The organism is Streptomyces sp. NPDC045778, from assembly GCF_056431945.1.
Genome location: NZ_JBWKJZ010000002.1, coordinates 57,201 through 113,332, shown reverse-complemented (window position 1 = coordinate 113,332; position 56,132 = coordinate 57,201). Strand labels below are relative to the sequence as shown.

Genomic DNA, 56,132 nt, shown 5'->3' with positions numbered 1-56,132 from the left:
GTAGACGACCAGCGGGGTGCGGTTCAGCTGGCCGTTGGCGCGCAGCCAGTCGATGATTCCGGCGCGTCGGCGGCGTACCTGATGGAGGTCCATCACCACCAGGTTCGGCCGGGTCTGGGCGGCGAGCGTCACCGCGTCGGCGTCGCTCTCGGCCCGCGCGACCTGCATGCCGCGCCGCTCCAGGGTCGCGGTCAGGGCGAGGGCGATCTCCTCGTGCTCCTCGATGAGCAGGACCCGCGGCGGGTGCTGCTCGCTGTCGCGCGGCGCGAGGGCCTTCAGGAGCACGGCGGGGTCGGCTCCGTACGCCGCCTCGCGGCTGGCCTGGCCGAGCCCGGCCGTGACGAGCACCGGCACCTCGGCGGCGACGGCGGCCTGGCGCAGCGACTGGAGCGCGGTGCGCGTGATCGGACCGGTCAGCGGGTCCACGAAGAGGGCCGCGGGGAACGCGGCGATCTGCGCGTCGACCTCCTCGCGCGAGTGCACGATGACGGGCCGGTAGCCGCGGTCGCTCAGCGCCTGCCGCGTGGTGACGTCGGGCGCGGGCCAGACGAGCAGCCGGCGCGGGTTGTCCAGCGGCTCGGGCGGCAACTCGTCGTCCATGGGCCGCGGCTGGGGCCGGTTCGTCACCTCGACGGCGCCACCGGGGCCGTCCAGCGGCTCGGGGCCCTCCGCGGCGTTCTCGTCCGGGGCACCGATCGCGTACGAGCGTCCGGTGCCCTCGGTGGTCGGCGAGAGCCGGGGCTGCGGCTGGGGCTTGGCCTGCTGCTTGGTCTGCGGCGGCGCCTGCGGGTGCGGACGGGCCGCGCCTTCCGGGCGCTCGTCGGTGCCGGGCTCGGGCGGCGTCGCCAGCTTGCGCCGACGCCCGGAGCCTCCCTGCGCGGACTGCGCGGACTGCGCGGACTGCGCGGACTGCGCGGACTGCGGAGACTGTACGGGCTGTACGGGCTGCCCGGAGCCGTGCGGCGGCTGTGTCTGCGGCTGCTGTACGGGCGGCTGGGGCTGCCGCCCGAAGGGCACGCCCTGCCCCAGCGTTCGTACGCTGATCGCGCGCCCCTGCGTCGAGTTCGGGTCGACGGGCGCGGCCTCGGCGGGCAGCGGCTGCGCGGCACGCGCGCGTGGGTCACGCTCCGGCGGCAGCGCGGCCGACGGCGTGCCGCCCGCGGGGTCGGCGGCGGGCGGAGCCTGCCGCGCACGGCGGCGCCCGGTCGGGGCCTGCGGCTGCGCCTGGCCGGGCAGCGCGGGGGACTGCGCCGGGTGCGGCTGCGGCGGCGTGTGGTCGTCGGTGGGGTCCTGCGGCGCCGCGGCGTGCTGCCCGGTGTCGTCCTGCCCCAGGGGGAGGCCGCCCGGGGCGGGCGCGGGCATGCCGCCCTGCGGCGCGGCGGCCCGGGCCGACATGGGGGCGCGGCCCTGCGTGGGCACCCCGCCGCGGGCGACGGCCTGGAGGCCCGCCTGGACGCCCGCAGGAACGTTCACCGAGGCGCCGACCTGCGCGGGCCCCGCTTCCGTGGCGACCGCGCCGCGCGGGTTCTGCTGAGGGCTTGCCGACAGCGCGCCGGCCTGCCCGGAAGCCTGCCCGGAGGCGTGGCCGGAAGACTGTCCGGAGGCCTGCCCCGACGCCTGTCCGGAAGCCTCCCCGGTCACCTGCTCGGCCCCGACCAGCGCCCCGCTGCCCGCCTCCCGGTCCGCCTCGGCCGGAGGCAGCGCGAACACCCGGCTGTTGGAGGCCTCTTCCGCCGCCGCCCGCTCCCGGGCCGCGGCCAGCGCGCGCCGGGCGCGACGGCCGCCGGGGCGCGGCGCGTCGGGGTCGTCAGCCTGCCCGTAGCCGTACTCCGGGGCGGCCCCGGTGCCCGAAGGCAATGCCAAGGCCTGCGACTCGCCCGCCCGCCGGGCACGCCGCCCCGCAGGCGCGGCCTCACCCTGAGAGGGCACTCCCTGAGAGGGCACTCCCTGAGAGGGCACTCCCTGAGACGGCACTCCCTGAGACGGCACCCCCTGAGACGGCACTCCCTGAGGAGGCACGGTTTCGCCGAGCGCCGCGGAACCGGCGGCGTGCTCCGCCGCCGTCATCACGGCCCCCTCGGCGGGGCTGGGCCGCCCCCGGCGCCGGCCGGTGCCCCCCGACGTACCGCCCCCCGTGTCACCGGGAGCGACCGGGGCGGCCTCCGCCGGGCCGTGCGCCACGGCCCGCCGCCTGCGCCGCCCGGTACCGCCGGAACCGGCCTCCGACGCGGGCCCACCGACCCCGCCACCGTCCGTGTCACCGGAGCCGGAGCCGGAGCCGGAGCCGGAGCCCGAGCCAAGGTCAGAACCGGAAGCGGAACCGGAGCCGGAACCCGGCTCCCCGGTGGCGTCCCCGACGTCCAGGAACGAGTCCACCGACGAGCGCCGCGCCCGACGACGACCGCCCCCGGAGGAAGCCCCCGCCTGCTCGGGCACCACGGCCGCGCCCCCCGCGGTGTCGCCGTTCGACGACGGGGCGTCGGCGGCAGCCGGAGCCGGCCGCGCGGACACCTCAACGGACGCGCCGGGAACAGCCCCGGAGCTGTCACCGACCGGCACTTCGAGTACGTACGCACTGCCGCCCGCGCCCGGCACGTCGTGGGTCTGGAGCACCCCGCCGTGGGCCCGCACGATGCCCTGGACGACCGGCTCGTGGACGGGGTCCCCGCCGGCGTAGGGCCCGCGCACCTCGATGCGGACGACCTCGCCCCGCTGGGCCGCCGCGACGACGACCGTCGAATCGACGTACCCGGCCGCTGCCTCGGGGCCTCCGGAAACCACCGCTCCCGCGCGCGTGTTGCCGGTAGCGTCGATTCCGGCGACGTCGGCGATCAGGTGCGCGAGGGCCGTCGCGAGCAGGCGCGCGTCCACCTGGACCGCGACCGGCGGCGCGTGCACGGCGAACTGGGCCCTGCCCGGACCGATCAGCTCCACGGCCCCGTCGACGCCCGCCGCGACGACGGCGTCCAGCGGTACGACCGTAAGGGTCAGCTCCTCGTCGCCCGCCTCCAGGCGCTGGAAGCCCAGGACGTTGTCCACGAGGGTCGTCATGCGCGCGTACCCGGCCGACAGGTGGTGCAGGACCTGGTTGGCCTCGGGCCACAGCTGGCCCGCGTCGTCGGCGGCGAGCGCGGCCAGTTCGCGGCGCATCTCGTCCAGGGGCCCGCGCAGCGACCGGTCGAGCACGGCGACGAGCTGCCGGTGCCGCGCGGCGAGGGCGTCGTAGCGCTCCTGCTCCCGCTCGGCGAACGCCTCGTAGCGGTCCTTCTCGCGCTCGGCGAGCGCGGCGTACCGCTCCTGCTCGGCCGCGAGTTCCTCCTCGCGGCGCTCGGCGGCCTCGCGCAGCTCATCGGCGTGCTGGGCGAGCGCCGCCTCGTACTTCTCGGCGAGCGCGTCGTACGGCCGCCGGTCGGTGAAGGTCATGACCGCGCCGACGAGCTGGTCGCCGTCGCGCACGGGCGCCGTCGTCAGGTCGACCGAGACCTTCTCGCCGCTCTTGGCCCACAGGACCTGGCCGCGCACGCGGTGCTTCCGCCCGGAGCGCAGCGTGTCGGCGAGCGGGGACTCGTCGTAGGGGAAGGGCTCGCCGTCGGCGCGCGAGTGCAGGACCAGCGGGTGCAGTTCCTGCCCGCCGAGGTCGCTCGCGCGAAAGCCGAGGATCTGGGCGGCGGCGGGGTTGACCAGGACGACGCGGCCGTCGGTGTCCGTGCCGACGACGCCCTCGGCGGCGGCCCGCAGGATCATCTCGGTCTGCCGCTGCGAACGCGCCAGCTCGGCTTCCGTGTTGAGCGCCCCGGACAGGTCACGGACGACGATCATCAGCATCTCGTCGCCGCTGTAGCCGCCGTAACCGCCGTGGCCGTAGCGCTCGTCGTAGGCGTTCCTGCTGTCCTCGAGGCTGGAGCTGGTGACCTCGACCGGGAACTCGATGCCGTCCGTACGGCGGGCGATCATCCGCTTCGGCTTGGTCCGTCCACGTTCGTCCGTACTGTCCGGACGGCGCATGGAGCCGGGAATGAGCCGGGAGTCGAACTCCGGCAGCAGATCGAGCAGTCCGCGCCCCACGAGCGCGGTGCCGGGCGCCTCGAAGGCCTCGAGCGCGATCGCGTTCGCGTTCACGACGGTCCCGTTGGCGTTGACCAGCACCAGCGCGTCCGGGAGTGCGTCGAGTATGGCTGCGAGGCGAGCAGCGCCTCGGGATGGCCTGCTGCTCACGACGACGCTTCCTCCCTGGTTACCGCACCTTGCCGACCGCCCAGGCCATCTTGCCCCGCGGCCCGCGGCATGTCACGGGAGGGAAGTCTACGGGGAGCGGTTGCGGGCGCGACGCCGGATGAGAGGGAGTGAGAGGGAGACCGCACGCAGAAGCTGTGAGGGCTTCGGTCGTCCCTGGTCACAGGACGGGCGTACGACGCACTTCACCAAGGCACTTCACGGAAGTGGGCGCCGCGCTCCGCGGAACGGGCCGCTACGCGCGCGTGGGTGGCTGCTGCGCCCCGGTGGAGGGCAGGACCGGCACCAGGGTGTTCCACCGCGAGATCTGGCAGCCGTCGGTCCGCTTGAAGGAGGCGTCGATCGGCTGCCCCCGCCAAGTGCCCGTCACGTGCGCGGTCTGCGAGCCGCCGTGCACCTGGGTGCACATGGCGTCGCGCGCCACCGGCCGGAAGGGGTCGACGCCCTCGGCGGCGAGTCCGTCCAGACGCTCGCACGCGCGCGAGGGCGACGGGTGGCTCCCGCCCGCGGGACCGCACTCCAGCTCGTACGTCTTGTGCGCCCCTGAGCCGTCCTCGGAGTACGTCACCTTCAGGTGGTCGCGGGTGACGAGGTCGGCGGGCGGGGCGGGCACGGCGGCGGCCGGGGCGGCGAGGGCGCCGAGGGAGACGGCGACGGAGGCGACGGCGGTGAGGAAGGGGCGGCGTTCGCTGACAGGTTTCACGGGGGCTCTCCTGGGGTGTGCGGTTTCCAGCTCGCGCCGGCCCGGAGGGCGGGCGCCTGCCGCCTCCTTTAACGCCCCCGGTCGCGCCACGTTGCGGGGGCGGATAGCGCTTTGCCCTCCGGGCCGCGTGACTAGTACCGTGGAAGCCGCGATTGGTGGCGCGGCCCCCGGCTGTGTCATCATCTGCACGCACACCCGCGCTCGCGTGGGTGTCAGGTTGGAGGCGTCGCCTAGTCCGGTCTATGGCGCCGCACTGCTAATGCGGTTTCGGGGTAACCCCCTGATCGAGGGTTCAAATCCCTCCGCCTCCGCCGTGAAGCTGAAGCCCCGGTCCACTGGACCGGGGCTTCAGTGCTTCCCGCCCCCTCGCCCTCCTGGCCCTCCCGCGTCTGCGGGAACGTTTTCGCAGGTCACAAGGGGTGAGGCCAATGGATTTCACATGGCGGCGGCAGTCATGTAATGTTCTTCCTGTCGCCGCGAGCGGGGCCGAAAGGACCGGGAAGCGAAGACGAAAACAAAACAAGCACTCGTAGCTTAACGGATAGAGCATCTGACTACGGATCAGAAGGTTGCAGGTTCGAATCCTGCCGAGTGCACACAGAAGTGAGAGGCCCCGGACGTGAGTCCGGGGCCTCTTGCGTCGTGGGGGTCAGGCGGTTTTCACGGTGCCGCCGTCGATCACGTAGTCCGCGCCGGTGATGTTGGCCGCCACCGGGGAGAGCAGGAACGTGATCAGGGCCGCGACCTCGGTGGGCTCGGTGATGCGGTCCGATGCCATGCCGAAGGTCTGCGGGATCCGGGCCAGGAACTGGGCGTGGTCGGCGCCCGCAGCCGCGGCCACCGCGCCGCCGAAACCGTTCGGGTCCTCCCAGATCGCGGTCCGTACGACACCGGGCGAGACGGTGTTGACGCGGACGCCCCGGGGGCCGAACTGCTCCGAGAGCGCCTTGCCGAAGGCGGTGAGCGCGGCCTTGGCGGTGCTGTAGGCGATCGGGCCCGTGCCGGGCTGGCGGGCGTTGACCGACGAGACGTTCACGAGGGCGCCCCGCCGCTCGATCAGGCTGGGCAGCGCGGCGCGGGCCGCGCGGATCGCGCTGAAGAGGTTGATGTCCAGGGCGGTCTGCCAGCGGGCGTCGTCGACGTCGAGGAAGCCGTCGACGGCGATGTCGTCGCCCGCGCCGACGTTGTTCACGAGGAAGTCGACGCCGCCGAGTTCGCGGATGGCGTGCTCGACGAGTTCGGCCGGGCCCTCCGCGGTGCCGAGGTCCACGGCGTACGGCAGGGCGCCGGACTCCTTCAGCTCCGGGGTGATCGTGCGGGCGGCGCCCACCACGCGCACGCCCTCGGCGACGAGGGCGCGCACGGTGGCGAGGCCGATGCCGCGGCTGGCCCCGGTGACGACGGCGGTCTTTCCGGTGAGGTGCAGGTCCATGGGTGTCCTCAGGGTGAGTGAAAGTATTTGACCTAGGGGTACAGAATGTGGGTGTGCGGGGGCCCGCCCGGGGCCCTGAGGGCGGCCGGGACGCGTGAGCGGTGAGGTCAGAGCAGGTCCAGGGCCGCCCGGACGGTGCGGTGCATGCCGTCGGGGCCGTCCGCGACCCGCGCGGTCAGGCGCAGTCCGACCACCGTGTTCATGAGCAGGCTGCCGACGGCTTCGGCGTCGCGGTCAGGGGCGATCTCGCCCGAGCGCTTGCCCTCCTCGACCAGGGCCCGGAGCGTGGACTCGGTGCGGGCGAACATGTCACGGACCAGTTCGGCCGTGGCCCGGTCCGAGCCCGCCAGCTCGGCCGCCGCGTTCACGGCCATGCAGCCACGCCGGTCCGGGTCCTCCAGGTCCAGGGTCACCAGGAGTTCGAGGGCGGCGCGGAGGCGGCCCTTGACCGGGCCCTCGCTCTCGAAGAGCGCGATGAGGCGCACGGCCTGGGTGTCGCGGTAGCGGCGCAGGGCCCGCTCGAAGAGGGCGTGCTTGCTGCCGAAGGCGTTGTAGAGGCTGCCCTTGCCGATGCCGAGCGCGTCGACGAGGTCCTGCGGTGTCGTGCCCGCGTACCCCTTGCGCCAGAAGACCTCCATCGCCTGGTCCACGGCGGTCTCCGGATCGAACTGTCTCGGCCGTCCCATGCGGAGCAGCGTAACAGCGTTTTGTACTTTGAGGTCAACAACTTAAGCCGAGGCGTTGTCAGTGGCGTGCGTCATGCTCGGTTCCATGACGTGGTGGTGCACGGGGGTGCGGTGGCACGCGGAGGGCAGGCCCGCCCTCGGCTGGTACGCGCCCGGACGGGAGCCGCGCGAGAGTGCGCCGGTGTACGGTGCCGCGCTCGCCTTCCGTGCCAGGGGCGGGCGGCGGTGTCTCGGGGTGTGGCGCGCCGGGCGGTGGACGCCGTGCCCGGCGGGCGCGGGCGCGGGCGTGGCGGGGCGGGCCACGCGCGGGCAGTGCGAGGAGTGCGCGCGCGTCGACCGGGCGCACTCGGTCGCGGCGGACACCTTCGCCGACGATCCGCGGCCGTATCACGTGTACGTGGCGTGGTTCGGCCCCGGCGTGGTGAAGGTCGGCATCACCGGGGTCGCACGGGGCGGCACGCGCCTCCTTGAGCAGGGCGCGGTGGCGTACAGCTGGCTGGGGCGCGGCCCGTTGATGGCCGCGCGCCGCACCGAGGAGCTGCTGCGCACCGCGCTCGGCGTGCCGGACCGGATCCCGTACGCGCGCAAGAGGGCCCTGCGCGCACGGTTGCCGCCCCCGGCCGAGCGGGCCCGTGAGCTGGCGGAGCTGCACCGGACGGCGAGCGGGCTCGGCGGGTGGCCCGACTCGCTGGAGCGGCTGGCGTACGCGTGCGTGGACCACACCGGGGTGTTCGGGCTCGCCGGGGAGCCCAAGGAGGCGAAGGGGGCGGTGACCGAGCTGGTGGACGGCGGGGTGGTCGCGGGCACGCTGGTCGGGGCGGCGGGGCCGGATCTGCACCTGGAGGTGCGGCGGGGGACGGGAAGCGGAGGCGTGGTGGTCGTCGACGGGCGGGTGTTGAGCGGGTGGCGGCTGGAAGCGGTGGCGGGGGAAGCGGAGATGACGGTTCCGGTGCGGGGGATACCCGCGGTGCAGGGCGGGTTGTTCTGAGCCCGGAGGGGGCGCGGCGCGCCCCCTCCGGCGGCCATCCGCCCCAGCGACTCCTCCCGCCCGGGCCCCCTTTGCTGACCGGAAGGTCAAAACTGGCTGCCCGTTCGGCAAGGCGGGCTCGCCGAGGTGGACAGGGGGTTCTGCCGGCGGTGACGGTGGGTGCCATGACTGATCACGAGCTGAGCCGGCAGGACATACCCGACGTGACCGGCCCCGTCGGGCCCTTCGAACCGCCCTACTACTCCGTCGTGTTCACCGGCCTGCGCTCCGACGGGGACGACGGCGACGGTTACGACGAGACCGCGCGGCGCATGGACGAGCTGGTGGCGGCGGTCCCCGGCTTCCTCGGGGTCGACTCGGCGGGCACGCCCGGGGGCCTCGGCATCACCGTCGCGTACTTCCGGGACCTGGACGCGATCAAGGCGTGGCGGGACGACCCGGAGCACAGCGTGGCGCGGAAGCGGGGCCGGGAGGAGTGGTACGAGCGGTACGTGGTGCACGTGGGCAAGGTGGAGCGGAGTTATGGGCAGGGCCGGGGGACGGGGGTGGCCGGCCGTGGTGAGTGAGGCCGGAGTGCTGCGGGACGGCGGGAGGGAAGGCGGTGGGGAGGGGCGCGGGGAGGGGCGCGGGGAGGGGCGCGAGGAGCACGGCGAGGCCGAGGCCGTCGTGGCGTTCTGGCGAAGGCTCGGCCTTCCGGGGCTCGTCGACGTGCACACGCACTTCATGCCGGAGCGTGTCCTCGCCAAAGTGTGGGCGTACTTCGACGGGGTCGGGCCCCTGACGAACCGGAAGTGGCCCATCAAGTACCGGCACGACGAGGAGCGTCGGCTCGCCGTGCTGCGGGAGTTCGGGGTGCGGGCCTTCACGGCGATGCTGTATCCGCACAAGCCGGGCATGGCGCGCTGGCTCAACGGCTGGGCGGCGGACTTCGCGGCCCGCACGCCGGACTGTCTGCACACGGCGACGCTGTTCCCCGAGCCCGGCGTCGAGGGGTACGTACGGGAGGCGGTCGAGGCCGGGGCCCGGGTGTTCAAGGCGCATGTGCAGGTGGGGGCGTACGACCCGAACGACGCGCTGCTCGACCCGGCCTGGGGACTTCTTGCCGAGACTGGGACGCCGGTGGTGATGCACTGCGGCTCCGGCCCGGTGCCCGGCAAGCACACCGGGCCCGCGCCGGTGGGGCGGCTGCTCGCGCGCCACCCCCGGCTGCGGCTCGTCGTGGCGCACATGGGGATGCCGGAGTACGCGGACTTCCTGGACCTGGCGGAGCGGTACGGGGAGGTGCGGCTCGACACCACGATGGCGTTCACGGACTTCAGCGAGCGGGACGCGCCGTTCCCGCGCGCGGAGCGGGCGCGGCTCGCGCACCTCGGCGACCGGGTGCTGCTCGGCACGGACTTCCCCAACATCCCGTACGGGTACGGGCACCAGCTGGAGGCCCTGGAGCGACTCGGCCTCGGGGACGAGTGGCTCAGGGGGGTGTGCCACGGGAACGGGGCGCGGCTGTTCGGGCTTGAGTGAGGCCTTGGGTGAGGCCTTGCGCGAGGGCTTCATGGGCGCTGCCCCGCCCGGCTCGCAGGGCACCGCCCCCGGCCCCGCGCCCCCGCCCCGCCCCGCCCCGGGCCCCGGCCCCGCCCCGGCCCCGCCACCCTTCTTAGGGAATTCACAGGAACCCGCAAGCCCCCTCTCACCCCCCGCGTCGACGCTGAGGGCATGACCACGACCTCGCCCCAGGGGCGTACCGAACTGCTCAGGCCGGACGGGCGTCCCGTTCGCGTGCTCGTCGTGGACGGCGAGGTGGCGCTCACCGAGCTGTTGTCCATGGCGCTGCGCTACGAGGGCTGGGAGATCCGCAGTGCCGGTGACGGCCTGGGGGCCGTGCGGGCCGCGCGGAGCTTCCGGCCCGATGTCGTCGTGCTCGACATGATGCTGCCCGACGCGGACGGCCTGTCCGTGCTCGGCCGGGTGCGGCGGGAACTGCCGGAGGTGCCGGTCCTCTTCCTGACCGCCAAGGACGCCGTCGAGGACCGGATCGCCGGGCTCACGGCGGGTGGGGACGACTACGTCACCAAGCCGTTCGGCCTGGAGGAGGTCGTCGCGCGGCTGCGCGGCCTGATCCGGCGGGCCGGGGCGGCGCCCGGGCGGCGCGGCGAGTCCGTGCTCGCCGTCGGCGACCTCACCCTCGACGAGGACAGCCACGAGGTGACGCGCGGCGGGCAGTCCATCCACCTCACGGCCACCGAGTTCGAGCTGCTGCGGTACCTGATGCGCAATCCGCGGCGCGTGCTCAGCAAGGCGCAGATCCTCGACCGGGTGTGGAGCTACGACTTCGGCGGCCAGGCCAACGTCGTCGAGCTGTACATCTCGTATCTGCGCCGGAAGATCGACGCAGGCCGCGAGCCGATGATCCACACCCGGCGGGGCGCGGGTTACCTGATCAAGCCCGCCCCGGTAGCGGCATGAGCCGTTGGGCCCACGCTCCGGGCCCGGCCCACGGCCTGCCGGAGTGAGTTCCTCCGAAAACTTCTTGTACGCCGTAAGGCAGCTCCTCTACGGTGTATGACGCGTTCGGCCTCATACACCGTAGAAGACAGGAGCCCTCCATGACGGCGACCACCGCCGAGCCCCCCGGGGCAGGCGCCACGCCCCGGGACCGGCACCCGCGGCGCTGGCTGATCCTCGGTGTCATCTGCCTCGCCCAGCTCACGGTGCTGCTCGACAACACCGTGCTGAGCGTCGCCATCCCGTCGCTCACCCGCGAGCTTGACGCCACGTCGTCCGACATCCAGTGGATGATCAACGCGTACTCGCTCGTCCAGTCGGGCCTGCTGCTCACGGCGGGCAGCGCGGCGGACCGCTACGGCCGCAAGAAGATGCTGACCGCGGGCCTCGTCCTGTTCGGCGCGGGCTCGCTCGCGGCGGGCCTCGCGCAGTCCGCCACACAGCTCATCGCGGCCCGCGCCGGGATGGGCGTCGGCGGCGCGCTCCTGATGACCACCACCCTCGCCGTCGTCGTGCAGATCTTCGACGACGACGAGCGGGTGCGGGCGATCGGCCTGTGGGCGACCGTGAACTCCCTCGGCTTCGCGGCGGGACCGCTGCTCGGCGGCTTCATGCTGAACCACTTCTGGTGGGGCTCGATCTTCCTGATCAACATCCCGGTGGCGCTGCTCGGCGTCGTCGCCGTGGTCCGCCTGGTCCCCGAGTCCAGGAACCCGCAGGGCGACCGGCCCGACCTGGCCGGCGCGGTGCTCTCGACGATCGGCATGGCCTCGGTCGTGTACGCGATCATCTCGGGGCCCGAGCACGGCTGGACGTCGGCGCACGTCCTGGTCGCGGCGGGCGTCGGCCTGGGTGTCCTCGCCGTGTTCGCGGTCTGGGAGACGCGGATCCCCTACCCGATGCTGGACATGCACTTCTTCCGGAACAAGCAGTTCGTGGGCGCGGTGACCGGCGCGATCCTGGTCGCCTTCGGCATGGGCGGCTCGCTCTACCTGCTCACCCAGCACCTCCAGTTCGTCCTCGGGTACGAACCCCTGGAGGCCGGCCTGCGCACCGCGCCGCTCGCGGTCGCCGTGGTGGCCTTGAACATGGTGGGCATCGGCGCGCGCCTGCACGCCAAGCTGGGTACGCCCGGCACGATCCTGACCGGCATGACCATGATGGCGGGCGGGCTCGCGGTGATCGCGGTGTTCGGCGGCCACGCCTACTCGGGCATGTTCGCCGGGCTCGTCCTGATGGGCGCGGGCATCTCGTTCGCCATGCCCGCGATGGCCAACGCGATCATGAGCGCGATCCCGCCGGAGAAGGCGGGCGTGGGCGCGGGCGTCAACGGCACGCTCGCGGAGTTCGGCAACGGCCTCGGCGTGGCCGTCCTCGGCGCCGTCCTCAACGCCCGCTTCGCGGCGCTCGCCGGGGTCTCCGCCGCCTCCTTCCCCGCGGCCATGGCCGCGGCGGGTTCGGCGGGCGAGCGGGAGCGCGTCGCCGACGCGTTCTCCTCGGGCCTGGAGACCAGCCAGCTGGTGGGCGCGGCCGCGGTGTTCCTCGGCGGCGCCGTCGCGGCGGTGCTGCTGTGGCGGGCCGGCAGGACGGAAGCGGGCGAGCACCCGCGGGAAACCGTGGAGCAGCCGTCCGCGTAGCTCCGTGGCGCGGGCACCGGCATAGCATCGAAGGCGGGTGGCCGGAGCGTTCCGACCCCCCGCCCCACCCACCGGGAGCAGGACCCGTACCAGGAAGGTGCGCCATGGCGAAGGCAGCCGACCGCGCGAAGCGAGCGGCGCGCATGAGCGTCTGGCTGGAGAGCAGGGCGCCCCGGGGCTCGGGCCGCAGGGGCGACCAGCCGTCCGGTCTGGACCGGGAGCGCATCACCGAGGCCACGGTCCGGCTCCTGGACGCGGAGGGGCTCGCCAAGTTCTCCATGCGCCGCCTCGCCGCTGAGCTTGAGGTCACGGCGATGTCGGTGTACTGGTACGTGGACACCAAGGACGACCTGCTCGAACTCGCCCTCGACTCGGTCTGCGCCGAGGTCCGCCTGCCCGACACCGAGACCGACCCGTCCGCGTGGCGCACCCAGCTCGGCGACCTCGCGCGGTCCTACCGGGCGCTGCTGGTCCGCCACCCGTGGGTGTCGCCGCTGGTCGGCCAGTTCCTGAACATCGGCCCGAACTGGCTGCGGTACTCCCTCGCCGTGCAGCGCGTCGTGCGGAACACCGGCCTCGCGCCCCAGCAGCGCAACGGCGCGATCGCCGCGGTCTTCCAGTTCGTGTACGGCTTCGGCACGATAGAGGGCCACTTCATCGCCCGCTGCGACGACGCCGGGATGACCCTCGACGAGTACTTCCGCGACGCGGTCGGCACGGTGAACGAGGAGATGTCGGGCAACGAGACGATCCGCAGCGCCCAGGAGCTGATGAACTCCCGCACCGAGGCCACGGTCGTCGAGATGTGGGAGCGGGACTTCGAGATCGCCCTCGACCTCCTGATCGCGGGGATCGAGGGCCTGCTGTCCCGCTCCTGAGGGCCTAGGCCCCCGGCAGTTCCTCGCCGCGCACCGCCTGGATGTCCAGCTCCACGCGCAGCGTCGTGCCGATGGCGGCGATCCCGGCCCGTACGACCTGGTTGTAGTTCATGGCGAAGTCCTCGCGCCGCAGCTCGGCGGTGGCGCGGAAGGCGGCGCGGGTGCCGCCCCAGGGGTCGGCGCCGGTGCCGAGGCAGACCAGATCGAGGTCCACGGGCCGCACGACGCCGCGCATGGCCAGCTCGCCGCGCACGGTCCAGCGGTCGGCCCCCGCGGGCTCCAGGCCCGTCGACCGGTAGGTGATCTCCGGGTACGCCGCCACGTCCAGGAAGTCGGCGCCCTTCAGGTGCTCGTCGCGCAGGCCGTTGCCGGTGTCGATGGAGGCGGCCCGGATCACGGCCTCCACGCGGGACTTCGCCAGGTCCTCCGCGACCTCCACGCGCCCGGAGAACTCGGTGAACCGCCCGTGCACGCTGGAGATCCCCAGGTGCTGGGCGACCGCGCCCACGGAGGAGTGCGCGGGGTCGATCGTCCACGGCCCGGCCGCGGGCAGCTCGGCGCCGCCCGCGCGGGCGAGGACCACCTCACCCACCTCGGCGCGGCCGCTCGCGGTGACCAGGGCGGTGGCCGCGGCGGGCGCGTACCCGACGGCGGTCACGATGACGGTGTACGGACCGGCCGGGAGCGCGGTGGCGTCCCGCACCGCGCCCTCCGCGTCCGCCTCCACGCGCAGTACCTGCGCCCCCGTCATGTCCGTGACGGTCACGACGGCGTGAGGCACGGCCCATCCGTCCCGGGTCCGTACGCGCGCGCTGATCCCCATCCCACAACTCCCGTTTGCTCTGTCGCTGCTTGCCGCGGGGGCGCGGCCCCCTGAATGACCGGTCCGGGGCGGTGCCGGCCGGCCGTCCCCTGCCGTGGAAACGCCGGCACCACCCCGGACCGGGGCCGGTCACTCGCCCGGGTGGGCGAGTTCGATCTCGTGCCCGTCGACGCCGTCCCCGGCGACGACCAGGGCGGTGGCCACCGGCGGGTAGCCCGCCGCGATGACGGTGTACTCGCCGCTGTCCAGGTCGGTGAAGGCGTACGCCCCGTCCGCCCCGGTGGTCGTGCCGGCCACGACGTTGCCCGCCGCGTCCACGAGGGTGACCCGCGCGTCGGCGAGCGGTCCCCCGGCGGCCCGCACGGTGCCGAGCACCCGCGCGCCGGGCCGCAGTTCGGCCTCGACCCGGGTGACGCCCACGGCGGCGATCTCGACGGGCAGCGCCACGGGCCGGTGCCCCGGCGCGTTCACGGCGACGGTGACGGCGCCCGGCACAAGCTCGCCGAAGGCGAACGCGCCCTGCTCGTCCGAGGCCCCGGTGGCGAGCACGTCGCCGCGCACGTCGGTCACCACGACCATCGCGCCGGCCAGCGGCTCCTTGCCCTCGGCGGTCCGCACGACTCCGCTGAGCCCGCTGGTCCCGCTCAGGAGCACGTCGTACGCGAGCGGCTCGTCGCCCACCACGACGGTCGAGGCCTGCGGCTGGAACCCGTCGGCTGCCGCGATGAGCACGTACGACCCGGCGCCGGGCGCGTCCACGGCGTACGAGCCGTCGGCCCGCGCCACCGAGCGCCCGACCTGCTGCCCGCCGAGCGAGATCAGCGTGACCGCGGAGCCGGGCACGGGTGCGCTCTCGGCGCCGCGCACGAAGCCGCGTACCGGGATCCCGCCACCGGTCGCCGGGGCGGACGCCTGCGCGGCCGAGGCCCGGACGGCGTGCGCCTGCTCGGCGGTCGCGCCCTCGGCGGTCGCGGCGACGGCGGCGAGCACGGGCTCCTCGACGGGGGCCGGGGCGGCGGAGGAGCCGGCGGCGGCCGGGGCGGTCTCGGCGGACTGGGCCGCCGCCGCGGCGGACCGCAGCGGGACCTCCTTGATGAACAGGGTGATCAGGAACGCGACGAAGGCGATGGGCGCCGCGATCAGGAAGACGTCGGCGATGCCGTGCCCGTACGCGCTCTCCATGACCGTGCGGAACGGCTCGGGCAGCTTGTCCAGGTCGGGAATGCCGCCACCGGCGGTCCCGCCGTGGCCGAACGCCGCGCCCCGAGGGCCGAGATCGGCGATCCCGTCCTTCACGTAGTCGGTGATCCGCGTGGACATCACGGCGCCGAGGGCGGAGACACCCATGGCCCCACCGAGCGACCGGAAGAAGGTCACCACGGAACTGGCGGCGCCGATGTCCTGCGGGTCCACCTGGTTCTGCGTGCACAGCACCAGGTTCTGCATCATCATGCCGATGCCGAGCCCCATCAGGGCCATGTAGACGGCGATGTGCCAGTACGGGGTGTCGTACCGCATGGTGCCGAGGAGCCCGAGCCCGGCGGTGAGCAGCACACCACCGCTCACGAGCCAGGCCTTCCACTTCCCGGTCTTGGTGATCAGCTGCCCGGAAACAGTCGACGAGACGAACAACCCACCGATCATCGGAATGGTGAGAACGCCCGACATGGTCGGCGACTCACCCCGGGCCAGCTGGAAGTACTGGCTGAAGAACACGGTGCCCGCGAACATCGCGACACCCACGAACAGCGAGGCCGCCGAGGCGAGCGTGATGGTCCGGTTCCGGAAGAGCCGCAGCGGGATGATCGGCTCACTGGCCCGGGACTCCACGAGCAGGAACAGCAGCCCGAGCAGCACCGAGCCACCGACCATCGTGTACGTCTGCCACGACAGCCACTCGTACTTCTTGCCGGAGCCGCTGCCCGCGAAGGTGATCCAGATGAGCAGCAGCGACACGGCGGCCGAGATGAGGAGCGCCCCGCCCCAGTCGACCTTCACGTCCCGCTTCACGACGGGCAGCTTCAGGGTCTTCTGAAGCACCACAAGAGCGATGACGGCGAACGGCACACCCACGTAGAAGCACCAGCGCCAGCCGAGCCAGGAGGTGTCGGTGATGACACCGCCGAGCAGCGGCCCACCGACGGTGGCGACGGCGAAGGTGGCGCCCAGGTAGCCGGAGTAACGCCCCCGCTCACGCGGGGCGATCATCGCGGCCATGACGATCTGCGCGAGCGCGGACAGACCGCCGACGCCGATGCCCTGCACCACACGGCAGGCGATGAGCATGCCCGCGTTCTGCGAAAGCCCGGCGACGACCGACCCGAGGACATAAATGACGAGGGCGATCTGAACAAGCGCCTTCTTGCTGAACAGGTCGGACAGCTTGCCCCACAGGGGAGTACTGGCCGTCATGGACAGCAGCGCGGCGGTGACGACCCAGGTGTAGGCGGACTGACCGCCGCCGAGGTCGCCGATGATCTCGGGCAGGGCGTTGGAGACGATCGTCGACGACAGGATCGCGACGAACATGCCGAGCAGAAGGCCGGAGAGCGCCTCCATGATCTGGCGGTGGGTCATCGGCGCGTTGTCGTGCTGATGCCCTCCGTGCTTGGCATGGCTGCCCCGCACACCGGACGGTGTGGATGTTGCCATGGGGTTCCTTTTCCTGGTTCTTACGCGGGTGTACGGGTGGGTGCCGTGACGCGCGGCGCGGCGGACCTGCAGTCACCGAAGCTGTCGCGGAGCCGGGCCATCAACGCGGTGAGCAGGCCGACTTCGTCGTCGGACCAGTCGCTGAGCCGCTCGGAGAGCAGCCGCGTGGTGGACTCGGAGAGCACTTCCATCTGCCGCTCACCGGCGGGGGTGAGACGCAGGATGCGCGAGCGCTTGTCGGCGGGGTCGGGGGACCGGTCGATCCAGCCCCGCTCCGCGACGTGCGCCACGTGCCGGCTGGTCACCGACATGTCCACCGCGAGCAGCTCCGCGAGCCGGCCCATCCGCATCTCGCCGTAGCGGCTCAGCAGGGTCAGTACGGCCGCGGAGCCCGCCGGGCAGTCGTGCGGCAGGATCCGTGCGAGGTCGCGCTTGACGGCGCCGATGGCGCTGAGCTGGCGGGCCAGCTCCTCGTACTGACGCTGAGCGGCCACGACACCCTCACTTTCGTTGCTTAGGGCAACGATAAAAGCGGTTGGTTGCCACAGGCAAACGAAATCGGCCCCAGCCCCCTAAAACCCTGGCAAAGCTCAGTACCCCCCTCTGTAAAGTCCCCGGTCAGAGGGGGGTTGGGCGGAACACCCCGGATTCGCTAGGGTCCTGCCCCATGGCACACAACCCCCATGCCCCGCAGGGCCCCGAGGGTCAGCACGACCCGGCCGGCTCCACGCAGATGTTCCGCGCCTTCGTCGACGAGACCCCACAGGGCCGCTCACGGCCGCAGCAGGCGCCCGCGGGCCCGCGCATCGGCCTGATCATCGGCGTCGTGGCGGCGATCGCCATCGTCGCGGCCGTGGCCTGGCTGGCTCTGAAGTAGCCGGGAACACGCCAAGCGCCGACACAAACCGGCCAAGTCTCTTTGACGCCGCAGTTCGGAACCACCGGGGGACGGCCGCCGACGAAACGTGAGGGGACACGCCGGTATGTCCGCCCGGAGCACAGCAACGGCAGTGCCCCGCGCGGGAGTCCGCCCCGCGCACATGACGGCGAGGACGGACATACCGGCGGGGCCCCGCCGCACACCCGGCGCAGGGCGCAGGACGACGGCGGACACAGACCGACGAATGCTCAGCCGACACGGAGCGAACCCCCGGCCGACACGGAGCGAACCCCCGGCCGACACGGAGCGAACCCCCGGCCGACACGGAGCGAACCCCCGGCCGGCGCGGAGCGAACCCCCGGCCGGCGCGGGGCGAACGAACCCTCAACCGGCGCGGAAGCGAACCCTCAGTCGACGGGAGCGAATCCTCGACCGACGGAGAACGAACCTCCAACCGGCGCGGAAGCGAGCCCTCAGTCCGAGATGAGCCCTTCGCGAAGCTGGGAAAGGGTCCGGGTGAGCAGCCGGGAGACGTGCATCTGAGAGATCCCGACCTCCTCACCGATCTGCGACTGCGTCATGTTCGCAAAGAAGCGGAGCATGATGATCCGCCGCTCCCGCGGCGGCAGCTTCGCGAGCAGCGGCTTCAGCGACTCCCGGTACTCCACGCCCTCAAGGGCGGTGTCCTCATACCCGAGCCGGTCCGCGAGCGACCCCTCGCCGCCGTCGTCCTCGGGCGCGGGGGAGTCGAGCGACGAGGCGGTGTACGCGTTCCCCACCGCGAGGCCGTCGACGACGTCCTCCTCCGAGACGCCGAGCACGGCCGCCAGCTCGGGCACGGTCGGCGACCGGTCGAGCCGCTGCGCGAGGTCGTCGCTGGCCTTGGTGAGCGCGAGCCGCAGCTCCTGGAGCCGCCGGGGCACCCGCACCGACCAACTCGTGTCCCGGAAGAACCGCTTGATCTCCCCGACCACGGTCGGCATCGCGAACGTGGGGAACTCGACCCCGCGCTCGCAGTCGAACCGGTCGATGGCCTTGATGAGCCCGATGGTGCCGACCTGGACGATGTCTTCCATCGGCTCGTTCCGGCTGCGGAAGCGCGCGGCCGCGTACCGCACGAGCGGCAGATTCAGCTCGATGAGGGTGTCTCTGACATACGCGCGCTCGGGGCTGTCCTGATCGAGCGCGGCGAGCCGCAGAAAGAGGGAGCGGGACAGGGTGCGGGTGTCAATGGCCTCGGGAGCCGCCGGGACGGCGGCCTCCGGCACGGCCGGAGGAGCGGCATCGGAACCCTGAAGCGCGTCGGGCGCGGACGCGCTCTCGCTGCCTTCGAGCGTGAGCGTGAGCACCTTCGAGCTGCCCTGGTCTGCGGACATGCCACCCCCTTGAGGTCGCGGACGGTCGCGGCCTGCGCCCCACCGAAGGAACGCAGCCTCCACCTGAATACCGGAGCCGGAGCTGCGGCAAACGCGGTTCCAGCAGAATGTCACATGTCGGCAACACGCTGTAGTGACTTGTCGACAAGTGAGGGTGACGTACCCGCAGGAAGGAAAGGGTCTCGGCCGATTTCGCCCAACTCCCCGTCGGCAACGGCCGGAAGACCGCTCCACCCGATACGGTTACGCCTCGATCCGATTTGCGGATCGAAGCCGCGCGAAGCTTCTGGCCAACAGTCTTGACACATGCATCTGGGAGACGCCCAATTCGGCACTGATCTGAGACTGGGTCAGATTACTGTAGTACCGCAGCAGCAGAATGCGCTGCTCGCGCTCGGGCAGCTGCACGAGCAGGTGCCGCACCAGGTCCCGGTGCTCGACCCCGTCCAGGGCGGGGTCCTCGTACCCGAGCCGGTCGAGGAGCCCGGGCAGCCCGTCGCCCTCCTGCGCGGCCTCCAGGGACGTCGCGTGGTACGAGCGCCCGGCCTCGATGCAGGCGAGGACCTCGTCCTCGCCGATCCGCAGCCGCTCGGCGATCTCGGCGGTGGTCGGGGACCGTCCGAAGGCTGTGGTCAGGTCCTCCGTGGCCCCGGTGACCTGCACCCACAGCTCGTGCAGCCGGCGCGGCACGTGCACCGTGCGCACGTTGTCGCGGAAGTACCGCTTGATCTCGCCCACCACGGTCGGCATCGCGAAGGTGGGGAACTGGACGCCCCGGCCCGGGTCGAACCGGTCGATCGCGTTGATGAGCCCGATGGTCCCGACCTGGACGACGTCCTCCATCGGCTCGCTGCGGCTGCGGAAGCGCGCGGCGGCGTACCGCACGAGCGGCAGGTTGGCCTCGATGAGCGCGGCGCGTACGCGGGCGTGTTCGGGGGTGCCCGGTTCCAGCTCCTTCAGCTGGGCGAACAGGACCTGGGTGAGGGCCCGCGTGTCGGCGCCCCGGGTGCTCGTGGGCCCCTTCGCGGGAGGCGCTTCGGGCGCAGAACTGGCCGGCAACGTCAACGCCACCCCTTCGAATCGGTCGACCCGATCAGTTCGGTCAACTCATCCGTCAAAAGCGGTCATAGCATCACAAGACATGTGCACTGTGTGCAAGCACCCCATAACTCCGTGTTGAGACGGCCGGAACGGCGGGGAACGGGACGGCGGGTCGGCGCGAAGCACCGGCGCGGTGAAACGCGAAGCGGCCCCGCACCGTTGAGGTGCGGGGCCGCTCGGGAAGGGCTGCCGGAGCCCGGGAGGGGCTCGTCGGAGCGCGCGGCGGCGCGTGCTCAGAACTCGTAGTCGGCGATGACCCACGTGGCGAATTCGCGCCAGAGCGCGACGCCCGCCTGGTGGGCGGGGTGCTCCAGGTAGCGCGTGAGCGCGCCGGCGTCGGCGACGGCGGAGTTGATGGCGTAGTCGTACGCGATGGGACGCTCGGAGATGTTCCAGGCGCACTCCCAGAACGTCAGCTCGGGGATGAGGCCGCCGAGCTGCTCGAAGGCCTTGACGCCCGCGGCGACGCGCGGGTCGTCGCGCTCGACGCCGTCGTTCAGCTTGAACAGGACCAGATGGCGGATCATCAGGTGCTCCTAGTCGTCCTTGCCCCCGTTGGCGACCCATGTCATGAAGTCGCCGATGGCCTTGGCGGCGTCCGAGATGCCCTCGAAGCCGACCTGTACGTAGTCGGCGGCCTTGGCCGGATCGGTGATGATCACGTACAGGACGAACACCACAAGGACGAAGAGAATGAGCTTCTTTGGGTCCTTCACGCGGTGCCCTCCCCGTTTTCGCTCATCCCGTGCCCCCGTAACCCTCTGTCCTTGCCGCTGCCGCCTGTTGCCGGGCGAGTCTAACGTGGCGCTAACTCACCTGGTTTTTAAGGACCAATGACCCCCGCTCCTGGGCCGTTGGCCTCCGGTGCCGCGGTGGGGTCCGGCGCAGGATGGACGTGAGCCCGAGGGATCCGGCAGGAATCCGCGGGCCCGGTTCCGGCCTCCACTGCGGGGTTCGCGCCGCCTCTTCCCCCGGTGGCGGCGCGGACTTGAGAGTGCCGGTCCTCATCGGGGGGAGCGGCACCCCCCCGTCGCCGCTTCCCCCGCCCTCCGGGGCGTGACGACGTGAGTCAGGGGCGTGTTCCGCAGCAGAGGGCAGACGAAGGGCAGTAACGACAAAGGGCCCCGTCCGTGAGGACGGGGCCCTTTGTGTGAAGAGCGGTAGCGGAGGGATTTGAACCCTCGGTGACTTGCGCCACACTCGCTTTCGAGGCGAGCTCCTTCGGCCGCTCGGACACGCTACCGAGAGAGATCCTAGCCCAAGGTGGGCCGTGCTCTGAAATCCGTTCCCGGCCAGACCTCCGCCGGGCCCGGGTGGGGCCCGCTACCGCCCCCGGAAGAAGGTGGTGAGCAGCTTCGCGCAGTCGTCGGCGAGGACGCCCTCGACGACCTCGGGGCGGTGGTTGAGCCGCCGGTCGCGCACGAGGTCCCACAGAGAGCCCGCGGCACCGGCCTTCTCGTCGCGGGCGCCGTACACGACCCGGTCCACGCGGGACTGCACGAGCGCGCCCGCGCACATCACGCACGGCTCCAGGGTGACGACGAGGGTGCAGCCGGGCAGCCGCCAGGAGCCGAGCGCGGCGGCGGCCCGGCGCAGCGCGAGGACCTCCGCGTGCGCGGTGGGGTCGCCGGCCGCCTCACGTTCGTTGTGGCCGCGTGCGAGGACCGTCTCGCCGTCCGGGGAGAGCACGACGGCGCCGACGGGCACGTCACCGCCCCGGACGGCCAGTCCGGCCTCGTCCAGGGCGAGCCGCATGGGCGCCAGCCAGCGGTCCCGTACGGGGTCGGGGAGAGGGTTCACAGGAGGGGCCACACGACGAACCTTACGGATGCGCCCGCCGTGTCGCGCGGACGTGGTCAGCGGACCGCTTCGAGCACCTCCGCGGCGCCCAGGACGTCGGCGATCTCGTTGAGGGCGTCGCCGCTCTCCAGGGCGAGCAGCTCCTTCTCCGATACGCCGAGGTCGCTCAGGATCTCCCGGTCCCCGAGCGGTCCCGCGGGCACGGCCTCGCCGCCCCCCGCGTCCGTCTCGTCGTCGCCCGACCCGTCCTCGCCGTCCTCCGTGCCGTCGAGGTCGAGCGTGTCCAGGTCGACGGCGCCGTCGTCGGGATCGCGTCCCAGCATCTCGTCGGTGAGCAGGATCTCGCCGTAGGCGCTGCGGGCGGCGGCGGCCGCGTCCGAGACGTAGATGCGCGGGTCCTCCTCGCCGTCCACGCGGACGACGCCGAACCACGCGTCTTCCTGCTCGATGAAGACGAGCACTGTTTCGTCGTCGGCGCCGCCCGACTCGGCGGCGGCCTCACGGGCCAGGTCGGTCAGATCCGACAGGGTCTCCACATCGTCGAGCTCCGTGTCGCTCGCTTCCCACCCGTCTTCGGTGCGCGCGAGCAGTGCGGCGAAGTACACCGTGACTCTCCCACTGTTCATAGGCGCCGGTTGGGGATCCCCCCGGCGGACGTCGGGGGCGGGAATGCGGTGCCAAGCCCCGCCCACTCGGAATCGTGGCAGAAACAACGGCTTCAGGAGAGGTCTTCCGGCCGCTGTGTCCGCGTCGCGTTGCGAATCACATGCCGTTTCGACGCCGCGGCCCCCGCGGCTACCAGCGGAACGTGCGCATACGCATCGCCTGTCGCAGTCGGGCCGCCCGTGCGCGGCGCGGTGTCACCCGGGCCCGCAGCTCGCGGGCCTCGGCCAGCTCGTGCAGGAACTGGGCACGGCGCCTGCGGCGCTCCGCGTCGGTCTCGCGGCGTTCCCGGTCGGGCATCGGCCACACCACCCCAGTTCGTACGACCACCTTCCCCCCGAGGGCCGACTTGATGCCAACGGAGGGACGGGGAGGTCCCGAGCGGGCGGGTGGGGCCCGCGGGGGACGGAGGGGGCGCTTCGCCCGGTTACTGTTGAACAATGCGGATCCACGTCGTCGACCACCCGCTGGTGGCGCACAAACTCACCACGCTGCGCGACAAGCGCACCGACTCCCCGACCTTCCGGCGCCTGGCCGACGAGCTGGTCACCCTGCTCGCGTACGAGGCCACCCGGGACGTGCGCACCGAGCAGGTCGACATCGAGACCCCGGTCGTGTCGACGACCGGCGTGAAGCTGTCGCACCCGCGTCCCCTCGTGGTGCCGATCCTGCGGGCCGGGCTCGGCATGCTCGACGGCATGGTGCGCCTGCTGCCCACGGCCGAGGTCGGCTTCCTCGGCATGATCCGCAACGAGGAGACGCTCCAGGCGTCCACGTACGCGACGCGCATGCCGGAGGACCTGTCCGGCCGCCAGGTGTACGTCCTCGACCCGATGCTCGCCACGGGCGGCACCCTGGTCGCGGCGATCCAGGAGCTGATCAAGCGCGGCGCGGACGACGTGACGGCCGTGGTGCTTCTCGCCGCCCCCGAGGGCGTCGAGGTCATGGAGCGGGAGCTGGCGGGCACGCCGGTCACCGTGGTCACGGCCGCGGTGGACGAGCACCTGAACGACAGCGGGTACATCGTGCCGGGCCTCGGCGACGCCGGGGACCGCATGTACGGGACGGCTGAATAAGCCGGACGACAGCTCGCCGTACCGTCGTGGTGCGGTGCGCGCTCAGCAGTTCTCGCCGTCGCCCGACGACGGCCGGGAGGGCGCCGGTGAGGGCTTGGCGAGTGCCGCCAGGGCCTTGGCGGCGTCCTTCTCCTGTGCCAGGCCCTTGAACCCGGCGCCGATGATCAGGTCGACCGTGGCGTCCTTGCGGCCGTCGGTGCGCTTCTCGGCGCCGGTGAGCTGCGTGGCGAGCACGGGCAGCGCGGTGTCGAGGGCGGACCGGGGGCCGAGCACTATGCCGGGGCCCTTGACCTTCTTGTCGTACGCCTTCGTGGCGTTGTCGAACTTGGCGACGGTGAAGCCGCGCTTCTTCAGGTCGTCTGCGGTCTTCTTGGCGAGGCCTTCGCGGGGCGTGGCGTTGAAGACGTTCACGGTGATCCTGCGGGGCTCGGGCAGGGGTGCGGCCTGCTTCGCCACGGCCTTGCGGGCCGGTTTCTCCACGCAGTCCCCGGCGCCGGCCGCGGACGCCTCGTCGCCGCCCGTGAAGACGTCGACGAGTTGCAGGGTGCCCCAGCCGATCAGGCCGAACGCGGCGAGGGCCGCCACGGCCGCGAGCACGATCCTGCGGCGGCCGCTCGGGCGGCGCATTCGCGGATACTTGTCCCCCGTGATGCGGTACTTGCCGCCCATGCCGGGGGGAGTGAGCATGCTCATGGGCGCAGCGTAGTGCGGCCCGGGCGCGATGCCTACTAGATGATCATTACCGGCCGCGCAGTCCAACCCGAAAGGGCCAACGCGGAATTGGGCCCCGGTGCGCGGGCCGCTCCGCGGGGTGGCGTCAGCCCAGTTCGAGGACGCGGGCGTGCAGGACCTGGCGCTGCTGGAGCGCGGCGCGGACCGCGCGGTGCAGGCCGTCCTCCAGATACAGGTCGCCCTGCCACTTGACCACGTGGGCGAAGAGGTCGCCGTAGAACGTGGAGTCCTCGGCGAGCAGGGTCTCCAGGTCGAGCTGGCCCTTGGTCGTCACGAGCTGATCGAGGCGGACCGGGCGCGGCGCGACGTCCGCCCACTGCCGGGTGCTTTCCCGGCCGTGGTCGGGGTACGGCCGGCCGTTTCCGATGCGCTTGAAGATCACACGGAAAGCCTACCGGTCAAGGCTCTCCGGGCGCAGCCATGGCGGCCGAGTGCGACCCTGGGAAATGCCGCCCGAAAGCGGGGCAAAGCGGGAACTCTCCAGTCGGGAGCAGGGTGCGAAGTGAGCGACAGCAAGCCGACGCCGTCCACACCCGATGGCGCAAACCGCCCGAACGAGTCCGCGGCCGGAGCGTCCCCGGGCGCCGGGGCGCCCCCCGAGGCCGCTGAGGTCACCGGGGCCGCCGGGGCCGCTGCGAGCGCCCCCGAGGTCGCGGAGATCGCCGCCGGGTACGCCTTCCAGGGGCCCGCGCTCGACCTCGGGGCCGTCCTGTGGGAGGGCCGCTGCCACCCGGACGCGCAGGTGCGCGTGCCGCTGGCGATGCTCAACCGGCACGGGCTCGTCGCCGGGGCCACCGGCACCGGCAAGACCAAGACCCTCCAGCTCGTCGCCGAGCAGCTGGCCGCGCAGGGCGTGCCCGTCTTCCTCGCCGACGTCAAGGGCGACGTCTCGGGGGTCTCGGCGCCCGGCGAGCCGGGGGAGAAGGTCACGGCACGGGCCCGCGAGGTCGGCCAGGACTGGGCGCCGCAGGGCTTCACCAGCGAGTTCTACGCGCTCGGCGGGATCGGCACGGGCATCCCCGTGCGGGCCTCCGTGACCAGCTTCGGGCCGCTCCTCATGGCGAAGGTCCTCCAGCTCAACCAGACCCAGGAGCAGTCCCTCGGCCTGATCTTCCACTACGCCGACCAGAAGGGCCTGGAGCTGGTCGACCTCAAGGACCTGCGGGCGGTCGTCACCTTCCTGACGTCGCCCGACGGCAAGCCGGAGCTGCGGACCATCGGCGGCCTGTCGACCGCGACCGCCGGGGTCATCCTGCGGGCGCTCACCACGTTCGAGGCGCAGGGCATGGGGGACTTCTTCGGGGAGCCGGAGTTCGACACGAGCGAGTTCCTGCGGGTGGCCGGGGACGGGCAGGGCCTGGTGTCGGTCCTTGAGCTGCCCGCCGTCCAGGACAAGCCCGCGCTGTTCTCGACGTTCCTGATGTGGCTGCTCGCGGATCTGTACCACGACCTGCCCGAGGTCGGTGACCTGGACCGGCCCAAGCTCGTGTTCTTCTTCGACGAGGCGCACCTGCTGTTCAACGGGGCGTCCAAGGCGTTCCTGGAGTCGATCACCCAGACCGTGCGGCTCATCCGCTCCAAGGGGGTCGGCGTCTTCTTCGTCACCCAGACGCCCAAGGACGTGCCCGCGGACGTGCTCGCCCAGCTCGGCAACCGCGTCCAGCACGCGCTGCGCGCCTTCACGCCCGAGGACCAGAAGGCCCTCAAGGCGACCGTGCGGACCTTCCCCACCTCCGCGTACGACCTGGAGGAGGTCCTCACCGGCCTCGGCACGGGCGAGGCCGTGATCACCGTGCTGAGCGAGAAGGGCGCCCCGACGCCGGTGGCGGCGACGCGGCTGCGGGCGCCGCGGTCCCTGATGGGCCCGGTGCAGGCCGCGGACCTGGAGCGGGCGGTGCGGGGCTCCCAGCTCCACGCCCGGTACGCGCAGGCCGTGGACCGCCACTCCGCGTACGAACGCCTCCAGGAGGCGGCGGCCGCCGTCCCCGAGGCCCCGGCCGCCGAGCCGCCCAAGGCCGCCAAGGGCGGTGGCTCCGTCGTGGAGCAGGTGGTCGGCAGCGGCATGTTCAAGTCGCTCCTGCGGTCCGTGGGCACGCAGCTGGGCCGGGAGATCTCCCGCTCGGTCTTCGGGACGGCCCGGCGGCGGCGCTGACCCGGCCGGGCGGCTGCTCCGGGACGGCGCGGCGGTGGCGCTGACCGGCCGGGCGGCTACTTCGACGCGGCCCGCTTGGCCGCCGCCTTCTGCTCCTGCTTGTAGGCGCGGACCTTGTGCAGCGTCTCCGGGCCCGTGATGTCCGCCGCCGAGCGGTGGGACCCCGCCTCGCCGTAGGCTCCCGCGGCCTCCCGCCAGCCCGTGGGGCGCACGCCGAGCTGCTTGCCGAGCAGGGCGAGGAAGATCTGGGCCTTCTGCTTGCCGAAGCCGGGCAGGTCGGTGAGGCGGCCGAGCAGCTCCTTGCCGCTGCCCGCGTCCCGCCAGATCCCCGCGGCGTCGCCGTCGTAGTGCTCGACCAGGTACTGGCAGAGCTTCTGCACGCGCCCGGCCATCGAGCCGGGGTAGCGGTGCACGGCCGGTTTCGTGGCCAGGAGCGCGGCGAACGCCTCGGGGTCGTACGCGGCGATCTCGTGTGCGTCGAGGTCGTCCGCGCCCAGCCGCCGCGCGATCGTGTACGGGCCCGCGAACGCCCACTCCATGGGGACCTGCTGGTCCAGGAGCATCCCGACGAGCGCGGCCAGCGGGCTGCGGCTCAGGAGCGCGTCGGCCTCGGCCTCCTGGGCGAGGTGCAGGGTGACGTCCTTGTCCATGGGCCGATCATCCCCCGGGCGGCCCCGGCGCGCAGGGCGGCAGCCGCCGCGTCCTGGCCTGAGCGCCCTCGCTGGTCCGGCTCACAGCACCGCGCTACCGCGCTTGTCCTCGAACGCCGGACGGGCTGGATGATCTCGGCCGAGCCCAGGACGACGGCGTGCGGGCCGCTAGGTCGGGGCCGGGAAAAATCGTGTGCGGCCCCGCCGACCGTCGCCGTACCCTCGGACCCATGTCGACGCCCCGCATTTCCTAGCCAGGACACACGCCTTCACGTCACCCGTGTGTCCTTTCGCTAGTGCGGAGCGTATTCCCTTGATTTCTGTACGTGACCTCGATCTGCGCGTCGGTGCCCGGACCCTGCTGGCCGGGGTGTCCTTCCACGTGGGGCCCGGTGACCGGGTCGGCCTCGTCGGGCGCAACGGCGCGGGCAAGACCACCCTCCTCAAGGCCCTCGCGGGGCAGGTGCCCCTCGCCGCGGGCACCGTGACGCGCACCGGCTCCCTCGGTGTCCTCGCCCAGGACCCGGCCGCCGCCGACCCGGCGGCCACCGTCAGCGACCGGATCCTGTCCGCGCGCGGTCTCGACCGGGCGGTGCGCGCGCTGCGGGCCGCCGAGACCGCCCTGGCCACGGCTTCCGGCGCCGGGCCCGAGCGCGCGGCCCTCGCCGCGTACGCCCGCGCGGACGACGCGTTCCAGGCCCGCGGCGGCTACGCGGCCGAGTCCGAGGCCGCCCGCGTCGCCGCGGGCCTCGGGCTGCCCGAGCGCGTGCTCGCGCGGCCCGTGGGCGAGCTGTCCGGCGGGCAGCGGCGCCGCGTCGAGCTGGCCCGCGTCCTGTTCGCGCACCACGACGTACTGCTGCTCGACGAGCCCACGAACCACCTGGACCGCGACTCCGTGGAATGGCTGCGCGGGTATCTGGCCGGGTACCCGGGTGGCTTCGTGCTGATCAGCCACGACACCTCGCTGCTCGCGGCCGTGGTCAACCGGGTGCTGCACCTGGACCCGGCCCGCGCCGCCGTGGACGTGCACAACACCACCTGGCACGCCTATCTGGACCAGCGCGCCGCCGCCGACCGGCGCCGGGCCCGCGAGCGCGCCAACGCCGAGCGCAAGGCCACCGCCCTGCGCACCCAGGCCGACAAGATGCGGGCGCGCGTCGCCACCGCGACCGCCGCCAAGAACATGGTCCGGCGCGCCGATCGCATGCTCTCCGCGACGGAGCCGGTGCGCCGGGGCGAGAAGGTGGCCCGCATCCGGCTGCCCGAGCCCGCCCCGTGCGGCCGCACGCCGCTCGGCGCGGTGAGCCTGGAGAAGTCGTACGGGGACCTGTCCGTGCTCAAGGGCGTGGACCTCGCCGTCGACCGGGGCAGCAGGCTCGTCGTGCTCGGGTTCAACGGGGCGGGGAAGACCACCCTGCTGCGGCTGCTCGCCGGGCGGGAGCGCCCCGACGGCGGGCGCGTGGTGCACGGGCACGGCCTGCGGCTCGGCTACTTCGCGCAGGAGCACGACACCCTGGACACCGGGTCGAGCGTCCGCGAGAACCTGGCGGCGGCCGCGCCCCAGCTGACCGGCGGGGAGGTGCGGCGCGTGCTCGGCTCCTTCCTGTTCCGCGGCGACGACGCCGACAAGCCCGCGGGCGTCCTCTCCGGCGGTGAGAGGACCCGCCTCGCCCTCGCCGGGCTCGTCCACTCGGGCGCCAACGTGCTGCTCCTCGACGAGCCGACCAACAACCTCGACCCGGCCTCGCGCGACGAGGTGCTCGCGGCCGTGGGCACGTACCCGGGGGCGATCGTGATGGTCACCCACGACGAGGGCGCGCTCGACGCGCTGCGGCCGGACCGGGTGCTGCTGCTCCCCGACGGCACCGAGGACCTGTGGAACGCGGAGTACCGCGAGCTGGTCGCGCTGGCCTGAGCGGTCAGGCGGCGGCCGCGTCGGCCGCCGCCTCGCGCAGGGCGCCGATGAAGGCCCGCGGCACCGGGCCCTCCGGAGCGGTCGCGCGGACCGCCGCCCAGATCGACCGCACCGGTTCGGGGCGCGCGACACGGCGTACGACAACGTCCGGGCCCTCGTCCGGGACCCCGGCGAGGCCGAGTCCCGGCACCAGGGTCACGCCCACCCCCGCGGCGGCGAAGCCCCGCGCCGTCGCGTAGTCGCCGCTGTCCACGACGGGGTCCGGGGTGAAGCCCGCCGCCGCGCAGGCGTCGAGCACCGCGTCCAGGCAGGGCCCCGGCAGTTCGCTGCCCACCCAGGGCTCACCGGCGAGTTCGGCGAGGTCGAGCTTGTCCCCGCGGGCCAGGCGGTGGCCCGCGGGCAGCACCGCGCGGTAGCGGTCGTCGAGGAGGTGGACGAAGCGGACGCCGTCCACCGGCGGCGCGTCGTGGCGCCGCACCACGAGCGCCAGGTCCACGCGGCCCGCCTTCACCTCCGGCAGCGGGTCCTCGTCGAGCCGCAGCTCCGTGTGCACGCCCGGGTGCTCCCGCCGCAGCCGGGCGAGGGCGGGCGCGACGAGGCGGGCGCCCGCCGTGGCGAAGTACCGCACCGAGATCCGGCCGGTGCGCCCGGTCCGCAGGTCCGCGAGCGCGGTCTCCGCCTCGGCGACGTGCCGCCCGAGCGCCGCCGCGCAGTCCGCGAGCAGCCGTCCGGCGTCGGTGGGCCGCACTCCGCGCCCCGTCCGTTCGAGGAGGGCGACGCCCGCCTCCTTCTCCAGGGCCGCCATCTGCTGGCTGACCGCCGACGGCGTGTAGCCGAGGTTCCGGGCCGCCGCGGTGACCGAGCCGCTGCTGACGACCGACCGCAGGATCTGCAAGCGCCGCATGTCGAGCATGCGCCCACCTTACGCGGCGAATGTAGCCCTGCTTAATTCTGGCTCCACATCTTTTCGCTTGTCTTATGGGTCGGGCCGGGGCACCGTCGACGTACACCCCAGTCCCCGCCTTCCCCTGGAGCCGTCGTGCGCGTCGCCGTCCTCGCCCTGCTGTGGGGTTCGAGCTTCCTGTGGATCAAACTCGCCCTCGACGGCGGGCTCGCGCCGCTGCACGTCACCGTCGTCCGCTGCGCGCTCGGCGCCGCCGTGCTGCTCGGGCTCGCCCGCGCCGCCCGTCAGCGCCTGCCGCGCGACCGGCGCACCTGGGGGCACCTGGTCGTGGCCGCGCTGTTCTGCAACGCGCTGCCGTTCCTGTTCTTCAGCATCGGCGAGCAGACCGTCGACTCGGGCGTCGCGGGCGTCATGAACGCCACCACCCCGCTGTGGTCCCTGGGCCTCGGCCTGCTGCTCCGCACCGACCGCCGGCTCGGCCCGCACCGGCTCGGCGGTCTCGTCCTCGGCTTCGGCGGTACGCTGCTGATCTTCGCGCCCTGGCACGAGGCGGGACTGGCCGGCGGTGGCGCCCTGGTGCTGCTCGCCGCCGCCGTCAGCTACGCGGTCGCCTTCGCGTACATGGCCCGCCACCTCGTCAGCCGCGGCACCGATCCCCTCGCCCTCTCCGCCGCCCAGCTCCTCGTGGCCACCGGCCTGGCCGCGCTCGGCCTGCCCTTCGCCGCGTGGCCCGCCGCCGCGCCGAGCCTCACCGGGGTCGCCGCCGTCGTGGTCCTGGGCGTCCTCGGCACCGGCCTCACCTTCCACCTCAACTCCCGGCTCATCGCCGACGAGGGCCCCACCGCGGCCGCGACCGTCGGCTATCTGCTGCCGGTGGTCTCGGTCGCGCTCGGGGCCCTCGTCCTGGGGGAGGACCTGAGCCCGCGCGTCCTGGCGGGGATGGCAGTGGTGCTCACCGGGGTCGGCCTCACCCGCTACCGGCCGGGCAGCGAGCGCACCGCCGCCCCGCGTGGCGGTCGAAGGCGCTCCTACCCGCGGGCCGCGGAGACCTGGACGTCCTCCAGGACGCCGAGCGCGTCCGGGACGAGTACGGCGGCCGAGTAGTACGTGCTCACCAGGTAGGAGATGACGGCCTGGTCGTTGATCCCCATGAACCGCACGTTGAGCCCGGGCTCGTACTCGTCCGGTATCCCGGTCTGGCGGAGCCCGACGACGCCCCCCTCCTCCTCGCCGGTGCGTACGGCGATGATGGACGAGGTCTGCCCCGCGGAGACGGGGATCTTGCCGCAGGGCAGCAGCGGGACGCCCCGCCAGGCCGGCGCCCGGTGCCCGCCCAGGTCGACGTGGCCGAAGTACAGGCCCCGCTTGTTGCACTCGCGCCCGAAGGCGGCGACGGCGCGCGGGTGCGCGAACAGGAACCGCGTCTGCCGCCGCATGCTCAGCAGCTCGTCCAGGTCGTCCGGGGTCGGCGGGCCCGAGTGGGTCTGGATGCGCTGCCCGTACTCGGCGTTGTGCAGCAGGCCGAACTCCGGGTTGTTGACCAGCTCGTACTCCTGCCGCTCGCGCAGCGCCTCGATGGTCAGGCGGAGCTGCTGCTCGACCTGGTCCATCGGGTCGTTGTAGAGGTCGGCGACGCGCGAGTGCACCTTCAGGACGGTCTGCGCGACGCTCAGCTCGTACTCGCGGGGCCGCAGTTCGTAGTCGACGAAGGTGCCCGGCAGGACGGGTTCCCCGGAGTGTCCTGACGCCAGGTCGACGGCTGCCTCGCCGTGCTTGGTCTGCGGCAGGCCGCGCTCGGCGAACCGCCGCCGGGTGTGCTCCCGCAGTGCCTCGTGCCGCCCGGCGACGGCCTCGTACTCCTGCCGGGTCAGCACGAGCGCGGTGGTGGCGGTCGCGGCGCGGGCGGTGAACTCCCACTCCCCGGCGTCCGCGGCCTCCGGCGCGAGCGCCCGCCCGCCGAAGAACCCGCCGTCGGCGACGACCCCGAGCGCGGTCTCCTCGCCGTACGGGCCGCGCCCGACCCGTTCCACCCGGCCGTGCGCGACGAGCACCACCTGGTCGACGGGGCGCCCGGCCTCCACGAGGACCTGCCCCGGCTCGTACGCGCGCCGCGTGAACCGCGCGGCGAGCGCGCCGAGCGCGTCGGCCTCGTCGAACCCGCGGAGCAGGCCGAGTTCGGCCAGCTCCTGCGGTACGACGCGGACGTCGGACCCCTCCTGCACGAAGGAGACCCGGCCGTCGCCCACGGCGTACGTCAGCCGCCGGTTGACCCGGTACGTGCCGCCGCGGACCTCCGTCCACGGCAGCGACCGCAGCACCCAGCGGGAGCTGATGCCCTGCATCTGCGGGACGGTCTTGGTGGTCGTCGCCAGGTTCCGCGCGGCGGCGATCCCGAGGCTCAACTGGGCCCGTCCGCCCTCCTGTCCGGCGTCCGGCTGCTGCTCCGCTGCTGTCGACATCGCGCGTCCCTTCCGGCTTCGGCAAGGCCTGTCCGGCTTCGGCAAGGCCTGGTGAGGCGCGACGAGCCAAACAACCGGCGCGAACCGGGTCAACGAGCGCCTTGTGCGCCGCGCGCGCCCGATGGCCGGTAAGCGCCGACGCGCGGAGCGTCCTGGCATGTGGCGCGGCCGGGCCCAGCCTCCCGGGGCCCGCACGCCCCTGGGGAATGGCTGTTTGGCATATCACTCGAACGTGTAAATCCAGCGAGTCCTGGGGCGCCCCCAGGGCGGTTCCAGGGCGGTTCCAGGGTGGTGGTGCCGGACCCAGGCTCAGCTCACACTCCCCACGCCGGCCGCGCCGCCCCGACGATCGGCCCATGCAGCGATTCACGGACAAGACGGCCCTGATCACCGGCGGCACCAGCGGCATGGGCCTCGCGACGGCACGGCGCCTCCTCGACGAGGGCGCGTACGTGGCCATCACCGGCCGGGACGAGCGGCGCCTGGCGAAGGCCGCGGCGGAACTCGGCGCCCCGGACCGGGTGCTCGCCGTGCGGGCGGACGCGAGCAGCCTGGCGGACCTGGACGCCCTGATGAGCGAGGTCCAGGCCTGGCGCGGCGGCCTCGACACGGTCTTCGCGAACGCGGGCGCCGGCGTCTTCAAGCCGAGCGCGGAGATCACCGAGGAGGACTTCGACCTCGCGGTGAACGTGAACTTCAAGGGCGTCTACTTCACCGCCCAGAAGGCCGTCCCGCTCCTGAAGAAGGGTGGTTCCCTCGTCCTCAACGCCTCCTGGACCCTGCACCGGGGCCTCGCCGTGGCGTCGGTCTACTCCGCCACCAAGGCGGCCGTCCACAACCTGGCCCGCACCCTGGGCGCCGACCTCGCCCCCCGGGGCATCCGCGTCAACTCCGTCAGCCCCGGCTACATCGACACCCCCATGTACCGCGCGGCCACCCCGGACCCCGCCGCCGACTCCGCGGTGACCGCCCAGGTCCCCCTCGCCGCCCTCGGCCGCGCCGAGGAGGTCGCGGCCGCGGTCGCCTTCCTCGCCTCGGCCGACGCGTCGTACGTCACGGGGCAGGACCTGGTGGTCGACGGGGGCCTGGTGGGTTCCGTACCGGGAGCCTGAGAGCCCGCCGCCACGCCTTCACGCCTTCACGCCTTCACGTCTTTACGCCTTTACGACGCCTCCGTGCCGAGGGCGGCGCCCAGGAGAGCGCGGAGGTGGTCGGCCTCCGGGAGCAGCGTGGCCTCGATCCGGTCGTCGCTGCGGCCGGCCAGGGTGAGTTCCTGGATGCGCCGGAAGAGCAGCCGGTCCGCCGCGGCGATCAGGGCGGCGGCGGCCCGGGGCGCGATGGCCGGGGCGCCGTCGGGGGCGGCGGCGGCCAGCGCCTCGGCGAGGGCTTCCTCCCGCTGGTCGTGCAGTTCGCGCAGCCGGGCGGTGAGGGTGGGGCTCTCGGCGACCATGCGGGCGAACGCGGGCCCGGTGAAGCCGACCACGGGGCTGTGTTCAAGGAGGGCGGCGCGGAACGTCCGGCCGAGGGCGGCGAGCGGCTCCTCGCCGGGCCCGCGCTCGGCGACCGCCCGGGCCAGGCCCCCGGTGAACGTCTCGTGGTGGTCGAGGGCCAGGTCCTCCTTGCGCGGGAAGTAGTTGGTCACCGTCTTCTTGGCCACGCGGGCCGCTGTGGCGATCTCGGCGATGGTCGTCTGCTCGAAGCCCTGCTCGATGAAGAGCCTGGTGGCGTGGTCGGAGATCAGCTGCCTGGTCTCCAGCTTCTTGGACTCGCGGAGGCCCATCTCGGTAGTCATGAAGCAATCTTACATCCGACATAAAAATATGCTTGACGGACTGAGGGGTCAGGGCTAAATTTACGTCCGTTGCAAAATTACCCCGAGAGAACAGGCTTCGGATTGCGCAAGCTCACCTACTTCGTCGGCGCCACCATCGACGGCTTCATCGCCGACCCCGACGGCGGCTTCGACGTCCTCATGCCGTACGTCACGGAGGACTTCCTGCCCTTCCTGGCCACGGAGTTCGCGGAGACCCTCCCGGCGCCGGCCCGCGCGGCCCTCGGCGTCGCGGACACCCCCGCCACCCGCTTCGACACGGTCGTGATGGGCCGCCACACGTACGCCGCGGGTCTGCCCGCGGGGCTCACGAGCCCGTACTCCCACCTGCGGCAGATCGTCCTGTCCCGCTCGCTCACCACGAGCCCGGACCCGGCCGTCGAGGTCACCGCCGAGGACCCGCTCACCCTGGTGCGCGGGCTCAAGCGGGAGGAGGGGCTCGGGATCTGGCTCTGCGGCGGGGGCGAGCTGGCCGGCCGGCTCCTGCCCGAGGTCGACGAGCTGATCGTCAAGCAGTACCCGGTCGTGGCCGGCACCGGCGTCCCGCTCTTCCGCGCCGACTTCGCGCCGCAGGCGTTCCGGCTCGCGGACAGCCGCGTGTTCGCGGGCGGCAACGTCGTCCTCACGTACGCCAAGGCGACCGCCTGAACCGCACTCCGCCCGGGCCCCCTGCCCGCCCGGCGGCCCCCCGCTCGGCCCGCGTCACCAGACCCCTATCGCCAGGAGTTCCCCTGAACGTCACCGCTTCCACCCTCTCCCTCACCGTCGCCGACGTGGACGCCTCGCGTGAGTTCTTCCAGACCCACCTCGGCTACCAGGTCGCCATGGCCGCCGACGGCTTCGCGTCCCTGACCCGCGGCGACGGGGCCGCCGACGTCGTGCTGCTGCGGCGCGGCAGCGAGGTGCTCCCGCCCGAGCAGCGCGACCAGCGGGCCACGGGCCTGATCTTCGCGCTCACCGTCACGGACATCGAGGCCGAGGAGCGCCGCCTGCGGACGGCGGGCGCCCCGATCACGATGCCGCTGCGCGAGGAGCCCTGGGGCGAGCGGCTGTTCCAGCTGACGGATCCGAACGGGGTCGTCGTGCAGCTCGTCGAATGGGTCACTCCCGGGGAGCCCGGGGAGCCCGGGGAGTCCGGGGAGCCCGGGGAGTCGGCGGGACCGGCGCAGTCGGACGTATCGGACGCACCGAAGACGCCGGACGTCACGTCGTCGGAGCGGCCCGCCATGTCCGTGATCACCCCCACCGAGGCGAACGTCACCGAGTCCCCGAACGCCCGCATGACGGGCCTGGCAGCACCCGCCCGCGGCAGCGCGGAACTCAGTACCTGGACGGTCGCGATGGAGGCGGGCCGGAGCGGCCCCGAGCACCTCATCAGCCGCGAACAGGTCTGGACGGTGACCGCCGGAGCCTTCGACGTCACCTGCGACGGCCGCACCGAGCGGATCTCGGCGGGCCAGACCTTCGTCCTCCCCCCGGACGTGTGCCGCCAGGTCCACGCCCCGCAGGCGGCCGAGGCGCATGTCGCGATGCGCGCGGACGGGGTGGCCTCCGTGCCCGGCACCGAAGGCACGCGCGCCCTGCCCTGGGCCCGGTGACCGCCTGAGAGCCCCGCACGGCACGACCCCCGGCCCTTCCCTCATGGAGTCAGCTTGCCCCTGCGCATCACCGCCCTGACCGACCCCGACGAGACCTCCGCGAGCCGTCGCCTGGCCTGGCTGGCCACCGGTACCGACGGCAGCCCCGCCGGGCACGCCTTCCTGCGCCTGTTCACCAGGAAGGGCCAGCGCCACCTCGCCGAACTGGACGTCCAGGTCCACCGCGCCGAACGGCGCGGCCGGGTGGGCACCCGCCTGCTCGACGCGGCGCTGGCAGCGGCCCGCCAGGACGGCCGGAGCACGGTCGTGGCCCAGGCCGGGGCGGGATCTCCTGGCGCCGCCTTCCTCACCGCCGGCGGCTTCCGCGCCGCGCTCGCCCTCACGTACGCCCGGCTCCCGCTGCCGTGCGCGGACCTCCCCGCGCTCACCGCCCTCGCGGGGAAGCCGCACCCCGGCTACCGGCTGACGGCGTGGGAGGGCAGGGTGCCCGACGAACTCGCCACCACGTACGTGGCCTCGCGCCGGGCCATGGACGACATGCCCATGGGCGCCGTCGACTACGGCACGGTGGTCTGGGACCTCGACCGGGTACGGGCGGCGGCGGACGCGGTCGCCGCCCGCGGCGACGTCCTCCACACCGTGGCGGCCGTGGACCGTACGACCGGCGTCATCACCGGCTTCACCGAACTGGTCGTCCCCGGCGACGGGACGGGCGACGCCCAGCACTACGGCACGGCGGTGCTCCCCGAACACCGCGGCCACGGCCTGGCCCGCTGGATGAAGGCCGCCTCGATCCTCCGCGCCCGCGAACGCCACCCCCACCTGAGCGGCCTGCTGACGGACACCGCCGACAACAACCCGCACATGCGACGCGTCAACGACGAACTCGGCTACGTCCCGACCCACACGGCCCACGAGTACCAGCTCGACCTGTAGCACCCGCCCGGCACGGAAGCGCGGACGGACAACGTCGAAGGGCCCCGCTGCAAGCAGCGGGGCCCTTCGACTTCGTGCCCGGTGAGGCACTGGCGGAGGATACGAGATTCGAACTCGTGAGGGGTTGCCCCCAACACGCTTTCCAAGCGTGCGCCCTAGGCCTCTAGGCGAATCCTCCGCCGCAAACAATACAAGACGTTGAGGAGTGCTCGCGAACTCGTTCCCGGGGGTGGGGATCGGCTACTGTGGGGGCCAGCCCCTCACGTGGCGCTATCTGACTGAACTCCCCCAGGGCCGGAAGGCAGCAAGGGTAGGTCGGCTCTGGCGGGTGCGTGAGGGGCGCTTTGCGTTCCGGGGCCGGTGGTGCCGCTGGGCGGTCCGGGATGTCAGTGGGCGCCATTAACCTCGTAGATGTGTCGTCTCTCGCGCTGTACCGCCGCTATCGCCCGGAGTCGTTCGCCGAGGTCATCGGGCAGGAGCATGTAACCGACCCGTTGCAGCAGGCGCTGCGGAACAACCGGGTCAATCACGCGTACCTGTTCAGCGGCCCGCGCGGCTGCGGCAAGACGACGAGCGCGCGCATCCTGGCCCGCTGTCTGAACTGTGAGCAAGGTCCCACCCCGACCCCCTGCGGCGAGTGCCAGTCCTGCCGCGACCTCGCGAGGAACGGCCCGGGGTCGATCGACGTCATCGAGATCGACGCCGCTTCCCACGGTGGCGTGGACGACGCGCGCGACCTGCGCGAGAAGGCCTTCTTCGGCCCCGCGAGCAGCCGGTACAAGATCTACATCATCGACGAGGCCCACATGGTCACGTCGGCGGGGTTCAACGCCCTGCTCAAGGTCGTCGAGGAGCCGCCGGAGCACCTCAAGTTCATCTTCGCCACGACCGAGCCCGAGAAGGTCATCGGCACCATCCGGTCGCGCACGCACCACTATCCGTTCCGCCTCGTGCCCCCGGGCACCCTGCGGGACTACCTCTCCGAGGTGTGCGGGCGCGAGGAGATCCCCGTGGCGGAAGGGGTGCTGCCCCTCGTCGTGCGCGCGGGCGCCGGTTCCGTGCGTGACTCCATGTCCGTGATGGACCAGCTCCTCGCCGGCGCCCGCGAGGACGGTGTGACGTACGCCATGGCGACCGGCCTCCTCGGGTACACGGACGGCTCGCTCCTCGACTCGGTGGTCGAGGCGTTCGCCTCCGGCGACGGCGCGGCCGCCTTCGAGGTCGTCGACCGCGTCATCGAGGGGGGGAACGACCCCCGGCGGTTCGTCGCCGACCTCCTGGAGCGGCTGCGCGACCTCGTGATCCTCGCCGCCGTTCCCGACGCCGCCGAGAAGGGCCTCATCGACGCCCCCGCCGACGTGGTCGAGCGCATGCAGGCCCAGGCGGGCGTGTTCGGCGCCGCCGAGCTGAGCCGCGCCGCCGACCTGGTCAACGAGGGACTCACGGAGATGCGCGGCGCCACGTCACCGCGCCTCCAGCTGGAGCTGATCTGCGCCCGCGTGCTGCTGCCCGCCGCGTACGACGACGAGCGGGCCGTCATGGCCCGGCTCGACCGCCTGGAGCGCGGCGGACACTTCATGGCGCAGGGACCCGCCTCGACGCCCCCGATGGGGTACGCCCCCGGGCCCGAGGCCCACGCGGGCGTGCGGCAGCCGGGGCCCGCCGTTCCGCCCGGCCCGTCCGGCCCGCCCGTCCCGCCCGGAGGCGGCGCCGCGGCCGCGCGTGCCGCGGTGCGAGGGGCTCCCGCTCCCGCCGGGGACACCGCGTCCGCCGAGGCCGCGCCGGCCGCCACCCCGCCTCCGCCCGCGGCGGCCCCCACGCCGTCACCCCAGGCCGCGCCCCCGCAGGCCCCCCCGGCCCCGGAGCCCACCCCCGCGGCGAACCCGCCGGGCAGCTGGCCCACGGCCTCCGCGCCGGGCAGCAGAGCCGCGCCCGCCGCCGCGCCCCGGCCCGGCGGCTGGCCCACCGCCGCCCCCGCGGGCGGCGGCACCACGGCCCCCGCGCCCGCCCCGAGCGCACCCCCCGCACCCCCCGCAGCCGCGCAGGCCCCGGCCCCGCAGCCCCCCGCGCCCGCCCCCGTCGTCGGCGGCCCCGACCCCCGCACCCTCTGGCCGAACATCCTCGAGGCCGTCAAGAACCGCCGCCGCTTCACCTGGATCCTGCTCAGCCAGAACGCCCAGGTGGCGGGGTTCGACGGGACGACCCTCCAGATCGGCTTCGTCAACGCCGGGGCCCGGGACAATTTCGCGAGCAGTGGCAGCGAGGACGTCCTGCGCCAGGCGCTCTCCGAGCAGTTCGGCGTGCAGTGGAAGGTCGAGGCGATCATCGACCCGTCCGGCGGCAGCGCCCCGCCGCCCGCCGCGAGTGGCTTCGGCGGCGGCCAGGGCGGCGGGTACAACGCCCCGAGCGGTGGGTACGGCGCCCCGAGCGGCGGCCAGGGCGCCCCCGCCGCCCCCCGGCCCGCCCCGCAGGCGCCCGCGGCCCCCGCGCCCCCGCCCGCGGGCCGCCCCGCCCCGCCGCAGGCGGCCCCGGCACCGGCCGCGCCCGCCCCGCAGCCGCGCGCCCCGGAGCACATCGCGCCGGAGGACGACATCCCCGAGGACGACGATCCGGACCTGGTCGACTCGGCCCTGTCCGGACACGAGCTGATCGTCCGCGAGCTGGGGGCGACGGTCGTCGAGGAGTACCCGAACGAGTAGGGGCGTACCCGGAGAAGCAGCGGCGGAGGGGCAGCGGCGGCCGGGCGCCACCCCCGCGCACCCCGTACTCGTACGAACCCACAAAGAGCCCCCGCCCCTCGCCTAGGACACCCGACCAAAGCCACGAGTCCCGCCGGGCTAGGCTGGCCCCCGTGAAGGTCCTCGTCATCGGCAGCGGTGCCCGCGAACACGCCCTGTGCCGCTCCCTGTCCCTCGACCCGGCGGTCACCGCCCTGCACTGCGCGCCCGGCAACGCCGGCACCGCAGAGGTGGCCGAGCCGCACCCGGTCGACGCCCTGGACGGCGCCGCCGTGGCCGGGCTCGCCCGTGACCTCGGGGCGGATCTCGTCGTCGTGGGACCGGAGGCGCCCCTCGTCGCGGGCGTGGCCGACGCCGTGCGGGCCGCGGGCATCCCGTGCTTCGGGCCGTCCAAGGAGGCCGCGCTCCTGGAGGGCTCCAAGGCCTTCGCCAAGGACGTGATGGCCGGCGCGGGGGTGCCCACGGCACGCTCGTACGTCTGCACCACCGAGGCGGAGGTCGACGAGGCGCTCGACGCCTTCGGCCCGCCCTACGTGGTCAAGGACGACGGCCTCGCCGCGGGCAAGGGCGTCGTGGTCACCGGCGACGTCGAGCAGGCGAGGGAGCACGCCCGCGGCTGCGGCCGCGTCGTCATCGAGGAGTTCCTCGACGGCCCCGAGGTGTCGCTGTTCGCCGTCACCGACGGCGAGACCGTCGTCCCGCTGCGCCCCGCCCAGGACTTCAAGCGCGCGCTCGACGGCGACGAGGGCCCCAACACCGGCGGCATGGGCGCCTACTCGCCGCTGCCGTGGGCCGACCCGAAGCTCGTCGACGAGGTCCTCGAGACGGTCCTCCAGCCGACCGTCGACGAACTGCGGCGGCGCGGCACCCCGTTCGCCGGGCTCCTCTACGCGGGGCTCGCGATCACCAGCAGGGGCGTGCGCGTCATCGAGTTCAACGCCCGCTTCGGCGACCCCGAGACGCAGGTCGTCCTCGCCCGCCTGGAGACCCCGCTCGCGGGCGTCCTGCTCGCCGCCGCGAACGGCACGCTCGCCGATCTGCCGCCGCTGCGCTGGAGCGACGACGCGGCCGTCACCGTCGTCGTCGCCTCGCACAACTACCCGGACACCCCGCGCACCGGTGACCCCATCGTGGGCCTCGACGCGGTCGCCGCGCACGACGCCCCGCACGCGTACGTGCTGCACGCGGGCACCAAGCGCGACGGCGACGCGGTCGTCAGCGCGGGCGGCCGCGTGCTGTCCGTGACGGCGACAGGGGCCGACCTGACGCAGGCCCGCGAGCGCGCCTACACGGCGGTGTCCCGCATCAGCCTGGAGGGCTCCCAGTACCGCACGGACATCGCGGAGCGCGCCGCCGCCGAGTAGCCGGGAGGGCGACCGGGCGGTGACGTAACGTAAGGCCATGGCCCCAACTCGTCCGCGCCCTCGCCTCCTGTACGTCACCGACCTGGCCTACGAGGCACGCGGGCGACGCTACTGCGACGAGGACATCCGCCTCTCCGCCCGGCTGCGCGAGCACCTCGACGACATGGACGTCGCCCTGTGCCACCCGCTGGACGCGGCGGCCCTGATGGACGGCTTCGACCTCGTCGTCGTACGCAACAGCGGACCCGTCATCCACTACCAGGAGGCGTACGACGCCTTCCGGGACCGCGCGCTGCGCGACGGCGTGCGCGTGTACAACCCGCTGACGGGCCGCGCCGACATGGCGGGCAAGCAGTACCTCGTCGAACTGACCGCCGAAGGCCTCCCCGTCATCCCGACCGTCGACCGCCGTGAAGACCTCGACCGGCTGCCCGAGGCCGCCTCGTACGTCGTCAAGCCCAAGCACGGCGCCGACTCCATCGGCCTGCGGACCGTCGGCCGCGGGGACCTCGCGGGCCTGGACTTCACCGAGGGCGGCGGGCTCCTCGCCCAGCCCCGGATCGACTTCCGCCACGAGGTGTCGTTCTATTTCATCGACGACGCCTTCCAGTACGCGCTGTACGCACCCCGCCCCGACCAGCGCTGGAAGCTCGAACCGTACGCTCCGACGGACGACGACCTGGACTTCGCGCGGCGGTTCGTCGACTGGAACACGCTCCCGTACGGCATCCAGCGCGTGGACGCCTGCCGGGCACCGGACGGACGGCTGCTCCTGGTCGAACTGGAGGACCTCAATCCGTATCTGTCGCTCGACCTCGTCGACGCCGAGGGGCAGCGGGCGTTCGCCGGGAGCCTGGCCGCGTCGCTGCGCCGCTACCTGGCGGACAGCTTTACCCAAAGCCATTCCATCGAGTGACCGCTGGCCCATCCGGCTGACGCTGACCAGCGTCCCAACTAGGGTGCGGCGCAGGCGTTCCGGCACTCAGAGCCAAACAGCCCACCGGCATTGCGATGTCGGTGGCGGGTGCCACAGTGGGGGAGTGAGCAACGCCATCGACGTGCGCCGCCGGCTCCGGCCGACGGCCGAGCTGTGAGGCAGCAGGGGGTGTCTTCGGTCGTGTCAGGTATGGGTGAGGAGGCGGGCGCGCGGGCCGCGCGCTCGCGGGCTCTCGCCGTGCTGCGCATCCGCGGCAGGGCGCTGGCCGTCGCCCTGCTGCCCGCGGCCGTCGCCGTCGTCCTGCTCGCCGCCGCGGCCACGGGCCACGTCGACGGCACCGCCTGGGCCGCGGCCCGCTGGACCTTCACGGTGCTCGCCGTGCTCGCGCTCGCCGCCGCCGCGGTCGTCGCCCTGGTCGTCGCCCGCGCGAGACCGGCCCTGAGCCCCACGGTCCCGATCAGCGAGGCCGCGGCGCCCGACCTGTACCGCCTGGTGCGCGACCTCGCCGACCGCCTGGACGTCCCGGCCCCCTCCGCGATAGCGCTCACCCCGGACTGCGACAGCTGGCTGGAGGACCGCACCCACCCGGCCCACGGCCGCGAGACCGGGGCGCCCCGGGGCGACGGGACGGCCCAGGCTCCCGCGGGCGACGACGACCGCGCGGGCAAGGCCGACGAGATGGACTTCGGCGCGCGGACACGGGGCGACCGCCCGGCCAGGAACCGCGCCCCCGCCGCCCCGGTGCTCGTCATCGGCTCGCCCTTCCTGTGGTGGATGCGGGTCGGCGAGCTGCGCGCGGTCCTCGCCCCCGTCGTCGCGGGCACGGGCCCCTCGGCCCACCCGGACATAGCGGCCGCCCGCCGCTTCGTGCGCGGCCTGGACGCGGCCGTCGCCGTGGCCTCCGCACCCGGACGCGGACCGGTCGCCCGCACCGTCCTCGGCGGCGTCGGCAGGGTCGCGCGGCTGCTCCTCGGCGGCTGCCGGACGCACGCGGCGGAGATGGAGCGCGGCGTCGCCGCCGCCGCGGCCGAGCGCGCCCAGACCGTGGACTACGGCGCGCGGATCGTCGCCCAGGAGCAGGTCGGCCTGGCGTACGCGGGCTGGGACCGGCTCCTGACCCGGGTCGCGCTGCCCGCCTGGCGCATGGGCCGGTGGCCCTCGCGGCTCGACGCGGGCGTGGTCTCGGCGCTCACCGAGCTGTCCCGCAGGGACCGCCTCGCCGAGGGGTTCGCCTCGCGGCTCGGCGAGCGCCCCGCCTGCGACCTCCTGGAGGAGCCCGGCGCGGTGGACGAGGCCGCCTCGCTGCTCGCCGCCCGGCTCTTCCACGGCGGCCCCGCCGAGTCGGGACCCGGCTGGGCCCCGGTGGCCTGGCAGGAGTACCCGGACGAGATCGTCGACCGCAAGTGGCGCATGGACGCGGCCCGGCTGCACCGCGTGCTCGACGCGCTCGGCGTCAGCCGCTCGGCCGACCCCGAGGCCCCCGACCCCGAGGGCCCCACGCTCGGCCGGGTCCTCGACCACCTGACGGACCCCGAGCGGACGGCCCGCCGCGCCCCCGGGCCCGCCGCCGCGGAGGCCGACGCCTCCGAAGCCTGGGGAGTCGACGGCCCCTCCGCGGACGAAGCGCACACCGAGGCCGCCGCCCACGAAGACACCGCCCACGAAGACACCGCCCACGAAGACACCGCCCACGAAGACACCGCCCACGAAGACACCGCCCACGAAGACACCGACGAAGGCCGCGGCGGCCAGCTCGCCGCCGGGCTCAGCGCCGAGCTGGCCCGCGAGGAGGCCGCGGCCCCCGCACGGCCCGCCCCCACGGGCCAGTCCCCGGACGACGCGCTCTGGGACGACGGCGCGCTGCCCCTGTTCCCGCTCCAGCCGCCCCGGACCGGCCGTGAGCTGCTCGCCGACCACGTCACCGCGATGGTGTGCTGCGCGGCCGTCGACACGGCGGGCGCCACCCCCGGCCTCGACTGGCTGGACGGCCCCTCCCTGCTGATGGGCGGCGAGCGCGCGGCCGACCTCACCCCGCGCGTGCTCACCCTCGTGGAGGACGGCGACCCCGAGCCGCTGCGCGCCTGGCTCACCGCCCAGGGCGTCCGCCCGGAGAAGCCCCTGCGCCTCGTCTGACGCCCCGCCCCCGCGGCACCCCGCGTTCCGCCCCCCACTCCCGGAGCGAAACGTTCCAGTCATCGGGGGTCTCGTTAATTCACGACGAACGGTGACGGACCGCGTGCGTAATGTGATGTGCTGGGACCGCGAAAGGGAAAGACCGCCGCGGCCCGCGGCGGCTCCGCCTCCGCACCGGCACGGAGCCATCGACCACGCAGCGGCGGAGAACAGGCTCGGGGGAGCGAGGGAGGGGACGACGCATGGGACCGGAGCCGATCCGCCGCTGGGAGTCGGGTGCCCTCGCCCACGCCGTGAGCGACCCCTTCGGCCAGGGCCCGCTGCCCTGGCTCCGGGGCACGGAGCACTACTTCGGCGACACCGGCCAGGTCGTGCCGTGGTACGTCGACCACGCCCCGGCCCCCGGCGCCACCGGGCCCCTGCCGGCCCGGCGCGCGGGCGGCGGCCCCCGTACCGCGGACGACGTGCACCGCCAGATCAAGGGCTTCACGAGCACCGGCGCCGCCGCCCCGGGCGAGGCGCTCGACTTCCACATCACGGTCGACCCGCCGCAGCAGTTCAGCGTGGACATCTACCGCATCGGGCACTACGGCGGCGACGGCGCCGCGAAGATCACCACGAGCCCCCGCCTCGCCGGCATCGTGCAGCCCCCGCCGCTCACCGCCGACCGCACCGTCTCGTGCCACCACTGGTGGCTCTCCTGGCGCCTGCAGATCCCGTCGTACTGGAACGTCGGCGCGTACGTCGCCGTCCTCACCACCGTCGACGGCTACCGCTCCCACGTGCCCTTCACCGTCCGCGACAGCCTCGTCCAGGGCGAGCTGGGCCACGCCCCGTCCGCCGACCTCCTCGTGCTGCTCCCCGACATCACCTGGCAGGCGTACAACCTCTACCCGGAGGACGGCCGCACCGGCGCCAGCCTCTACCACGCCTGGGACGACCGCGGCCGGCTCCTCGGCGAGAGCGAGGCCGCCGTCACGGTCTCCTTCGACCGGCCGTACGCGGGCGCGGGCCTGCCCCTGCACGTCGGCCACGCCTACGATTTCATCCGCTGGGCCGAGCGGTACGGCTACGACCTCGCCTACGCCGACGCCCGCGACCTGCACGCCGGCCGCGTCGACCCCACCCGCTACCGCGGCCTGGTCTTCCCCGGCCACGACGAGTACTGGTCCGCCGCGATGCGCCGCACCGCCGAACTGGCCCGGGGGAACGGCACCTCGCTGGTCTTCCTCTCCGCCAACACCATGTACTGGCAGGTCGAGTCGGGCCCGTCCCCGTCCGGCGTCCCCGACCGCCTGCTGACCTGCCGCAAGCGCCGAGGCCCCGGCAAGGCCGCGCTGTGGCGGGAGGTCGACGTGCCCGAGCAGCAGCTCATGGGCATCCAGTACGCGGGCCGGGTCCCCGAGCCGCACCCGCTCATCGTGCGTAACGCCGACCACTGGCTCTGGGAGGCGACCGGCGCGCACGAGGGCGACGGGATCGAGGGCCTGGTCGCGGGCGAGGCCGACCGCTACTTCCCGCGCACGGCGCTGCCCGAGCACCAGGACCGCATCCTGCTCGCGCACTCCCCGTACACGGACGGCGAGGGCACCGTCCGCCACCAGGAGACCTCGCTGTACCGCGCCCCGTCCGGCGCGCTCGTCTTCGCCTCGGGCACCTTCGCCTGGTCCCCGGCGCTCGACCGGCCCGGCCATGTCGACGCGCGGGTCCAGCGCGCCACCGCCAACCTCCTCGACCGGATCTGCAAGCGCGACTGACCCGGCGCGGACACCACGGCGGCGCCCTCACGTCGGGACTCGGCCAACCCTTGGCCAAGACCACTCCCCGCATACGGGAGAATCGGAGCACTTAGACAGAACCACGGGGAGGAACCGTGTCCGGATTCGTCGAAAAGCCCGAGCCGATCCAGGTTCCGGGCCTGGTGCATCTGCACACCGGCAAGGTGCGCGAGCTGTACCAGAACGAGGCGGGCGACCTCGTGATGGTCGCCAGCGACCGCATGTCCGCCTACGACTGGGTGCTGCCGACCGAGATCCCCGACAAGGGCCGCGTGCTGACCCAGTTGTCGCTGTGGTGGTTCGACCAGCTCGCCGACCTCGCCCCGAACCACGTGCTCTCCACGGAGCTGCCGCCCGGCGCGCCCGCCGACTGGGAGGGGCGCACGCTGATCTGCAAGCGCCTGGAGATGGTGCCCGTCGAGTGCGTGGCCCGCGGCTATCTGACGGGCTCGGGCCTCCTGGAGTACAACGAGACCCGTACCGTCTGCGGCCTCGCGCTGCCCGAGGGCCTGACCGACGGCTCCGAGCTGCCCGCGCCGATCTTCACGCCCGCCACGAAGGCCGAGGTCGGCGAGCACGACGAGAACGTCTCGTACGAGGAGGTGGCGCGCCAGGTCGGCGCCGAGACGGCGGCCCAGCTGCGGCAGTCCACCCTCGCCGTCTACGGCAGGGCCCGGGACATCGCGCGCGACCGGGGCGTGATCCTCGCCGACACGAAGTTCGAGTTCGGCTTCGAGGGCGAGACCCTGGTCCTCGCCGACGAGGTCCTGACGCCGGACTCGTCCCGCTTCTGGCCCGCCGACACCTGGGAGCCGGGCCGCGCCCAGCCGTCCTTCGACAAGCAGTTCGTCCGCGACTGGCTGACGTCGTCCGCGTCCGGCTGGGACCGCCACGGGGAGCTGCCGCCCCCGCCGCTGCCCGCGGACGTGGTGGAGGCGACCCGCGCCAAGTACATCGAGGCGTACGAGCGCCTCACCGGCACCGCCTGGTAGCCGGGCACGACGAAGCCCCCGGTTCGGAGAACCGGGGGCTTCACTTGAGCGGACGACCAGGTTCGAACTGGCGACCTCAACCTTGGCAAGGTTGCGCTCTACCAACTGAGCTACGTCCGCGCTGCGCCGAAGCGCGATAGCTACTATACCCAACCTCGCTCGCGCGCGAGACGCACTGCCGCGTGCCGGTTTTCGGCACCGGTCTTGGTGACCGCCGACGAGAGGTAGTTCCGGACCGTTCCCTGGGACAGCGAGGCGCGCTCGGCGATCTCCGCGACGGACGCGCCGTCGGCGGCGAGTTCGAGCACCTCGGCCTCGCGGGCGGTCAGCGGGGAGTCGCCCGCGGAGATCGCGTCGGCCGCCAACTCCTGGTCGACGTACCTGCGTCCGTCGTGCACGGCGCGGATGATCTCGGCGAGCCGCTGCGCGCTCACCGTCTTCGGCACGAACCCGCGCACCCCGACCGCGAGCGCCCGCTTGAGGTGGCCGGGGCGGCCGTGACTGGTCACGATCATGACCCGGCAGCCGGGGAGTTCGTCGCGCAGGGATGTGGCCACGCTCACACCGTCCGCCCCCGGCATCTGGAGGTCGAGCACGGCCACGTCGGGCCGGTGGGCCCGCGCCATGGCAAGCGCCTCGGGCCCGGACGCGGCCTCGGCGACGACGGCCAGGTCGTCCTCCAGGCTGAGCAGGGCGGCGAGCGCGCCGCGGATCAGGTGCTCGTCGTCGGCGAGCAGCACGCGCACGGTCACGAGGCCTTCGCCTCCGGGGCGCATGAGGCCTTCGCCTCCGGGGCGTCGGCCAGGAGCGTGTCCCCGGCCTCGTCGGCCGGGCCCGTCCCGGGCGACACCGGCACCCGCGCGGTGAGCCGGAACAGGCCGCCGCCGGTGGTGTGCTCCAGGGCGCCGTCCACGGCGGCGAGGCGCTCGCGCAGGCCCGGGAGGCCGGTGCCGCCGGTGGCCGCGCGGTCCTCGGGCACCCCGTCGTTCTCGATGGTCAACGTCGTCCGTCCTTCCGTGACCGCCACGGTGATGGCGCAGTGCCGGGCGTCACCGTGGCGCAGTACGTTCGTGGTGCCTTCGCGCACCACCCAGCCGAGGGCCGACTGCACCGCCGCCGGCAGGCCCGTGGGCTCCCCGGTGACCCGGCAGGTGATCCCGGCGGCCTCCAGGACCCCTTGGGCCCCGGCGAGTTCCACGCCAAGGTCGGCCTCGCGGTAGCCGCGTACGACCTCGCGGATCTCCCGCTGCGACTGGTGGGCGATGCGCTGCACCTCGACCATCTGGTCCACCGCCTCGGGCCGTCCGCGCCGGGCGAGCTGCGCGGCCAGCTCGCTCTTGAGGGCGATGACGGCGAGGTTGCGCCCCATCACGTCGTGCAGGTCGCGGCCGAAGCGCAGCCGCTCCTCGGCGACGGCGAGCCGGGCCTCGACCTCGCGGGCCCGGTCGGCCTCCCACATCACCGAGAGCGTCCAGGCCCCGCAGCGCGTGCTGAGCAGGGCGACACCGGCGCCGAAGGCGACGAGCACGGCGATCATGAGCAGGCGCCTGTCGAGCATCCCGATCGCCGCGAAGCCGCCCACGGCCGCCGCCTCGATGACCGCGAAGCGCAGGGCGAAGTCCCGCAGCGGCAGCGCGAAGGCGAGGGCCTCGCAGTGCGGTACGACGAGGAAGGCGAGGGCGAAGCTGATCATGCCGCCCTGGATGCCCTCCACGGCCTGGAGCGCGAGGGCGAGGACGAACATGGCCACCATGAGGGCGCGGGAGACGGCGAGGTCGCGCGCGGGGTAGGGAGCGCGCCCCAAGTAGTGGTCGAGTGCCCGCCGCACGCTGCGGTTCACGTGCACGCACTGGGCGGCGGCGGTCACGATCATCGCCCAGCCGAGCAGCTGCGCCGGGAGGTCCGGCTCCAGGCTCAGGCCGAGCGGCAGCGAGCCCCAGCTCAGGTAGAGCATCCACGGCATGGCGTGCCAGAGCGCCACGGACTGCAGCTCGACCCGCTCGATCTTGCTGCGCTCGCGCCAGAAGCCCTGCACGGCCCGTATCCGCCCGACCACGTCCACCCCCTCCTCAGCGGCGCGGCTCCCAGCGGAACCACCGTCGTACAGCAAACACGCCGATCGCGATCCAGGCCACCGCGGTCGTCAGGGCGCCGAGCGCCTCGGCGAAGGAGAGCTGTCCGGTCCAGCCGCCGCGGATCAGCTCGATCGCCGGGGAGAGCGGCAGGAGCGCGCAGACGTCGGCGAGGCCGTCCGGGAGTACTTCGAGCGGCACCATCGTGCCGGAGCCCGCGAACGACACGAGCAGCAGCGGCATGGCCGCGACCTGCGCGCTCTCCACGCTCCGGCTGAGGCTCGCCGTCACGGCCGCGAGCAGGGGCCACAGCGCGAGGCCGAGGAGCAGCCCCAGGACGGCGTAGTGCGGTGCCTCGGGTGCCCCCAGGTCGAGGAACGCCAGGCAGCCCGCGGTCAGGAGCAGACATTGGGCGAGGCCGACGGCCACGGACGGCAGGGCGGCGCCCGCGAGGATCTCCGCGTCGTGCAGCTCGCCGGTGCGCAGCCGCTTGAGGACCAGTTCCTCGCGCCGGGCCGCGTACACGTTCACCAGCGCCGAGTAGACGGCGAAGAGCAGGGAGAAGCCGATCGCGCCGGGCAGGACCACCGAGCCGACGGACAGGCCGGTGCCCTTCAGGTCCATCCCCTCGGCGGCCTGGCGCACGCTGAACGGCAGGACGAGCGGCACGAAGAGCGCCCCGAACAGGGTGCCCTTGCTACGGCCGAGGAGGGTCAGCTCGGCCCGCGCGAGCGCTCGCATGCGCGTGAGCGGGGTGGTGCGGGCGGTGCGCTCGGCCACGGGCCGCGTGCTGGTCACCGTGGTCATGCCGCTTCCTCCTTGTCGGGGGCGCCGGCGGCCGTCGCGTCCCGCGCGATCCGCAGGAAGGCCTCTTCGAGGGAGGCCGCGCGGATGTCGAGCCCGTGCAGCTCGACGCCTGCCCGCCGGGCCCAGACGAGCAGTTCGGTCGCGGAGCGCTGGAGCGTGCCGGTGCGCAGCCGTACCGTGCGGCCCGTCAGTTCGTGGTCGCTCACGCCGAGGGCGGCGAGCGGCGGCAGGTCGCCGAGGAAGTAGCCGTCGGGCAGGTCGAAGGAGATCTGCGCGGGCTGGGCCGCGACGACGTCGGCGACGCGGCCCGAGGCGGCGATGCGGCCCTCGTGCAGGATCGCGAGGCGGTCGGCGAGCTGCTCGGCCTCTTCCAGGTAGTGGGTGGTGAGCAGCACCGTGGTGCCGTTGTCCCGCAGGGCGCGCACCAACTCCCAGGTCTCGCGGCGGCCTTCGGCGTCGAGGCCGGTGGTGGGCTCGTCGAGGAACAGCACCTCGGGGTCGCCGATGAGCGCCGTGGCGAGGTCGAGCCTGCGCTTCTCGCCGCCGGAGAGCTGTTTGACGCGGGTGGAGCCGCGCTTGCCGAGTCCGACGGCGTCGAGGGCCTCGGCGACGGGCCGCGCGCCGCTGGTGCATCCGGCCCACATGCGGGCGGTCTCGGTGACGGTCAGCTCGGAGGGGAAGCCGCCTTCCTGGAGCATCACGCCGATGCGCGGGCGTACCGCGGCCCGGTCGCGGTAGGGGTCGTGCCCGAGGACGCGGACCTCGCCCGCGGCCGGTTCGGTGAGGCCTTCCAGGAGTTCGACGGTGGAGGTCTTGCCCGCGCCGTTGGTCCCCAGGAGGGCGAACAACTCGCCCTGTCCCACGGTGAACGAGATCCCCCGGACCGCTTCGAAGCCGCCCGCGTAGGTCCGCCGCAGGTCGGTGACGTCGATCACGTTCTCAGTCATGACTCAAGGGTTCCGCGGGCGGGGGCCCCGCGGCAGTGCGGCCTGTCATCGGCACCCATGACAAATGTCAGAACGGGGTCTCGCGGAACGGGCCCGGACAGCGAGAAGCCCGGTACCTGAGGTACCGGGCTTCTTCTTGTGGAGCGAACGACGAGGTTCGAACTCGCGACCTCAACCTTGGCAAGGTTGCGCTCTACCAACTGAGCTACGTTCGCATCTGCTCCCGACCGGCTTTCACCGATCGGTGCGAGCACCAGCCTACCGCACCCGGAAGGGTGGTCGGTCACTGGATGCAGAGCGGGTGACAGGGATCGCACACTGCGCCTTCCCCCTGGAAGGGGGATGTTCTACTACTGAACTACACCCGCACGCTGCTGTGGGATTCGGCTTTTCGGCCTGGCCCCTCGGCGTGCTCCAGACTTTAGCTGATCACCGGGGGTGCCGCGCAAGTCGGCTGCGCGGCACCCCCGGAGAGGCCGGCCGGCCGGGGTCGGCGGGGGCCCGGCCGGAGATCAGTTGGCGGCTTCGAAGGCCTCGTACACCTTCTTCGGGATGCGCCCACGGGGCGGCACGTCGAGCTGGTGGGAGCGGGCCCAGGCGCGCACGGCGGCGGGGTCGGCCGTCACCGCCGTGTGCCGGTAGACCTTGCCGGACTTCGACTTCTTGCGAGCCGCCTGGAGGTAGGGGGCCAGCACCTTGCGAAGTTTCTCGGCATTGGTTTCGTTGAGGTCGATCTCGTACGACCTTCCGTCGAGACCGAAGGCGACCGTTTCCGCCGCTTCTGAGCCGTCGATGTCGTCATAGAGAGTGACCACGACACGCTGCGCCACGAATATCGGTCCTTTCGTGCGACGCCACCGCATATGACATGCGCTGATGCCGACTGTCCGGCAGTTTTGGGACAAAGTATCGGCTAGTGCCAATTCCTTTGTACAGGGCCTGGCAATGAAGGGGGAAGTCGGCTAAATCTCACCGCGTGTTCCGGCGGCGGGTCGCCGGGAATGCCGCCCCTGGGCGCACGTCAGCAGACTGTCCGGGGCGGGGTGCCGGGCGCAATGGCGAGCTGTGATCTTTTCCAGGATTTTTCGCGTACGGGCCGGGAGCGACACCCGGATGACCAGCGGACCATCGAGCCCGAGTGACTGGGGTCACGTATGTTGCTACGAATCTACGCGGGTAGAAATTTTGTACGGGTAGTCTGAAGGAACCTGCTCAGCACCACGCCTGGCAGCACACGCAAGCACCACACACCGGGAGTGCCAGTGGCACGCGTCGTAGTCGACGTCATGCTCAAGCCGGAGATCCTCGACCCCCAGGGACAGGCGGTGCAGCGTGCACTGCCGCGCCTCGGATTCCAGGGCATCTCCGATGTACGTCAGGGAAAGCGCTTCGAACTCGAAGTGGACGGGCCGGTGGACGACGCCGCGCTCGCCCGTATCCACGAGTTGGCGGAAACCTTCCTCGCCAACACGGTGATCGAGGACTTCGTCGTAAAGGTGGAGGCCGCCGAGAGCGCCACGGGAGCCCAGAAGTGACTGCCCGAATCGGAGTCGTCACTTTTCCGGGAACCCTGGACGACCGTGACACCCAGCGCGCCGTGCGCGTCGCGGGCGCCGAGGCCGTGCCGCTGTGGCACCGGGACAAGGACCTCAAGCAGGTCGACGCCGTGGTGCTGCCCGGCGGATTCAGTTACGGCGACTATCTGCGGGCCGGCGCCATCTCGCGTTTCTCGCCCGTCATGGAGTCGGTCATCGACCAGGCCAAGGCGGGAATGCCGGTCCTCGGCATCTGCAACGGCTTCCAGGTCCTGACCGAGTCGCACCTGCTGCCCGGCGCGATGCTGCGGAACAACCACCTGCACTTCATCTGCCGCGACCAGAAGCTGCGGGTCGAGACCGACAGGACCGCCTGGACCGCCGACTACGAGGCGGGCCAGGAGATCTCCATCCCGCTGAAGAACATCGACGGACGCTACGTCGCCGACGAGCGCACCCTCGACATGCTGGAGGCCGAGGGCCGCGTCGCCTTCCGCTATCTGGACATGAACCCGAACGGCTCGCTGCGCGACATCGCGGGCATCACGAACGAGGCGGGCAACGTCGTCGGCCTCATGCCGCACCCCGAGCACGCGGTGGAGCCGCTGACCGGGACCGGCGGCACGGACGGCCTGGGGTTCTTCACCTCGATCCTGAAGAAACTGGTGGACGCCCGATGACCCTCGACACCGTCAAGCACGCGGCGGGGACCCCGGAGACCGCGCTCCCCTGGGCCGAACTGGGCCTCAAGGAGGACGAGTACGCGCGCATCCGCGAGATCCTCGGCCGCCGCCCGACCGGCGCCGAACTGGCCATGTACTCCGTCATGTGGTCCGAGCACTGCTCGTACAAGAGCAGCAAGGTCCATCTGAAGCAGTTCGGCGAGAAGGTCCCGGAGGCTGATACACCGGGTGGGGGCGCGATGCTCGTCGGCATCGGCGAGAACGCGGGCGTCGTGGACGTCGGCCAGGGCTACGCGGTCACCTTCAAGGTCGAGTCGCACAACCACCCCTCGTACATCGAGCCGTACCAGGGCGCCGCGACCGGCGTCGGCGGCATCGTGCGCGACATCCTCGCGATGGGCGCGCGCCCGGTCGCGGTCGTGGACCCGCTGCGCTTCGGCGCCGCCGACCACCCCGACACCAAGCGCGTCCTTCCCGGCGTGGTCGCGGGCATCGGCGGCTACGGCAACTGCCTGGGCCTGCCGAACATCGGCGGCGAGGTCGTCTTCGACCCCTGCTACCAGGGCAACCCGCTGGTCAACGCCGGCTGCATCGGCGTGATGAAGCACGAGGACATCCACCTCGCGAAGGCCTCGGGCGCGGGCAACAAGGTCATCCTGTACGGCGCCCGCACGGGCGGCGACGGCATCGGCGGCGTGTCCGTCCTGGCGTCGGAGACCTTCGAGTCGACGGGTCCGGCCAAGCGCCCGGCCGTCCAGGTCGGCGACCCCTTCCAGGAGAAGCTCCTCATCGAGTGCACCCTGGAGATCTTCAAGGAGAAGCTGGTCGACGGCATCCAGGACCTCGGCGGCGCCGGGCTCTCCTGTGCCACCAGTGAGCTGGCCTCGGCCGGTTCCGGCGGCATGCGCGTCGAGCTGGACACCGTCCCGCTGCGCGACTCCTCGCTCTCGCCGGAGGAGATCCTCATGAGCGAGTCGCAGGAACGCATGTGCGCGATCGTCGAGCCGGACAAGGTCGACCGGTTCATGGAGATCTGCGAGAAGTGGGACGTCATCGCGACCGTCATCGGTGAGGTGACGGACGGCGAGCGCCTGGAGATCTTCTGGCACGGCGAGCAGATCGTGGACGTGCCGCCGCGCACGGTCGCGCACGAGGGCCCGGTCTACCACCGCCCCTTCGAGCGCCCCAGCTGGCAGGACGCCCTCCAGGCCGACGACGCGGGCAAGCTGCCGCGCCCGGCGACCGCCGAGGAGCTGAAGGACCAGGTCCTGAAGGTCGTGGCGTCCCCGAACCAGGCCTCCAAGGCGTGGATCACCGACCAGTACGACCGCTTCGTGCAGGGCAACACGATCCTCGCCCAGCCCGAGGACGCGGGCATGGTCCGCGTCGACGAGGACACCAACCTCGGCGTCGCCATGGCCACCGACGGCAACGGCCGGTACGCGAAGCTCGACCCGTACGCGGGCGCGCAGCTCGCCCTCGCCGAGTCGTACCGCAACGTCGCGGCCTCCGGCGCCAAGCCGCTCGCCATCTCCAACTGCCTGAACTTCGGCTCGCCCGAGGACCCGGCCGTGATGTGGCAGTTCGCCGAGGCCACGCGCGGCCTGGCGGACGGCTGCCTGGCGCTCGGCACGCCGGTCACCGGTGGCAACGTCTCGCTGTACAACCAGACCGGTGAGACGGCGATCCACCCGACCCCGGTCGTGGCCGTGCTCGGCGTCATCGACGACGTCACGCGCCGCACGCCGATCGCCTTCAAGGAGGAGGGCCAGCTCCTCTACCTGCTCGGCGACACCGCCGAGGAGTTCGGCGGCTCGGCCTGGTCGCAGGTGATCCACGACCACCTCGGCGGCCTGCCGCCCAAGGTCGACCTGGAGCGCGAGCGGCTGCTCGCCGAAATCCTGATCTCGGCCTCGCGCGACGGCATGGTCGACGCCGCGCACGACCTGTCGGACGGCGGTCTGGTGCAGGCCGTCGTGGAGTCGTGCCTGCGCGGCGACAAGGGCGCGCGCCTGGTCGTGCCGGACGGCCTGGACCCCTTCACCTTCCTGTTCTCCGAGTCGGCGGGGCGCGCGGTCGTGTCCGTGCCGCGCAGCGAGGAGCTGCGGTTCACCGACATGTGCGGCGCCCGGGGGCTCCCGGCCACGCGCATCGGTGTCGTGGACGGTGACGCCGTGGAGGTGCAGGGCCAGTTCGCGCTGGAGCTGAGCGAGCTGCGCACGGCCCACGCGGAGACGATCCCCGGGCTCTTCGCCTAGGACGCCCAGGACGACACCCGCTCGACGAGCCCCCGCCCGGACCTGGTCCGGGCGGGGGCTCTGTCGTTGCCGGACGCCGTTCGCCCTTTCGCCCTTTCGCGCGTGTTTGGAATTACGTAATTACGTAACATGGGCTCATGGAGCTGGAAGAACGCGTCGCCGACCTCGAACGGCGCATGGCGGCGCTGGAGAGCGCGGGCCGCGACCGCGAAGGGGCCGCGCCCACCGTCAGCGAGAGCGACTTCTGGGCCCTGGAGGGCCTGAAGGCGCAGCTCGCCGAGCACAAGGCAGCCGACGGCGGCGTGCTGTACACGGGGGCGGTGCGGCTGCCGACCGGAGAGCGGTACGACTGGCAGACCGGCCAGTTCACCGAGGCGCTCCTCGACGGCGACTGGTCCGACGCGGCCGACTCCTTCGCCGCGCTCGGTCACGGCGTGCGGCTGAGGCTGCTGCGCGAGATCCTCGGCGGCCGCCGCGCCGTCGCGGAGCTGGCCGCGCTCGACGGGGTCGGCACGACCGGCCAGATCTACCACCACCTGCGCCAGCTCACCGGCGCGGGCTGGCTGCACACCACGGCCCGCGGCCGATACGAGGTACCGGCGGGGCGCGTGGTGCCGCTGCTCGTCCTCATCGCCGCCGCCCGGCCCTGACCGCGCCGAACCCGCCAGGCGGAACAACCGAGTCCACAGGCGGAACAACCGAGTCCACAGGCGGAAACCGTGTCCACAGGGGGAACAACCGTGTCCATACGCAAGCTCGCCGCCGTCCTCAGCCGTCTGCTGTGGCTGGTCTTCTTCGTGCAGGCGATCGCCGGGTTCTTCGTGGACCTGCCGTACAACTACTGGCTGGGCTGGCTCCCCGTGGTCGCCGCCATCACCATCAGCCTGCTGCTGAGGCGAACGGTGCGGCAGCGGATCGTGGCCGCCCCGCCGGAGCCCGTCGAGGTCGAGGCCCCGGTCACCGGCCGCTGGTCCGCGCTCAACAGCCCGGCCGACAAGGTGCCGAGCCACGGCACGCACGGCCTCGCCCAGACGTACGCCATCGACATCACGGCCGAGGGCGACGACTCCGGGAAGAACGCGCGGCCCGGCTTCGCCTGGCTCTGGCCCGTGGCGCGGGGCAACCGGGCCTTCCCCGCCTTCGGTGCCCCGCTGCTCGCCGTCGCCGACGCGACCGTCGTGCGCGCGGAGGACAGCCAGCGCGATCACCTCAGCCGCAACTCCCTGCTCGCGCTCCTGTACTTCTTCTTCATCGAGGCTGTGGCGCGCTCCGTGTCCCCGG

At 73.2% G+C, this 56,132-nt stretch carries 51 protein-coding genes, 7 tRNA genes and 1 other RNA gene (2 of these 59 cut by a window edge); 29 read left to right on the top strand and 30 right to left on the bottom strand.

Annotation, left to right across the window (positions count from 1 at the left end):
* Both AC07GB_RS03245 and AC07GB_RS03240 read right to left on the bottom strand, forming a co-directional pair.
* Nucleotides 1-4,215, bottom strand: partial view of a PAS domain-containing protein gene (locus AC07GB_RS03245; protein ID WP_478841498.1) — the 5' portion only. Its footprint begins 135 nt before the window's first position; only the first 4,215 of its 4,350 coding nucleotides appear in the window; it begins with the start codon at nt 4,213-4,215; its stop codon lies off the left edge, out of view.
* Nucleotides 4,216-4,468: 253 nt separating this feature from the next.
* Nucleotides 4,469-4,936 carry an SSI family serine proteinase inhibitor gene (locus AC07GB_RS03240; protein WP_478841497.1) on the bottom strand — a complete coding sequence of 156 codons (468 nt, stop codon included), beginning with the start codon at nt 4,934-4,936 and terminating at the stop codon, nt 4,469-4,471.
* A gap of 219 nt (nt 4,937-5,155) precedes the next feature.
* Here AC07GB_RS03240 and AC07GB_RS03235 point away from each other — a divergent pair.
* Nucleotides 5,156-5,247 (top strand) — tRNA-Ser (locus AC07GB_RS03235).
* A 212-nt stretch (nt 5,248-5,459) separates the two neighbouring features.
* A tRNA-Arg gene (locus AC07GB_RS03230) sits at nt 5,460-5,532 on the top strand.
* A gap of 53 nt (nt 5,533-5,585) precedes the next feature.
* Here the strand turns inward: AC07GB_RS03230 and AC07GB_RS03225 are convergent.
* Together AC07GB_RS03225 and AC07GB_RS03220 are read right to left on the bottom strand one after the other, a co-directional pair.
* Nucleotides 5,586-6,368: an SDR family NAD(P)-dependent oxidoreductase gene (locus AC07GB_RS03225; protein WP_478841496.1), complete on the bottom strand. Its 783-nt coding sequence runs from the start codon at nt 6,366-6,368 to the stop codon at nt 5,586-5,588.
* Between the two features lie 107 nt (nt 6,369-6,475).
* A complete protein-coding gene (locus AC07GB_RS03220; RefSeq protein ID WP_478841495.1) occupies nt 6,476-7,054 on the bottom strand; it encodes a TetR/AcrR family transcriptional regulator in 579 nt (192 codons plus the stop codon).
* An 85-nt stretch (nt 7,055-7,139) separates the two neighbouring features.
* Between AC07GB_RS03220 and AC07GB_RS03215 the strand changes: the two genes are divergently transcribed.
* The 6 genes from AC07GB_RS03215 (at nt 7,140) to AC07GB_RS03190 (ending at nt 13,059) form a co-directional block, all read left to right on the top strand.
* Nucleotides 7,140-8,042 carry a DUF2797 domain-containing protein gene (locus AC07GB_RS03215; RefSeq protein WP_478841494.1) on the top strand — a complete coding sequence of 301 codons (903 nt, stop codon included), beginning with the start codon at nt 7,140-7,142 and terminating at the stop codon, nt 8,040-8,042.
* A gap of 164 nt (nt 8,043-8,206) precedes the next feature.
* Nucleotides 8,207-8,608: an antibiotic biosynthesis monooxygenase family protein gene (locus AC07GB_RS03210; RefSeq protein ID WP_478841493.1), complete on the top strand. Its 402-nt coding sequence runs from the start codon at nt 8,207-8,209 to the stop codon at nt 8,606-8,608.
* A gap of 100 nt (nt 8,609-8,708) precedes the next feature.
* Complete coding sequence (locus AC07GB_RS03205; protein WP_478841759.1) at nt 8,709-9,563, top strand: amidohydrolase family protein; 855 nt, start codon at nt 8,709-8,711, stop codon at nt 9,561-9,563.
* A 192-nt stretch (nt 9,564-9,755) separates the two neighbouring features.
* Nucleotides 9,756-10,505 (top strand): response regulator transcription factor, encoded by a 750-nt coding sequence (locus tag AC07GB_RS03200; protein ID WP_478841492.1) that lies wholly within the window; start codon nt 9,756-9,758, stop codon nt 10,503-10,505.
* 140 nt (nt 10,506-10,645) lie between these two features.
* Entirely contained in the window at nt 10,646-12,181 is a 1,536-nt protein-coding gene (locus AC07GB_RS03195; protein WP_478841491.1) for an MFS transporter, read from the top strand.
* A 104-nt stretch (nt 12,182-12,285) separates the two neighbouring features.
* Nucleotides 12,286-13,059 (top strand): TetR/AcrR family transcriptional regulator, encoded by a 774-nt coding sequence (locus tag AC07GB_RS03190; protein ID WP_478841490.1) that lies wholly within the window; start codon nt 12,286-12,288, stop codon nt 13,057-13,059.
* Nucleotides 13,060-13,063: 4 nt separating this feature from the next.
* On the opposite strand, the gene AC07GB_RS03185 is transcribed toward AC07GB_RS03190, so the two are convergent.
* The 3 genes from AC07GB_RS03185 to AC07GB_RS03175 all read right to left on the bottom strand — a co-directional run bounded on the left by AC07GB_RS03185 (nt 13,064) and on the right by AC07GB_RS03175 (nt 17,028).
* Nucleotides 13,064-13,882, bottom strand: a complete 819-nt coding sequence (locus AC07GB_RS03185) for a YceI family protein (RefSeq protein WP_478841489.1) — start codon at nt 13,880-13,882, stop codon at nt 13,064-13,066.
* 129 nt (nt 13,883-14,011) lie between these two features.
* On the bottom strand, nt 14,012-16,459 hold the full coding sequence (locus AC07GB_RS03180; protein WP_478841758.1) for an MFS transporter: 2,448 nt from the start codon (nt 16,457-16,459) through the stop codon (nt 14,012-14,014).
* 95 nt (nt 16,460-16,554) lie between these two features.
* Nucleotides 16,555-17,028 (bottom strand): MarR family winged helix-turn-helix transcriptional regulator, encoded by a 474-nt coding sequence (locus AC07GB_RS03175; RefSeq protein WP_478841488.1) that lies wholly within the window; start codon nt 17,026-17,028, stop codon nt 16,555-16,557.
* Nucleotides 17,029-17,201: 173 nt separating this feature from the next.
* Here AC07GB_RS03175 and AC07GB_RS03170 point away from each other — a divergent pair, with 173 nt between their 5' ends.
* Complete coding sequence (locus tag AC07GB_RS03170; RefSeq protein ID WP_478841487.1) at nt 17,202-17,411, top strand: hypothetical protein; 210 nt, start codon at nt 17,202-17,204, stop codon at nt 17,409-17,411.
* Nucleotides 17,412-17,887: 476 nt separating this feature from the next.
* On the opposite strand, the gene AC07GB_RS03165 is transcribed toward AC07GB_RS03170, so the two are convergent.
* The 8 genes from AC07GB_RS03165 to AC07GB_RS03130 form a co-directional block, all read right to left on the bottom strand.
* Nucleotides 17,888-18,790, bottom strand: a complete 903-nt coding sequence (locus AC07GB_RS03165) for an RNA polymerase sigma factor SigF (protein ID WP_478841486.1) — start codon at nt 18,788-18,790, stop codon at nt 17,888-17,890.
* 243 nt (nt 18,791-19,033) lie between these two features.
* Nucleotides 19,034-19,861: an RNA polymerase sigma factor SigF gene (locus AC07GB_RS03160; protein WP_478841485.1), complete on the bottom strand. Its 828-nt coding sequence runs from the start codon at nt 19,859-19,861 to the stop codon at nt 19,034-19,036.
* Between the two features lie 263 nt (nt 19,862-20,124).
* Entirely contained in the window at nt 20,125-20,418 is a 294-nt protein-coding gene (locus tag AC07GB_RS03155) for a Dabb family protein (RefSeq protein ID WP_478841484.1), read from the bottom strand.
* Between the two features lie 9 nt (nt 20,419-20,427).
* The gene (locus AC07GB_RS03150; protein WP_030677182.1) at nt 20,428-20,607 is read right to left on the bottom strand and encodes a hypothetical protein; all 180 of its coding nucleotides are present in this window, start codon (nt 20,605-20,607) and stop codon (nt 20,428-20,430) included.
* Nucleotides 20,608-21,049: 442 nt separating this feature from the next.
* A tRNA-Ser gene (locus AC07GB_RS03145) sits at nt 21,050-21,134 on the bottom strand.
* Nucleotides 21,135-21,214: 80 nt separating this feature from the next.
* Nucleotides 21,215-21,646: a tRNA adenosine(34) deaminase TadA gene (tadA, locus tag AC07GB_RS03140; protein WP_478841757.1), complete on the bottom strand. Its 432-nt coding sequence runs from the start codon at nt 21,644-21,646 to the stop codon at nt 21,215-21,217.
* A gap of 101 nt (nt 21,647-21,747) precedes the next feature.
* The gene (locus AC07GB_RS03135) at nt 21,748-22,296 is read right to left on the bottom strand and encodes a tRNA adenosine deaminase-associated protein (protein WP_478841756.1); all 549 of its coding nucleotides are present in this window, start codon (nt 22,294-22,296) and stop codon (nt 21,748-21,750) included.
* Between the two features lie 190 nt (nt 22,297-22,486).
* Complete coding sequence (locus tag AC07GB_RS03130; protein ID WP_478841483.1) at nt 22,487-22,654, bottom strand: hypothetical protein; 168 nt, start codon at nt 22,652-22,654, stop codon at nt 22,487-22,489.
* A 140-nt stretch (nt 22,655-22,794) separates the two neighbouring features.
* On the opposite strand from AC07GB_RS03130, the gene upp reads away from it, so the two are divergent.
* A complete protein-coding gene (gene upp / locus AC07GB_RS03125) occupies nt 22,795-23,430 on the top strand; it encodes a uracil phosphoribosyltransferase (RefSeq protein ID WP_144004265.1) in 636 nt (211 codons plus the stop codon).
* A 42-nt stretch (nt 23,431-23,472) separates the two neighbouring features.
* On the opposite strand, the gene AC07GB_RS03120 is transcribed toward upp, so the two are convergent.
* Nucleotides 23,473-24,123: a LytR C-terminal domain-containing protein gene (locus AC07GB_RS03120; protein WP_478841482.1), complete on the bottom strand. Its 651-nt coding sequence runs from the start codon at nt 24,121-24,123 to the stop codon at nt 23,473-23,475.
* 124 nt (nt 24,124-24,247) lie between these two features.
* Nucleotides 24,248-24,544, bottom strand: a complete 297-nt coding sequence (locus AC07GB_RS03115; RefSeq protein ID WP_003955420.1) for a type II toxin-antitoxin system VapB family antitoxin — start codon at nt 24,542-24,544, stop codon at nt 24,248-24,250.
* Between the two features lie 276 nt (nt 24,545-24,820).
* Between AC07GB_RS03115 and AC07GB_RS03110 the strand changes: the two genes are divergently transcribed.
* On the top strand, nt 24,821-26,314 hold the full coding sequence (locus AC07GB_RS03110; RefSeq protein ID WP_478841755.1) for a helicase HerA-like domain-containing protein: 1,494 nt from the start codon (nt 24,821-24,823) through the stop codon (nt 26,312-26,314).
* 56 nt (nt 26,315-26,370) lie between these two features.
* Here the strand turns inward: AC07GB_RS03110 and AC07GB_RS03105 are convergent, their stop codons facing one another.
* Nucleotides 26,371-26,964, bottom strand: a complete 594-nt coding sequence (locus AC07GB_RS03105; RefSeq protein WP_478841481.1) for an HhH-GPD-type base excision DNA repair protein — start codon at nt 26,962-26,964, stop codon at nt 26,371-26,373.
* Nucleotides 26,965-27,277: 313 nt separating this feature from the next.
* On the opposite strand from AC07GB_RS03105, the gene AC07GB_RS03100 reads away from it, so the two are divergent.
* Nucleotides 27,278-28,879: an ABC-F family ATP-binding cassette domain-containing protein gene (locus AC07GB_RS03100; protein ID WP_478841480.1), complete on the top strand. Its 1,602-nt coding sequence runs from the start codon at nt 27,278-27,280 to the stop codon at nt 28,877-28,879.
* Nucleotides 28,880-28,883: 4 nt separating this feature from the next.
* Here the strand turns inward: AC07GB_RS03100 and AC07GB_RS03095 are convergent, their stop codons facing one another.
* On the bottom strand, nt 28,884-29,792 hold the full coding sequence (locus AC07GB_RS03095) for a LysR family transcriptional regulator (protein WP_478841479.1): 909 nt from the start codon (nt 29,790-29,792) through the stop codon (nt 28,884-28,886).
* A 126-nt stretch (nt 29,793-29,918) separates the two neighbouring features.
* Between AC07GB_RS03095 and AC07GB_RS03090 the strand changes: the two genes are divergently transcribed.
* Nucleotides 29,919-30,887, top strand: coding sequence for a DMT family transporter (locus tag AC07GB_RS03090; protein WP_478841478.1), 969 nt, complete (start codon nt 29,919-29,921; stop codon nt 30,885-30,887).
* Here AC07GB_RS03090 and AC07GB_RS03085 read toward each other — a convergent pair.
* Entirely contained in the window at nt 30,812-32,242 is a 1,431-nt protein-coding gene (locus AC07GB_RS03085; protein ID WP_478841477.1) for a family 2B encapsulin nanocompartment shell protein, read from the bottom strand. The genes AC07GB_RS03090 and AC07GB_RS03085 overlap by 76 nt on opposite strands.
* 356 nt (nt 32,243-32,598) lie before the next feature.
* On the opposite strand from AC07GB_RS03085, the gene AC07GB_RS03080 reads away from it, so the two are divergent.
* Complete coding sequence (locus tag AC07GB_RS03080; protein ID WP_478841476.1) at nt 32,599-33,354, top strand: SDR family oxidoreductase; 756 nt, start codon at nt 32,599-32,601, stop codon at nt 33,352-33,354.
* Nucleotides 33,355-33,404: 50 nt separating this feature from the next.
* On the opposite strand, the gene AC07GB_RS03075 is transcribed toward AC07GB_RS03080, so the two are convergent.
* Nucleotides 33,405-34,022 carry a TetR/AcrR family transcriptional regulator gene (locus AC07GB_RS03075; protein ID WP_478841754.1) on the bottom strand — a complete coding sequence of 206 codons (618 nt, stop codon included), beginning with the start codon at nt 34,020-34,022 and terminating at the stop codon, nt 33,405-33,407.
* A 114-nt stretch (nt 34,023-34,136) separates the two neighbouring features.
* Here AC07GB_RS03075 and AC07GB_RS03070 point away from each other — a divergent pair, with 114 nt between their 5' ends.
* The 3 genes from AC07GB_RS03070 to AC07GB_RS03060 all read left to right on the top strand — a co-directional run bounded on the left by AC07GB_RS03070 (nt 34,137) and on the right by AC07GB_RS03060 (nt 36,607).
* The gene (locus AC07GB_RS03070; RefSeq protein WP_478841475.1) at nt 34,137-34,721 is read left to right on the top strand and encodes a dihydrofolate reductase family protein; all 585 of its coding nucleotides are present in this window, start codon (nt 34,137-34,139) and stop codon (nt 34,719-34,721) included.
* An 83-nt stretch (nt 34,722-34,804) separates the two neighbouring features.
* Nucleotides 34,805-35,671 carry a VOC family protein gene (locus AC07GB_RS03065; RefSeq protein WP_478841753.1) on the top strand — a complete coding sequence of 289 codons (867 nt, stop codon included), beginning with the start codon at nt 34,805-34,807 and terminating at the stop codon, nt 35,669-35,671.
* A 54-nt stretch (nt 35,672-35,725) separates the two neighbouring features.
* A complete protein-coding gene (locus AC07GB_RS03060; RefSeq protein ID WP_478841474.1) occupies nt 35,726-36,607 on the top strand; it encodes a GNAT family N-acetyltransferase in 882 nt (293 codons plus the stop codon).
* 90 nt (nt 36,608-36,697) lie between these two features.
* Here the strand turns inward: AC07GB_RS03060 and AC07GB_RS03055 are convergent.
* Nucleotides 36,698-36,785: transfer RNA gene (locus tag AC07GB_RS03055), tRNA-Ser, on the bottom strand.
* Between the two features lie 73 nt (nt 36,786-36,858).
* On the opposite strand from AC07GB_RS03055, the gene ffs reads away from it, so the two are divergent.
* From ffs to AC07GB_RS03020, 7 genes are all read left to right on the top strand, one after another.
* Nucleotides 36,859-36,957: signal recognition particle sRNA small type (ffs, locus tag AC07GB_RS03050), an RNA gene on the top strand.
* 63 nt (nt 36,958-37,020) lie between these two features.
* A complete protein-coding gene (locus AC07GB_RS03045; RefSeq protein WP_478841473.1) occupies nt 37,021-39,306 on the top strand; it encodes a DNA polymerase III subunit gamma and tau in 2,286 nt (761 codons plus the stop codon).
* Nucleotides 39,307-39,458: 152 nt separating this feature from the next.
* Entirely contained in the window at nt 39,459-40,709 is a 1,251-nt protein-coding gene (gene purD / locus AC07GB_RS03040) for a phosphoribosylamine--glycine ligase (protein WP_478841472.1), read from the top strand.
* A 37-nt stretch (nt 40,710-40,746) separates the two neighbouring features.
* Nucleotides 40,747-41,625 carry an ATP-grasp domain-containing protein gene (locus tag AC07GB_RS03035; RefSeq protein ID WP_478841471.1) on the top strand — a complete coding sequence of 293 codons (879 nt, stop codon included), beginning with the start codon at nt 40,747-40,749 and terminating at the stop codon, nt 41,623-41,625.
* 210 nt (nt 41,626-41,835) lie between these two features.
* Nucleotides 41,836-43,779, top strand: coding sequence for a hypothetical protein (locus tag AC07GB_RS03030; RefSeq protein ID WP_478841752.1), 1,944 nt, complete (start codon nt 41,836-41,838; stop codon nt 43,777-43,779).
* A gap of 242 nt (nt 43,780-44,021) precedes the next feature.
* Nucleotides 44,022-45,536 (top strand): N,N-dimethylformamidase beta subunit family domain-containing protein, encoded by a 1,515-nt coding sequence (locus AC07GB_RS03025; RefSeq protein ID WP_478841470.1) that lies wholly within the window; start codon nt 44,022-44,024, stop codon nt 45,534-45,536.
* A 116-nt stretch (nt 45,537-45,652) separates the two neighbouring features.
* On the top strand, nt 45,653-46,549 hold the full coding sequence (locus tag AC07GB_RS03020; RefSeq protein ID WP_478841469.1) for a phosphoribosylaminoimidazolesuccinocarboxamide synthase: 897 nt from the start codon (nt 45,653-45,655) through the stop codon (nt 46,547-46,549).
* A 47-nt stretch (nt 46,550-46,596) separates the two neighbouring features.
* Here AC07GB_RS03020 and AC07GB_RS03015 read toward each other — a convergent pair.
* From AC07GB_RS03015 to AC07GB_RS02980, 8 genes are all read right to left on the bottom strand, one after another.
* Nucleotides 46,597-46,669, bottom strand: a tRNA-Gly gene (locus AC07GB_RS03015).
* 23 nt (nt 46,670-46,692) lie between these two features.
* Nucleotides 46,693-47,325, bottom strand: a complete 633-nt coding sequence (locus tag AC07GB_RS03010) for a response regulator (RefSeq protein ID WP_478841468.1) — start codon at nt 47,323-47,325, stop codon at nt 46,693-46,695.
* Complete coding sequence (locus AC07GB_RS03005; RefSeq protein ID WP_478841467.1) at nt 47,298-48,605, bottom strand: sensor histidine kinase; 1,308 nt, start codon at nt 48,603-48,605, stop codon at nt 47,298-47,300. Before AC07GB_RS03005 ends, AC07GB_RS03010 begins: the two co-directional genes overlap by 28 nt.
* 13 nt (nt 48,606-48,618) lie before the next feature.
* Complete coding sequence (locus AC07GB_RS03000) at nt 48,619-49,428, bottom strand: ABC transporter permease (protein ID WP_478841466.1); 810 nt, start codon at nt 49,426-49,428, stop codon at nt 48,619-48,621.
* Entirely contained in the window at nt 49,425-50,375 is a 951-nt protein-coding gene (locus AC07GB_RS02995) for an ABC transporter ATP-binding protein (protein WP_478841465.1), read from the bottom strand. Before AC07GB_RS02995 ends, AC07GB_RS03000 begins: the two co-directional genes overlap by 4 nt.
* Before the next feature lie 139 nt (nt 50,376-50,514).
* Nucleotides 50,515-50,590, bottom strand: a tRNA-Gly gene (locus AC07GB_RS02990).
* Between the two features lie 81 nt (nt 50,591-50,671).
* Nucleotides 50,672-50,743: transfer RNA gene (locus tag AC07GB_RS02985), tRNA-Gly, on the bottom strand.
* A 144-nt stretch (nt 50,744-50,887) separates the two neighbouring features.
* Complete coding sequence (locus tag AC07GB_RS02980; RefSeq protein ID WP_030685668.1) at nt 50,888-51,205, bottom strand: histone-like nucleoid-structuring protein Lsr2; 318 nt, start codon at nt 51,203-51,205, stop codon at nt 50,888-50,890.
* A 432-nt stretch (nt 51,206-51,637) separates the two neighbouring features.
* Here AC07GB_RS02980 and purS point away from each other — a divergent pair, with 432 nt between their 5' ends.
* The 5 genes from purS to AC07GB_RS02955 all read left to right on the top strand — a co-directional run.
* On the top strand, nt 51,638-51,910 hold the full coding sequence (gene purS / locus AC07GB_RS02975; protein ID WP_478841464.1) for a phosphoribosylformylglycinamidine synthase subunit PurS: 273 nt from the start codon (nt 51,638-51,640) through the stop codon (nt 51,908-51,910).
* Entirely contained in the window at nt 51,907-52,590 is a 684-nt protein-coding gene (gene purQ / locus AC07GB_RS02970) for a phosphoribosylformylglycinamidine synthase subunit PurQ (protein WP_478841463.1), read from the top strand. The genes purS and purQ overlap by 4 nt, the downstream gene beginning before the upstream one ends.
* Nucleotides 52,587-54,851 carry a phosphoribosylformylglycinamidine synthase subunit PurL gene (purL, locus tag AC07GB_RS02965; RefSeq protein ID WP_478841462.1) on the top strand — a complete coding sequence of 755 codons (2,265 nt, stop codon included), beginning with the start codon at nt 52,587-52,589 and terminating at the stop codon, nt 54,849-54,851. Before purQ ends, purL begins: the two co-directional genes overlap by 4 nt.
* 137 nt (nt 54,852-54,988) lie before the next feature.
* Complete coding sequence (locus AC07GB_RS02960) at nt 54,989-55,501, top strand: ArsR/SmtB family transcription factor (RefSeq protein WP_478841461.1); 513 nt, start codon at nt 54,989-54,991, stop codon at nt 55,499-55,501.
* A 90-nt stretch (nt 55,502-55,591) separates the two neighbouring features.
* On the top strand, nt 55,592-56,132 hold the 5' portion of the coding sequence (locus tag AC07GB_RS02955) for a M23 family metallopeptidase (RefSeq protein ID WP_478841460.1). It continues 416 nt past the right edge of the window; only the first 541 of its 957 coding nucleotides appear in the window; its start codon is at nt 55,592-55,594; its stop codon lies beyond the right edge, outside the window.

What these genes read in the sequence shown, in the direction of transcription:
- AC07GB_RS03195 (WP_478841491.1), top strand. Translation starts at nt 10,646, where the DNA reads ATGACGGCGACCACCGCCGAGCCCCCCGGGGCAGGCGCCACGCCCCGG.
- tadA (WP_478841757.1), bottom strand. Translation starts at nt 21,646, where the DNA reads ATGCGGCTCGCCCTGGACGAGGCCGGACTGGCCGTCCGGGGCGGTGAC.
- AC07GB_RS03120 (WP_478841482.1), bottom strand. Translation starts at nt 24,123, where the DNA reads ATGAGCATGCTCACTCCCCCCGGCATGGGCGGCAAGTACCGCATCACG.
- AC07GB_RS03105 (WP_478841481.1), bottom strand. Translation starts at nt 26,964, where the DNA reads ATGGACAAGGACGTCACCCTGCACCTCGCCCAGGAGGCCGAGGCCGAC.
- upp (WP_144004265.1), top strand. Translation starts at nt 22,795, where the DNA reads ATGCGGATCCACGTCGTCGACCACCCGCTGGTGGCGCACAAACTCACC.
- AC07GB_RS03225 (WP_478841496.1), bottom strand. Translation starts at nt 6,368, where the DNA reads ATGGACCTGCACCTCACCGGAAAGACCGCCGTCGTCACCGGGGCCAGC.
- AC07GB_RS03190 (WP_478841490.1), top strand. Translation starts at nt 12,286, where the DNA reads ATGGCGAAGGCAGCCGACCGCGCGAAGCGAGCGGCGCGCATGAGCGTC.
- AC07GB_RS02995 (WP_478841465.1), bottom strand. Translation starts at nt 50,375, where the DNA reads ATGACTGAGAACGTGATCGACGTCACCGACCTGCGGCGGACCTACGCG.
- AC07GB_RS03155 (WP_478841484.1), bottom strand. Translation starts at nt 20,418, where the DNA reads ATGATCCGCCATCTGGTCCTGTTCAAGCTGAACGACGGCGTCGAGCGC.
- AC07GB_RS02960 (WP_478841461.1), top strand. Translation starts at nt 54,989, where the DNA reads ATGGAGCTGGAAGAACGCGTCGCCGACCTCGAACGGCGCATGGCGGCG.
- AC07GB_RS03130 (WP_478841483.1), bottom strand. Translation starts at nt 22,654, where the DNA reads ATGCCCGACCGGGAACGCCGCGAGACCGACGCGGAGCGCCGCAGGCGC.
- AC07GB_RS03170 (WP_478841487.1), top strand. Translation starts at nt 17,202, where the DNA reads ATGGCACACAACCCCCATGCCCCGCAGGGCCCCGAGGGTCAGCACGAC.
- AC07GB_RS03220 (WP_478841495.1), bottom strand. Translation starts at nt 7,054, where the DNA reads ATGGGACGGCCGAGACAGTTCGATCCGGAGACCGCCGTGGACCAGGCG.
- AC07GB_RS03210 (WP_478841493.1), top strand. Translation starts at nt 8,207, where the DNA reads ATGACTGATCACGAGCTGAGCCGGCAGGACATACCCGACGTGACCGGC.
- AC07GB_RS03000 (WP_478841466.1), bottom strand. Translation starts at nt 49,428, where the DNA reads ATGACCACGGTGACCAGCACGCGGCCCGTGGCCGAGCGCACCGCCCGC.
- AC07GB_RS03095 (WP_478841479.1), bottom strand. Translation starts at nt 29,792, where the DNA reads ATGCTCGACATGCGGCGCTTGCAGATCCTGCGGTCGGTCGTCAGCAGC.
- AC07GB_RS03080 (WP_478841476.1), top strand. Translation starts at nt 32,599, where the DNA reads ATGCAGCGATTCACGGACAAGACGGCCCTGATCACCGGCGGCACCAGC.
- AC07GB_RS03030 (WP_478841752.1), top strand. Translation starts at nt 41,836, where the DNA reads ATGGGTGAGGAGGCGGGCGCGCGGGCCGCGCGCTCGCGGGCTCTCGCC.
- purL (WP_478841462.1), top strand. Translation starts at nt 52,587, where the DNA reads ATGACCCTCGACACCGTCAAGCACGCGGCGGGGACCCCGGAGACCGCG.
- AC07GB_RS03215 (WP_478841494.1), top strand. Translation starts at nt 7,140, where the DNA reads ATGACGTGGTGGTGCACGGGGGTGCGGTGGCACGCGGAGGGCAGGCCC.
- AC07GB_RS03085 (WP_478841477.1), bottom strand. Translation starts at nt 32,242, where the DNA reads ATGTCGACAGCAGCGGAGCAGCAGCCGGACGCCGGACAGGAGGGCGGA.
- AC07GB_RS03025 (WP_478841470.1), top strand. Translation starts at nt 44,022, where the DNA reads ATGGGACCGGAGCCGATCCGCCGCTGGGAGTCGGGTGCCCTCGCCCAC.
- AC07GB_RS03010 (WP_478841468.1), bottom strand. Translation starts at nt 47,325, where the DNA reads ATGCGCCCCGGAGGCGAAGGCCTCGTGACCGTGCGCGTGCTGCTCGCC.
- AC07GB_RS03185 (WP_478841489.1), bottom strand. Translation starts at nt 13,882, where the DNA reads ATGGGGATCAGCGCGCGCGTACGGACCCGGGACGGATGGGCCGTGCCT.
- AC07GB_RS03165 (WP_478841486.1), bottom strand. Translation starts at nt 18,790, where the DNA reads ATGTCCGCAGACCAGGGCAGCTCGAAGGTGCTCACGCTCACGCTCGAA.
- AC07GB_RS03180 (WP_478841758.1), bottom strand. Translation starts at nt 16,459, where the DNA reads ATGACCCACCGCCAGATCATGGAGGCGCTCTCCGGCCTTCTGCTCGGC.
- AC07GB_RS03075 (WP_478841754.1), bottom strand. Translation starts at nt 34,022, where the DNA reads ATGGGCCTCCGCGAGTCCAAGAAGCTGGAGACCAGGCAGCTGATCTCC.
- AC07GB_RS03035 (WP_478841471.1), top strand. Translation starts at nt 40,747, where the DNA reads ATGGCCCCAACTCGTCCGCGCCCTCGCCTCCTGTACGTCACCGACCTG.
- AC07GB_RS03200 (WP_478841492.1), top strand. Translation starts at nt 9,756, where the DNA reads ATGACCACGACCTCGCCCCAGGGGCGTACCGAACTGCTCAGGCCGGAC.